Annotated in this window: 53 protein-coding genes (1 of these 53 running past the window's edge); 21 read left to right on the top strand and 32 right to left on the bottom strand. The window is 61.2% G+C overall.

Translation table 11 applies throughout. From position 1 onward, the window contains the following. Nucleotides 1-273 precede the first annotated feature (273 nt). The 6 genes from hscB to uvrB form a co-directional block, all read right to left on the bottom strand. Nucleotides 274-792, bottom strand: coding sequence for a Fe-S protein assembly co-chaperone HscB (gene hscB, locus AC1D11_RS08025; RefSeq protein ID WP_477646510.1), 519 nt, complete (start codon nt 790-792; stop codon nt 274-276). A gap of 76 nt (nt 793-868) precedes the next feature. Next, complete coding sequence (gene iscA / locus AC1D11_RS08030) at nt 869-1192, bottom strand: iron-sulfur cluster assembly protein IscA (protein ID WP_074575253.1); 324 nt, start codon at nt 1190-1192, stop codon at nt 869-871. A gap of 52 nt (nt 1193-1244) precedes the next feature. After that, a complete protein-coding gene (gene iscU, locus AC1D11_RS08035) occupies nt 1245-1631 on the bottom strand; it encodes a Fe-S cluster assembly scaffold IscU (RefSeq protein ID WP_477646509.1) in 387 nt (128 codons plus the stop codon). A gap of 40 nt (nt 1632-1671) precedes the next feature. After that, nucleotides 1672-2889 carry an IscS subfamily cysteine desulfurase gene (locus tag AC1D11_RS08040; RefSeq protein WP_477651081.1) on the bottom strand — a complete coding sequence of 406 codons (1218 nt, stop codon included), beginning with the start codon at nt 2887-2889 and terminating at the stop codon, nt 1672-1674. A gap of 107 nt (nt 2890-2996) precedes the next feature. Continuing rightward, a complete protein-coding gene (gene iscR / locus AC1D11_RS08045; protein WP_092128187.1) occupies nt 2997-3533 on the bottom strand; it encodes a Fe-S cluster assembly transcriptional regulator IscR in 537 nt (178 codons plus the stop codon). 268 nt (nt 3534-3801) lie between these two features. Beyond that, entirely contained in the window at nt 3802-5925 is a 2124-nt protein-coding gene (gene uvrB / locus AC1D11_RS08050; RefSeq protein ID WP_477646506.1) for an excinuclease ABC subunit UvrB, read from the bottom strand. Nucleotides 5926-6146: 221 nt separating this feature from the next. On the opposite strand from uvrB, the gene AC1D11_RS08055 reads away from it, so the two are divergent. Further along, nucleotides 6147-7343 (top strand): amino acid aminotransferase, encoded by a 1197-nt coding sequence (locus AC1D11_RS08055; RefSeq protein ID WP_477646505.1) that lies wholly within the window; start codon nt 6147-6149, stop codon nt 7341-7343. Continuing rightward, entirely contained in the window at nt 7327-7929 is a 603-nt protein-coding gene (locus AC1D11_RS08060; RefSeq protein ID WP_477646504.1) for a nucleotidyltransferase family protein, read from the top strand. Before AC1D11_RS08055 ends, AC1D11_RS08060 begins: the two co-directional genes overlap by 17 nt. A gap of 132 nt (nt 7930-8061) precedes the next feature. On the opposite strand, the gene ygiD is transcribed toward AC1D11_RS08060, so the two are convergent. Beyond that, nucleotides 8062-8916: a 4,5-DOPA-extradiol-dioxygenase gene (gene ygiD / locus AC1D11_RS08065; RefSeq protein WP_477646503.1), complete on the bottom strand. Its 855-nt coding sequence runs from the start codon at nt 8914-8916 to the stop codon at nt 8062-8064. 269 nt (nt 8917-9185) lie between these two features. Here ygiD and AC1D11_RS08070 point away from each other — a divergent pair, with 269 nt between their 5' ends. Both AC1D11_RS08070 and rsxB read left to right on the top strand, forming a co-directional pair. Further along, nucleotides 9186-10598 carry a polyhydroxyalkanoate depolymerase gene (locus tag AC1D11_RS08070; RefSeq protein ID WP_477646502.1) on the top strand — a complete coding sequence of 471 codons (1413 nt, stop codon included), beginning with the start codon at nt 9186-9188 and terminating at the stop codon, nt 10596-10598. Nucleotides 10599-10673: 75 nt separating this feature from the next. Then, nucleotides 10674-11360, top strand: a complete 687-nt coding sequence (gene rsxB / locus AC1D11_RS08075; RefSeq protein ID WP_477651080.1) for an electron transport complex subunit RsxB — start codon at nt 10674-10676, stop codon at nt 11358-11360. Nucleotides 11361-11365: 5 nt separating this feature from the next. Here the strand turns inward: rsxB and AC1D11_RS08080 are convergent, their stop codons facing one another. From AC1D11_RS08080 to scpA, 9 genes are all read right to left on the bottom strand, one after another. Continuing rightward, on the bottom strand, nt 11366-11842 hold the full coding sequence (locus AC1D11_RS08080) for a VOC family protein (RefSeq protein WP_477646500.1): 477 nt from the start codon (nt 11840-11842) through the stop codon (nt 11366-11368). Next, the gene (locus tag AC1D11_RS08085; protein ID WP_477646608.1) at nt 11839-13890 is read right to left on the bottom strand and encodes an acetyl-CoA carboxylase biotin carboxylase subunit; all 2052 of its coding nucleotides are present in this window, start codon (nt 13888-13890) and stop codon (nt 11839-11841) included. Before AC1D11_RS08085 ends, AC1D11_RS08080 begins: the two co-directional genes overlap by 4 nt. 26 nt (nt 13891-13916) lie before the next feature. Further along, nucleotides 13917-14567: a hypothetical protein gene (locus AC1D11_RS08090; RefSeq protein WP_477651079.1), complete on the bottom strand. Its 651-nt coding sequence runs from the start codon at nt 14565-14567 to the stop codon at nt 13917-13919. Beyond that, complete coding sequence (locus AC1D11_RS08095) at nt 14537-16069, bottom strand: acyl-CoA carboxylase subunit beta (RefSeq protein ID WP_477651078.1); 1533 nt, start codon at nt 16067-16069, stop codon at nt 14537-14539. The genes AC1D11_RS08090 and AC1D11_RS08095 overlap by 31 nt, the downstream gene beginning before the upstream one ends. 31 nt (nt 16070-16100) lie before the next feature. Continuing rightward, nucleotides 16101-16973, bottom strand: coding sequence for an alpha/beta hydrolase family protein (locus tag AC1D11_RS08100; protein WP_477646497.1), 873 nt, complete (start codon nt 16971-16973; stop codon nt 16101-16103). Next, nucleotides 16970-17998 (bottom strand): methylmalonyl Co-A mutase-associated GTPase MeaB, encoded by a 1029-nt coding sequence (gene meaB / locus AC1D11_RS08105; protein WP_477646496.1) that lies wholly within the window; start codon nt 17996-17998, stop codon nt 16970-16972. Before meaB ends, AC1D11_RS08100 begins: the two co-directional genes overlap by 4 nt. Then, complete coding sequence (locus AC1D11_RS08110; protein ID WP_477651077.1) at nt 17998-18465, bottom strand: GNAT family N-acetyltransferase; 468 nt, start codon at nt 18463-18465, stop codon at nt 17998-18000. The genes meaB and AC1D11_RS08110 overlap by 1 nt, the downstream gene beginning before the upstream one ends. Nucleotides 18466-18634: 169 nt before the next feature. Then, the gene (locus AC1D11_RS08115) at nt 18635-18847 is read right to left on the bottom strand and encodes a hypothetical protein (protein WP_477646494.1); all 213 of its coding nucleotides are present in this window, start codon (nt 18845-18847) and stop codon (nt 18635-18637) included. Further along, the gene (gene scpA / locus AC1D11_RS08120; protein WP_477646493.1) at nt 18840-21005 is read right to left on the bottom strand and encodes a methylmalonyl-CoA mutase; all 2166 of its coding nucleotides are present in this window, start codon (nt 21003-21005) and stop codon (nt 18840-18842) included. Before scpA ends, AC1D11_RS08115 begins: the two co-directional genes overlap by 8 nt. 221 nt (nt 21006-21226) lie before the next feature. Between scpA and AC1D11_RS08125 the strand changes: the two genes are divergently transcribed. Next, nucleotides 21227-21862, top strand: a complete 636-nt coding sequence (locus AC1D11_RS08125; protein ID WP_477646492.1) for a GntR family transcriptional regulator — start codon at nt 21227-21229, stop codon at nt 21860-21862. A 38-nt stretch (nt 21863-21900) separates the two neighbouring features. On the opposite strand, the gene AC1D11_RS08130 is transcribed toward AC1D11_RS08125, so the two are convergent. From AC1D11_RS08130 to AC1D11_RS08155, 6 genes are all read right to left on the bottom strand, one after another. Next, on the bottom strand, nt 21901-23460 hold the full coding sequence (locus tag AC1D11_RS08130; protein ID WP_477646491.1) for a SpoVR family protein: 1560 nt from the start codon (nt 23458-23460) through the stop codon (nt 21901-21903). After that, a complete protein-coding gene (locus AC1D11_RS08135) occupies nt 23457-24731 on the bottom strand; it encodes a YeaH/YhbH family protein (RefSeq protein WP_477646607.1) in 1275 nt (424 codons plus the stop codon). The genes AC1D11_RS08130 and AC1D11_RS08135 overlap by 4 nt, the downstream gene beginning before the upstream one ends. A 59-nt stretch (nt 24732-24790) precedes the next feature. After that, nucleotides 24791-26713: a PrkA family serine protein kinase gene (locus tag AC1D11_RS08140; RefSeq protein WP_477651075.1), complete on the bottom strand. Its 1923-nt coding sequence runs from the start codon at nt 26711-26713 to the stop codon at nt 24791-24793. Between the two features lie 452 nt (nt 26714-27165). After that, nucleotides 27166-28113: a DMT family transporter gene (locus tag AC1D11_RS08145; RefSeq protein WP_477651074.1), complete on the bottom strand. Its 948-nt coding sequence runs from the start codon at nt 28111-28113 to the stop codon at nt 27166-27168. After that, entirely contained in the window at nt 28106-29176 is a 1071-nt protein-coding gene (gene dusA, locus AC1D11_RS08150; protein WP_477646488.1) for a tRNA dihydrouridine(20/20a) synthase DusA, read from the bottom strand. Before dusA ends, AC1D11_RS08145 begins: the two co-directional genes overlap by 8 nt. Nucleotides 29177-29248: 72 nt before the next feature. Next, entirely contained in the window at nt 29249-29734 is a 486-nt protein-coding gene (locus AC1D11_RS08155) for a hemerythrin domain-containing protein (protein WP_457280395.1), read from the bottom strand. A gap of 288 nt (nt 29735-30022) precedes the next feature. Between AC1D11_RS08155 and AC1D11_RS08160 the strand changes: the two genes are divergently transcribed. From AC1D11_RS08160 to AC1D11_RS08180, 5 genes are all read left to right on the top strand, one after another. Continuing rightward, nucleotides 30023-31825 carry a M14 family metallopeptidase gene (locus AC1D11_RS08160; protein WP_477646487.1) on the top strand — a complete coding sequence of 601 codons (1803 nt, stop codon included), beginning with the start codon at nt 30023-30025 and terminating at the stop codon, nt 31823-31825. A 224-nt stretch (nt 31826-32049) separates the two neighbouring features. Further along, a complete protein-coding gene (locus AC1D11_RS08165; protein ID WP_477646486.1) occupies nt 32050-32445 on the top strand; it encodes an RNA-binding protein in 396 nt (131 codons plus the stop codon). A 75-nt stretch (nt 32446-32520) separates the two neighbouring features. Next, a complete protein-coding gene (locus AC1D11_RS08170) occupies nt 32521-33054 on the top strand; it encodes a cupin domain-containing protein (RefSeq protein WP_477646485.1) in 534 nt (177 codons plus the stop codon). A 34-nt stretch (nt 33055-33088) separates the two neighbouring features. Further along, nucleotides 33089-33808, top strand: coding sequence for a glutathione binding-like protein (locus AC1D11_RS08175; RefSeq protein ID WP_477646484.1), 720 nt, complete (start codon nt 33089-33091; stop codon nt 33806-33808). A gap of 32 nt (nt 33809-33840) precedes the next feature. After that, nucleotides 33841-34461 (top strand): DsbA family protein, encoded by a 621-nt coding sequence (locus tag AC1D11_RS08180; protein WP_477646483.1) that lies wholly within the window; start codon nt 33841-33843, stop codon nt 34459-34461. Here the strand turns inward: AC1D11_RS08180 and AC1D11_RS08185 are convergent. From AC1D11_RS08185 to phaC, 4 genes are all read right to left on the bottom strand, one after another. Further along, complete coding sequence (locus AC1D11_RS08185; protein WP_477646482.1) at nt 34458-36167, bottom strand: cation:proton antiporter domain-containing protein; 1710 nt, start codon at nt 36165-36167, stop codon at nt 34458-34460. The two genes, AC1D11_RS08180 and AC1D11_RS08185, sit on opposite strands and share 4 nt — an antisense overlap. A 247-nt stretch (nt 36168-36414) precedes the next feature. Beyond that, nucleotides 36415-37152 carry an acetoacetyl-CoA reductase gene (phbB, locus tag AC1D11_RS08190; RefSeq protein WP_457280389.1) on the bottom strand — a complete coding sequence of 246 codons (738 nt, stop codon included), beginning with the start codon at nt 37150-37152 and terminating at the stop codon, nt 36415-36417. 140 nt (nt 37153-37292) lie between these two features. Continuing rightward, entirely contained in the window at nt 37293-38471 is a 1179-nt protein-coding gene (locus AC1D11_RS08195) for an acetyl-CoA C-acetyltransferase (protein ID WP_477646481.1), read from the bottom strand. An 81-nt stretch (nt 38472-38552) separates the two neighbouring features. Further along, nucleotides 38553-40319 (bottom strand): class I poly(R)-hydroxyalkanoic acid synthase, encoded by a 1767-nt coding sequence (gene phaC, locus AC1D11_RS08200; protein WP_477646480.1) that lies wholly within the window; start codon nt 40317-40319, stop codon nt 38553-38555. A 110-nt stretch (nt 40320-40429) separates the two neighbouring features. Between phaC and AC1D11_RS08205 the strand changes: the two genes are divergently transcribed. Further along, nucleotides 40430-40768 (top strand): hypothetical protein, encoded by a 339-nt coding sequence (locus tag AC1D11_RS08205; protein ID WP_477646606.1) that lies wholly within the window; start codon nt 40430-40432, stop codon nt 40766-40768. On the opposite strand, the gene pgeF is transcribed toward AC1D11_RS08205, so the two are convergent. Together pgeF and maiA are read right to left on the bottom strand one after the other, a co-directional pair. Beyond that, nucleotides 40670-41485 carry a peptidoglycan editing factor PgeF gene (gene pgeF / locus AC1D11_RS08210; protein WP_477651072.1) on the bottom strand — a complete coding sequence of 272 codons (816 nt, stop codon included), beginning with the start codon at nt 41483-41485 and terminating at the stop codon, nt 40670-40672. The two genes, AC1D11_RS08205 and pgeF, sit on opposite strands and share 99 nt — an antisense overlap. Nucleotides 41486-41668: 183 nt before the next feature. Further along, the gene (maiA, locus tag AC1D11_RS08215) at nt 41669-42307 is read right to left on the bottom strand and encodes a maleylacetoacetate isomerase (RefSeq protein ID WP_477646478.1); all 639 of its coding nucleotides are present in this window, start codon (nt 42305-42307) and stop codon (nt 41669-41671) included. Between the two features lie 122 nt (nt 42308-42429). Between maiA and AC1D11_RS08220 the strand changes: the two genes are divergently transcribed. Further along, nucleotides 42430-43464 carry an NADP-dependent oxidoreductase gene (locus tag AC1D11_RS08220; protein ID WP_477646477.1) on the top strand — a complete coding sequence of 345 codons (1035 nt, stop codon included), beginning with the start codon at nt 42430-42432 and terminating at the stop codon, nt 43462-43464. Nucleotides 43465-43502: 38 nt separating this feature from the next. On the opposite strand, the gene AC1D11_RS08225 is transcribed toward AC1D11_RS08220, so the two are convergent. Together AC1D11_RS08225 and AC1D11_RS08230 are read right to left on the bottom strand one after the other, a co-directional pair. Then, entirely contained in the window at nt 43503-43991 is a 489-nt protein-coding gene (locus tag AC1D11_RS08225) for an Lcl C-terminal domain-containing protein (protein ID WP_477646476.1), read from the bottom strand. A 145-nt stretch (nt 43992-44136) separates the two neighbouring features. Then, on the bottom strand, nt 44137-45090 hold the full coding sequence (locus tag AC1D11_RS08230) for a LysR family transcriptional regulator (protein ID WP_477646475.1): 954 nt from the start codon (nt 45088-45090) through the stop codon (nt 44137-44139). Nucleotides 45091-45210: 120 nt separating this feature from the next. Between AC1D11_RS08230 and AC1D11_RS08235 the strand changes: the two genes are divergently transcribed. Both AC1D11_RS08235 and AC1D11_RS08240 read left to right on the top strand, forming a co-directional pair. Continuing rightward, nucleotides 45211-46413, top strand: a complete 1203-nt coding sequence (locus AC1D11_RS08235) for an MFS transporter (protein WP_477651070.1) — start codon at nt 45211-45213, stop codon at nt 46411-46413. Nucleotides 46414-46425: 12 nt separating this feature from the next. Next, the gene (locus AC1D11_RS08240) at nt 46426-47682 is read left to right on the top strand and encodes an SGNH/GDSL hydrolase family protein (RefSeq protein WP_477646473.1); all 1257 of its coding nucleotides are present in this window, start codon (nt 46426-46428) and stop codon (nt 47680-47682) included. A 14-nt stretch (nt 47683-47696) separates the two neighbouring features. Here AC1D11_RS08240 and AC1D11_RS08245 read toward each other — a convergent pair whose 3' ends face one another. After that, nucleotides 47697-48419: a GntR family transcriptional regulator gene (locus AC1D11_RS08245; RefSeq protein WP_457280379.1), complete on the bottom strand. Its 723-nt coding sequence runs from the start codon at nt 48417-48419 to the stop codon at nt 47697-47699. Between the two features lie 101 nt (nt 48420-48520). Here AC1D11_RS08245 and AC1D11_RS08250 point away from each other — a divergent pair, with 101 nt between their 5' ends. Genes AC1D11_RS08250 through AC1D11_RS08265 form a run of 4 tightly spaced genes read left to right on the top strand, consistent with a single transcriptional unit; the run spans nt 48521 to nt 52096 of the window. After that, the gene (locus AC1D11_RS08250) at nt 48521-49933 is read left to right on the top strand and encodes a Rieske 2Fe-2S domain-containing protein (RefSeq protein WP_477646472.1); all 1413 of its coding nucleotides are present in this window, start codon (nt 48521-48523) and stop codon (nt 49931-49933) included. Then, nucleotides 49930-51414: a glutamine synthetase family protein gene (locus tag AC1D11_RS08255; protein WP_477646471.1), complete on the top strand. Its 1485-nt coding sequence runs from the start codon at nt 49930-49932 to the stop codon at nt 51412-51414. Before AC1D11_RS08250 ends, AC1D11_RS08255 begins: the two co-directional genes overlap by 4 nt. Nucleotides 51415-51441: 27 nt before the next feature. After that, nucleotides 51442-51774 carry a 2Fe-2S iron-sulfur cluster-binding protein gene (locus AC1D11_RS08260; protein WP_477646470.1) on the top strand — a complete coding sequence of 111 codons (333 nt, stop codon included), beginning with the start codon at nt 51442-51444 and terminating at the stop codon, nt 51772-51774. A 19-nt stretch (nt 51775-51793) separates the two neighbouring features. After that, a complete protein-coding gene (locus AC1D11_RS08265) occupies nt 51794-52096 on the top strand; it encodes an antibiotic biosynthesis monooxygenase family protein (protein ID WP_477646469.1) in 303 nt (100 codons plus the stop codon). A 91-nt stretch (nt 52097-52187) separates the two neighbouring features. Here the strand turns inward: AC1D11_RS08265 and AC1D11_RS08270 are convergent, their stop codons facing one another. Then, on the bottom strand, nt 52188-52631 hold the full coding sequence (locus tag AC1D11_RS08270) for a MarR family winged helix-turn-helix transcriptional regulator (RefSeq protein ID WP_477646468.1): 444 nt from the start codon (nt 52629-52631) through the stop codon (nt 52188-52190). A 101-nt stretch (nt 52632-52732) separates the two neighbouring features. Between AC1D11_RS08270 and AC1D11_RS08275 the strand changes: the two genes are divergently transcribed. From AC1D11_RS08275 to AC1D11_RS08285, 3 genes are all read left to right on the top strand, one after another. Then, complete coding sequence (locus tag AC1D11_RS08275) at nt 52733-53926, top strand: 3-hydroxybenzoate 6-monooxygenase (protein WP_477651068.1); 1194 nt, start codon at nt 52733-52735, stop codon at nt 53924-53926. 25 nt (nt 53927-53951) lie between these two features. Further along, entirely contained in the window at nt 53952-54950 is a 999-nt protein-coding gene (locus AC1D11_RS08280; protein WP_477646466.1) for a Bug family tripartite tricarboxylate transporter substrate binding protein, read from the top strand. Between the two features lie 218 nt (nt 54951-55168). Next, on the top strand, nt 55169-56069 hold the 5' portion of the coding sequence (locus AC1D11_RS08285; RefSeq protein ID WP_477646465.1) for an FAD-dependent oxidoreductase. It continues 458 nt past the right edge of the window; 901 of the gene's 1359 nt are visible here — the first part of the coding sequence; the start codon lies at nt 55169-55171; its stop codon lies beyond the right edge, outside the window.

Genomic DNA, 56069 nt, shown 5'->3' on the forward strand with positions numbered 1-56069 from the left:
CCTTGGAACCTGTTCAATGTCTTTTTGGAGATCCCATTGGAGTGCAATCGGGATGAGTGGATACTTCGGATGCGCCGCATGGGCTGATGCCCATGCAAGCGGCCGGGGTGTCCAATCGCCCGATTTCACTCCAACCCTTCGGGCAAGTGCCTTTTCGGGCGGTCTGCGGCGTTGCGGCGCTTGCCAATAGCCCAGCTATTGGCGGTGCACCGCGCCTTGCGTCCCATCCCGAAAAGGTACTTGTGCGACTCCAAAAAGACATTGAACAGGTTCCTATTGTCCCAGCTGGTCGATACGGGCATCAACCTCACTGGCAAAGCGCTCAATAAACATAAGGCTTCTGACCTGTTGGGCGGCGGCGGGGAAATCCTTGTCCGCGTCCAGCAGTTGCTCTATTTTTGATAGCTGCTTGCGCCCGTCAGCCGTGGCTTGTGAGGCTATTTCTTCATAATCTTCGCTTGTTTCGGCATCATCGAGCGCTTCACGCCACTGCATCTGCTGCATCAGGAAATCGTGCGGCATCGCGGTATTGTTCTCGGCATTGATGGGCGCACCATTGAGCTCGCACAAATAGCTCGCCCGCTTGAGAGGATCCTTCAGCCGTTGATAGGCTTCATTGATGCGCACCGACCACTGCATGGCCACGCGCTGGGCGGCCGCGCCTTGGGCCGCGAACTTGTCCGGGTGCGCCTCGCGCTGCAAATCCTTCCAACGGGCATCAAGCGCTGCGCGGTCTTGCGCGAAACGCTGGGGCACGCCGAAAAGTTCGAAGTCGTTGGATTGGAGATTCATGCCGAGAAAAAGCCGCCAGCACAATCAGTGGAGGCGGCTTGGGTAAGGGTGCAGCACAGGGTGAACCGCTCGCCCGTCAAACCCGGAAGCTTTCGCCGCAGCCGCAACGATCACGTTCGTTGGGGTTGATGAACTTGAAGCCTTCGTTCAGGCCTTCGCGTACAAAGTCGAGCTTGGTGCCATCGATGTAGGCCATGCTTTTAGGGTCGACCAGCACCTTGACACCGTTGTCTTCAAACACGACATCTTCCGGTGCGATCTCGTCGGCGTATTCCAGCTTGTAAGCCAGGCCGGAGCAACCAGTGGTCTTCACGCCAAGGCGAACGCCCACACCCTTGCCGCGCTTGGTCATGTAGCGGGTCACGTGTCGGGCAGCAGCATCAGTAAGGGTAACGGACATTTAAATCACTCGAAAATAAAACAGGTGCCGGGTGATGAGTAACGCAAGTGAATCAGTGCGAGTGCTTTTGCTTGTAGTCGTTCACGGCGGCCTTGATGGCGTCTTCCGCCAGGATGGAGCAGTGAATCTTTACGGGAGGCAGCGCCAGCTCTTCAGCGATCGCGCTGTTCTTGATGCTCGCTGCTTCGTCCAGCGTCTTGCCCTTGACCCACTCGGTCACGAGCGAGCTTGATGCAATCGCGGAACCACAACCGTAAGTCTTGAAGCGTGCATCTTCGATCACGCCGGTGACCGGGTTGACCTTGATCTGCAGCTTCATCACGTCGCCGCAAGCCGGCGCACCGACCATGCCGGTACCTACCGTTTCGTCGCCCTTTTCAAAGGAGCCGACATTGCGGGGGTTTTCATAGTGGTCTACCACTTTTTCGCTGTATGCCATTTTGTTTACCTCTTTAAGCTGTCGTGGGTTGCAGGCTGCCTTAATGGGCGGCCCACTGGATGGTGGACAGGTCCACGCCATCCTTGAACATCTCCCACAGGGGAGACAGTTCGCGCAGTTTGGCCACGTTTTCCTTGATGGTGGCGACCGCGTAGTCGATTTCTTCTTCAGTGCTCCAGCGGCCAATCGTCATGCGCAGGCTGCTGTGGGCCAACTCGTCGCTGCGGCCCAGGGCGCGCAGCACATAGCTGGGTTCCAGGCTGGCGGAGGTGCAGGCCGAACCGCTGGACACGGCCAGGCCCTTGATACCCATGATCAGCGACTCGCCTTCGACAAAGTTGAAGCTCATGTTCAGGTTGTGCGGCACACGCTTGTCGGCGTGGCCATTGAGGAACACCTCTTCCACATCCTTGAGCCCGTTGAGCATGCGTTCATGCAGGGCCAGGATGCGCTTGTTCTCTTCGTGCATCTCGGCCTTGGCGATGCGGTAAGCCTCGCCCATTCCGACGCACTGGTGCGTAGGCAAGGTGCCCGAACGCATGCCGCGCTCATGGCCGCCACCGTGCATCTGTGCTTCCAGACGTACGCGGGGCTTGCGGCGCACGTACAAGGCGCCAATGCCTTTGGGGCCATACGTCTTGTGCGAGGTCAGGCTCATCAAATCCACCGGCAAGGTAGACAGGTCGATATCAACGCGGCCGGTTGCCTGCGCAGCATCGACATGGAAGATGATGCCTTTTTCACGGCACAGCGCGCCAATGGCCGGGATGTCTTGAATTACGCCGATTTCGTTGTTGACGAACATGACGCTGACCAAAATGGTGTCGGGCCGGATGGCAGCCTTGAGCGCCTCCAGGTCGAGCAGGCCGTCGGCTTGCACGTCCATGTAGGTCACTTCAAAACCCTGGCGTTCCAGTTCGCGACAGGTGTCCAGCACAGCCTTGTGCTCGGTCTTGACCGTGATGATGTGCTTGCCCTTGGTCTTGTAAAAATGAGCCGCGCCCTTCAGGGCCAGATTGTTGGACTCGGTGGCTCCACTGGTCCAGACGATTTCACGCGGGTCGGCGCCAATCAGATCGGCGATCTGCTCGCGCGCTTTCTCGACGGCGGCTTCCGCTTCCCAGCCCCAGGCGTGGCTCCGCGAAGCGGGGTTGCCGAAGTGCTCGCGCAACCAGGGAATCATGGCGTCCACCACCCGCGGGTCGCAGGGATTCGTGGCGCTGTAATCCATGTAGATGGGAAAGTGAGGGGTATCCATGTTGCTAGCTCTTTAAATTCACAGGCTGGCTGGCAGCGCGATCAATGAAGTCAATGCAGTCGGGTCACAAAAGGGATGAAGCCGGGCGTAAGCCCGGCTTTGCTCCATCAGGACTTGGAAAATGCATTGCCCAGTGCGAAGACCGAGTTCGGCGCGTTCACACGAATCGGCTTGACAGCCGGCGCTGTGAAAATGGCTTTTTTCACCTGGGGGGTGTTCTCAATCACCACGCCCTTGGCCAGTTGGTCTTCCACCAGCTTTTGCAAGGTTACAGAGTCCAGAAACTCCACCATGCGGCTATTCAGCGAAGCCCACAGCTCGTGCGTCATGCAGCGGCCGCCCTCGCCCAGGCAGTTTTCCTTGCCGCCGCACTGGGTGGCGTCGATCGGCTCGTCCACCGACACGATGATGTCAGCCACTGTGATCTCGGAAGCCTTGCGGCCCAGCGTATAACCGCCGCCGGGGCCACGGGTGGATTCCACCAGTTCGTGACGGCGCAGTTTGCCGAACAGCTGTTCGAGGTAGGAAAGGGAAATCTGCTGGCGCTGGCTGATGGCGGCCAACGTGACCGGGCCGTTGTTCTGACGCAGTCCCAAATCAATCATCGCGGTGACCGCAAAGCGGCCTTTGGTCGTGAGGCGCATAACAAGCTCCTTTAAATGGCTTGACTGTCGTTTTCACCCTGTAAGCTTGTGGCCTGCAGGGAACTCTTCCTCCAGCCGCCCAGGTCAGTCAACCGGTATCGCGGGGGCTTTTTGTTGTTCTGGTATTGTTCTTGACTGTTTTCGTCAAGTATAACACAAGCAGGGTTTTTCCCGCTGAGACAGCCCCAAACATGGGGACTAACCCGTAGGCAGACCCATTTAACGCACCATTTCAGTGCATTAAATGGAGGCAAGGGGGCTAGCGGGTCTAGGCGCGGGCTTGACCTGCAGAGGTCAGCGGCACGACATTATCGGTGCCAGGCGCACCAAAAGCCTGTTCCTTGAGGATGTGCAGCTGGTCCCGCACCCGGGCGGCCTTTTCGAATTCGAGATTCTTGGCGTGTTCGATCATCTGCTTTTCCAGGCGCTTGATTTCGCGGGCGATGTCCTTTTCGCTCATGTCCTCCACCAGCGCTTTTTGCATCTCGATCTTTTCGGCTTCCTTGCCGGATTTCTCGCTGTAGACGCCGTCGATCAAATCGCGGATGCGTTTGACCACGCTGCGCGGCGTGATGCCGTGCTCCAGGTTGAAGGCAATCTGCTTGTTGCGCCGCCTCTCGGTTTCATCCATGGCTTTTTTCATGGAGTCCGTGATGCGGTCTGCATACAAAATCGCACGGCCGTTCAGGTTGCGGGCCGCCCGGCCAATGGTCTGGATCAGGCTGCGCTCAGCACGCAAGAAGCCCTCCTTGTCGGCGTCCAGGATGGCCACCAGCGACACCTCCGGAATGTCCAGCCCTTCACGCAGCAAATTGATACCCACCAGTACGTCAAAGGCTCCCAACCGCAGGTCGCGCAGAATTTCCACGCGCTCGACCGTGTCCACGTCACTGTGCAGGTAGCGGACCTTCACGCCGTTGTCGCTCAGGTAATCCGTCAACTGCTCGGCCATGCGCTTGGTCAGCGTGGTGATCAGCACCCGCTCGTTTTTCTCGACCCGGATGCGGATTTCCTGCAGCACGTCGTCGACCTGATGGGTAGCCGGCCTCACTTCCACCTGCGGATCCACCAGCCCGGTGGGCCTGACCACCTGTTCCACCACCTTGCCTGCGTGCTCTTTCTCATAATTTGCCGGTGTGGCCGAGACAAAAACGGCCTGCCGCATCTTGGCTTCAAACTCCTCGAACTTGAGCGGCCGGTTGTCCAGCGCGCTCGGCAGGCGAAAACCGTATTCCACCAGCGTGGTTTTGCGTGCGCGGTCGCCGTTGTACATGGCGTTGAGCTGCCCAATCATGACGTGGCTCTCGTCGAGAAACATCACCGCGTCCTTGGGCAGGTAATCGCACAGCGTCGAAGGGGGCGAGCCCGGCGGGGAGCCGCTCAGGTGACGGGTGTAGTTCTCGATTCCCTTGCAGTGACCGATTTCACTGAGCATCTCCAGGTCAAACCGGGTGCGCTGCTCAATGCGCTGTGCTTCCACCAGCTTGCCGTCCGCGACGAACTGGGCCACCCGCTCGGACAGCTCCAGCTTGATGGTTTCCACGGCGGTCATGACCTTGTCGCGTGGCGTGACGTAGTGGCTTTTGGGATAGACCACAAAACGCGGAATTTTCTGGCGTATGCGGCCTGTCAACGGATCGAACAGCTGCAGCGACTCGATCTCGTCGTCGAACAGCTCGATGCGTATGGCCAGCTCGGAATGCTCGGCCGGGAAAATGTCGATCACGTCCCCACGCACCCTGAATGTGCCGCGGGCGAAGTCCTGCTCATTGCGTGTGTACTGCATGCGGATCAGCCTGGCGATCACGTCGCGCTGGCCCATCTTGTCGCCGATGCGCGCAATGAACCGCATCTGCGTGTAATCCTCGGGCGCGCCTATGCCGTAAATAGCGCTGACCGTGCCGACGATGATGGTGTCGCGCCGCTCAAGCACGCTCTTGGTGGCCGACAGGCGCATCTGCTCGATGTGTTCGTTGATGGCCGAGTCCTTCTCAATGAAAAGGTCGCGCTGCGGCACATAGGCTTCAGGCTGGTAGTAGTCGTAGTAACTGACGAAATACTCGACCGCGTTTTTTGGGAAGAACTCGCGGAACTCGCTGTAAAGCTGCGCGGCCAGCGTCTTGTTGGGCGCAAACACGATGGCCGGCCGGCCCAGGCGGGCAATCACGTTGGCCATGGTGAAGGTCTTGCCGGAGCCGGTCACGCCCAGCAGGGTCTGGAACACCTCGCCGTCGTTGATGCCCTCGACCAGCTGGTCAATCGCCGTGGGCTGGTCGCCCGCAGGCGGATAGGGCTGGAACAGCTCGAACGGCGAATCCGGGAAACGGACGAACTGGCCCACAGCGGGGTCGGTGTTGACTGAATCAGTTATGACTTCCATAGCTTCTGGCATAAAACCTCGATCAAGCCCCGTTAAAATTCAGGGCAACCAAACAGAATACGACATTCGGCCGAAAATGGAAATTGCAATCCCCATTCGCCTTGTAGTTGCCCCCGCTATCGCTTTTTGACACCTCTTGTAGCCTTTTTTTCCGGTCAGCTTGTGACCTAAATCCGTGACCTGAACCCCCTATCGTCGCTTTCGCCTTCTTTTCACTTCTCTGAGGATATTTCATGTCTTTGTTTACCGCTGTCGAAATGGCCCCGCGTGACCCCATCCTGGGCCTGAACGAGCAGTTCAACGCCGACGCTAACCCTGCCAAGGTCAACCTGGGCGTAGGCGTGTACTACGACGACAACGGCAAACTTCCCCTGCTGCAATGCGTACAGGCGGCAGAAAAACTGATGATGGAATCTCCCAAGGCGCGCGGCTACCTGCCGATTGACGGTATCGCCGCCTACGACGCCGCCGTCAAGGGCCTGGTTTTCGGCGTCGACAGTGAGCCCGTCAAAAGCGGCCGAGTGGCCACTGCACAGGGCATTGGTGGCACGGGCGGCCTGAAGATCGGCGCCGATTTTCTCAAAAAGCTCAGCCCCAATGCCAAAGTCCTGATTTCAGACCCAAGCTGGGAAAACCACCGCGCGCTTTTCAGCCAGGCCGGTTTCGTGGTTGAAAGCTATCCTTACTACGATGCAGCCAAGCGCGGCGTCAACTTCGAGGGCATGCTCGCTGCCCTCAATGCAGCCGCCGAAGGCACCATCGTCGTGCTGCACGCCTGCTGCCACAACCCGACCGGCTACGACATCACCTCGGCCCAGTGGGACCAGGTGATCGCCGCCGTCAAGGCGCGCAAGCTCACACCTTTCCTTGACATGGCCTACCAGGGCTTTGGCCACGGCATCGCGGAAGACGGCGCCGTCATCGGCAAATTTGTGGCGGCCGGCCTGAGCTTTTTCGTGTCGACGTCGTTCTCCAAGAGCTTCAGCCTCTATGGCGAACGCGTGGGGGCCCTGTCGGTGCTGTGCGAGTCCAAAGACGAAGCCGACCGCGTGCTGTCGCAGCTCAAGCTGGTCATTCGCACCAACTACAGCAACCCGCAGATCCATGGCGGCATGGTGGTGGCCACGGTGCTCAATACCCCCACGCTGCGCACACAATGGGAGCAGGAACTGGCGGAAATGCGTGTGCGCATCAAGGCCATGCGCCAAAAGCTTGTGGACGGCCTGAAGGCCGCCGGCGTCAAACAGGACATGAGCTTTATCACCGCGCAAATCGGCATGTTCAGCTACTCGGGCCTCAGCAAGGACCAGATGGTGCGCCTGCGCAATGAATTCGGTGTTTACGGCACCGACACCGGTCGCATGTGCGTGGCCGCGCTTAACAGCAAGAACATCGACTACGTCTGCGCGTCGATTGCCAAGGTCGTCTGAGGCCGTACTTCCGGATGAATTCGTCCGGGACGCGCTGAAAAACCGTCACAACCGGTTCATTCTGGAACACCTGCCTGCGCTGGGACTGCCCGACGCATGGCTGGTGGCGGGATGCCTCTTCCAGACCATCTGGAACCTGCACGCGAGCCAGCCACCCGAAGCCCACATCAAAGACTACGACCTGTTTTACTTTGACCCTGCCGACCTTTCAGGCGCGGGCGAAGCAGCCGTCAATGAACGTGTCAGCGCCTGCTTTGCGGGCCGGGGCATTGTGGTGGAAGCCAAAAACCAGGCCAGGGTCCATACCTGGTATGAGGAGTATTTCGGCTTCCCTTACCCCGCCCTGCAAAGCTCCCGCGATGGTATTGACCGGTTTCTGGTGAGCTGTACGTGTGTCGGCTTAAGGGCAAATACGGCAGAGCTGGCGGATGTAGAGCTTTATGCGCCCAACGGCCTGGCGCAGTTGTACCAGGGCAAGCTCAGCCCCAACCCGCTGTGCAACCACCTGCCGCTGTTCGAGCAAAAAGCGAAGGCTTATCAGGATCGCTGGAACTGGCTGCAGGTTATCCATCCGCAAGTGGCATGACCGGCCCAAGGCGCGGCAACGGTAAAAACCAAATTTTCTCGATAAAAACAGGCTTTATCCCTTTACTGACGGGCGCAAGCAGCTATCAATTCAATAGCGCCTCAAGCTACCTGACACTCCGCTCCAACAGATTCATCCCCAGACAACCGACCGCATGGAAATGGAGCCGGCCTGGAAGCTGGTGTTGAAAAACCGCATCGGCTCCTTCGCGTCAACCGCGCCCGCCGTATACAGCAGCGGAAGGTAGTGTTCATGGGTGGGGTGCGCCATTTTCGCCACCTGCCCCAGCTTCTGGAAGTTCTGCAGTGCATCCAGATTGCCCTGCTGCAGATAGCCACCGATCGTCTGGTCAAACTCCAGCGCCCAGTCGTAGGCCTGGTTACCCGCGGCCCCGCGCTGCATCTGGCGCAGGTTGTGCACGATATTGCCGCTCGCCACGATCAGCACGCCGCGGTCGCGTAACGCCTTCAGCTGCTTTGCCAGCGCATAGTGGTCGTCGGGCGCACGGCTGTAATCCATGCTGAGCTGGATGACCGGGATGTCCGCATCCGGAAACATGGGCTTGAGCACCGACCAGGCACCGTGGTCCAGCCCCCATTCACCTTCGTCCAGGCCCAGCGGCGCCGAGGCGCGCTGCCTGACCAATTGGCTGATCACCTGCGCCGCCGCCGTGTCGCCGGGCGCGGGGTATTGCTGGTCGAAGAGCTCCTGCGGAAAGCCGCCAAAGTCGTGGATGGTTTTAGGCTTGTCCATCGCCGTCAGCCACCAGCCTTCGGTCAGCCAATGGGCGGAAATGCACAGAATCAGCTGCGGTTTGGGGAATTTCGACCCAAACTCGGCGCCCAGCGCCTGCCAGCTGCGGCGGTACTCGTTGTCGCCGATGGCGTTCATGGGGCTGCCGTGGCCCACAAAAAGCACCGGCATCCGGTCTGATTTCTTCAGGGAGGCCAGTTGGTCCAGCGCGGAGACGTCAATCGGGGGGAGCATGTCGTTTTCCTGTTCAGGGCTGCAGCTTCAGGGCGGGCAAAGACCACCGGCTGCAGGCAGAATGGTAAGTGTTCTTTCAATCCCGCAGGTGGTGGCGGTTTCTCGTTCCGCAAGCCAAGCCGGCACCATCGTGGTGCTTTTGGCGTCAACAGTGTGAAAACCGCCCGGTATTGGTGGTTATCCTCAAATCAGTGCGGCAACCCCCTGTTATATTGCACTGCAACATATTACGATTTACCGAAGTAACCCTAAACCCAAGGTTGACCCCGATGCTGTACCAAGTCTATGAAGCCCAACGCACCTTGATGGAGCCTTTTGTCGACTTTGCGCAAGCCGCTGCAAAGCTCTACGGCAATCCCCTGTCGCCCTTGGGCCAAAACCCGTTTGCCCAACGCGTCGCTGCCGGCTACAGCCTGATTTACCGGCTGGGCAAAGACTACGAAAAACCGGCTTTTGATATCCGGACGGTGGACGTCAACGGCACCGAGGTCAGCATCCACGAACGCGTGGAAATCGACAAGCCCTTTTGCGAGCTGCGCCGCTTCAAGCGCTTCACCGACGATCCCGCCACGCTGACGGGCCTGAAGGGAGAGCCCGCCGTGCTGATCGTGGCGCCGCTGTCGGGCCACTATGCCACCTTGCTCCGGGACACCGTCAAGACCATGCTCAAAGACCACAAGGTCTACATCACCGACTGGAAAAATGCGCGCACCGTGCCGCTTTCCGAAGGCTCATTCAACCTGGACGACTACGTCAACTACGTGCAGGAGTTCATTCGCCACCTCCAGGGTATTTACGGCAATTGCCACGTCATCAGCGTTTGCCAGCCCACTGTGCCGGTGCTCGCTGCCGTGTCGCTGATGGCCTCACGCGGCGAAGCGACGCCCTTGAGCATGACCATGATGGGCGGCCCGATCGATGCCCGAAAATCGCCTACGGCCGTGAACAACCTGGCCATGAACAAGAGCTACGAGTGGTTTGAAAACAATGTGATTTACCGCGTGCCCAGCAACTTCCCGGGCGCTGGCCGCCGCGTGTACCCCGGCTTCTTGCAGCACACCGGCTTCGTCGCGATGAACCCGGACCGCCACGCCAGCAGCCACTACGACTACTTCAAGGATTTGCTCAAGGGCGACGACGCCAGCGCCGAGGCGCACCGCAAGTTCTACGACGAATACAACGCCGTGCTCGACATGGATGCCGACTACTACCTCGACACCATCAAGACGGTGTTCCAGGAGTTCAAGCTGGTCAACGGCACCTGGGACGTCAAGGGTGTGGACGGCCAAATTGAGCGTGTGCGGCCCGAAGACATCAAGACCACGGCCCATTTCACGGTAGAAGGTGAACTGGATGACATCTCCGGCTCTGGCCAGACCGAGGCGGCACACGGTCTTTGCCACAATATCCCCAAGGCGCGGCAAAAGCACCTGGAAGTCAAGGGTGCAGGCCACTACGGGATTTTCAGCGGCCGCCGCTGGCGCGAGATTGTCTACCCGCAGGTCAAGGCCTTCATTCTTGAGAACAATCGGGCTCCAGCCCAATCCAGGCGTGCGCCAGCAGCTACCAAAACGATAGCAAAACCAGTGCGCACCGCGGCAGCAAAGCCTGCCGCCAAAGCCGCCCCGAAGGCCGCAGCTAAGCCGGCGGCAAAAAAAGCAGCGCGCAGCAAGAAGGCTTGAAGGCGGCGGCAAGGCCGGGTCGTGCGAAGGTAGAGCGCAGGCAGAGCGGTCCATGACTGGTAGGACAATAGGCGGGTGATCTCCCCTCCCGACTCCAGCCTTTTCGAGCGCGTCAACGCCGCACTGCCTCAAACCCAGTGCACCCGCTGCGGCTACCCTGACTGCGCGGCATATGCCACGGCCATTGCAACAGGCCAGGCCCCCATCAACCAATGTCCGCCAGGCGGCGCTGAAGGCGTGCAGCGGCTGTCGGCCATCACCGGTCAACCCGTTCAGCCGCTCAATCCCGCCAACGGCACAGAAGGCCCGCGTGCTGTCGCCTTCATCGACGAAGCCTGGTGTATCGGCTGCACGCTGTGCATCAAGGCCTGCCCGACCGACGCCATCATCGGCAGCAACAAGATGATGCACACCGTCATCGAGCCCTGGTGCACAGGCTGTGAGTTATGCATTCCCGTTTGTCCAGTGGACTGCATCAGCCTGGAAAACGTCACGGGCGAGCGCACAGGCTGGGCGGCATGGTCCTCGCAAGAGGCCGACACCGCCAGGACCCGTTATGAATTCCATCAGGCCCGGTGCAGGAACAGCACAAGCCCGGAGGAGATGGGCACAGGCAAAGCGACAGACCTGCCACAGGCCCCGCTACCCGCCTCGGCTGCACGCCCCGGAGACGACCCCGCCGTGACAGACCGCAAGCGCATGGTGATTGAAGCCGCCCTGGCCCGCGCCCGCACACAGCGAGAGAGCGGCAAGAAGGACTGAGCAGCTCAACTCAAGGCGGCAAACGCCTTGATCACTTCAGGCGGCGCCTGGACCATTTCAATCAGCACGCCTTCACCCGAAACAGGAAACTCGTCGTTAGCCTTGGGGTGCAGGAAACAAATGTCAAAACCCGCGGCGCCCTTGCGAATGCCACCGGGTGCAAAGCGCACACCCTTGGCTGTCAGCCATTCCACAGCCTTGGGCAGGTCGTCTACCCACAGGCCCACATGGTTGAGCGGCGTGGTGTGCACCGCAGGTTTCCTGTTCACATCCAGCGGCTGCATCAAATCGACCTCGACCTTGAACGGGCCGCTGCCGATGGCGCAGATGTCTTCATCAACGTTCTCGCGTTCGCTGACGAAGTTGCCAGTGACCTCCAGGCCCAGCATGTCGACCCACAGCGTGCGCAGCCGGTCTTTGCTGGCGGCGCCAATGGCGATCTGCTGGATGCCCAGCACTTTAAATGGACGGCTCGTACTCATGCCTGGAACTCGACGATGGGCTGATCCACGCTCAAGGATTCGCCTTTGGCCGCCAGCACTTTGCCAACCACGCCGTCAGCCACGGCAAACAGCACGTTTTCCATTTTCATAGCCTCAATCACGGCCACGCGCTCGCCAGCCTGCACTTTCTGGCCCACCTGCACGGCAACATCCACCAGCAAGCCCGGCATGGGCGACAGCACGTAACGGCTCATGTCCGGCGGCGCCTTGTAGGGCATGAGCGCATGCAGCTGCGCCGCGCGCGGCGACAGCACCAGGGCGTCGAGCCGTGTGCCGTTGTGCGCAATGCGAATAGCCAGGGGGTTGCGCCCGACACCGCGCTCGACCTGCGCAGCGAACGGCTGGCCGTTCACGGTGCCCCGAATGCGCGCGCCACCCAAATGCCAGTTGCTACAGATTTCATAGCTGCTTGCGCCCGTATCTACTGTGCCGGAGCCTGATTGGGCTTGATAATCTCGCACAGTGACAGGGTGTTGCGTGTTCTGTCCCGCAGCGCCCAGGCCGACCACCACGAACTCCTCCCCTACCGTCACGCCATGGCCCGGCAACTGCCCGCTGATGCCGGCGGCTCGGCCCAGCATGCGGCGGTTGACGTAAGCGGCCAGCGCCAGCAGGAACGAAGGATCGTCGTGCGGCACGTCTTCGGCGTGAAAGCCTTTGCCGTAGTTTTCTGCAATGAAGCCGGTGTTGAAGTCGCCGGCGACGAATTTCGGATGCGCCAGCAAGGCCGCCTGAAAAGGAATGTTGCTGGAGATGCCCCGGATGACAAAGCCGTTAAGCGCTTCGCGCATCTTGGCGATGGCCTCCTTGCGGTCCTTGCCGTGCACGATGAGCTTGGCAATCATCGAGTCGTAAAACATCGGGATCTCGCCACCATCCTGCACGCCGGTGTCGACCCTCACGCCGTACAGCTGCGAGGTGTCAGCCGCGAACATCGTCTCCTTGGGCGGCTGAAAGCGCACCAGCCTTCCCGTCGAGGGAAGGAAACTGCGGAATGGGTCTTCAGCATTGATACGACACTCAATCGCCCAGCCGTTGCGCTGCACATCTTTCTGCGCAATCGGGAGCTTCTCGCCCGCCGCCACGCGAATCATCAGCTCCACCAGGTCCAGCCCGGTGATGCATTCCGTCACCGGGTGCTCCACCTGCAGCCGGGTGTTCATCTCAAGAAAGTAAAAACTCTGGTCCTTGCCGACCACAAACTCCACCGTGCCGGCGCTCTGGTACTTCACCGCCTTGGCCAGCGCCACCGCCTGCTCGCCCATGGCCCTGCGGGTCGCGTCGCTGATGAAAGGCGACGGCGCCTCTTCAATCACCTTCTGGTGGCGCCGCTGGATGGAGCATTCGCGCTCATTGAGGTAAACCACATTGCCGTGGCTGTCGCCCAGCAGCTGGATCTCGATGTGACGGGGTTCCTCGACAAACTTCTCGATGAAAACACGGTCGTCGCCAAAGCTGTTGCGCGCTTCATTGCGGCAGCTCGTGAAACCTTCGAACGCCTCCTTGTCGTTAAAGGCCACGCGCAAGCCCTTGCCACCGCCGCCGGCAGAGGCCTTGATCATCACGGGGTAGCCAATGCCCTTGGCGATCTCCACCGCCTTCTCGGCAGTCTCAATCGCATCATTCACGCCGGGAATGCAATTCACGCCCGCCGCGCCTGCCAGCTTTTTCGACTCGATCTTGTCGCCCATCGCGGCAATCGAATAGTGCTTGGGGCCGATGAAAATGATGCCCTCTTCCTCAACACGCTTGGCAAAGCCCGCGTTTTCGCTCAGGAAGCCGTAGCCCGGATGCACAGCCTGCGCGCCCGTCTGCTTGCAGGCCGCAATGATTTTGTCGGCCTGCAGATAGCTGTCACGGCTGGGCGCAGGCCCGATGTTGACGGCCTCGTCGGCCAACTCGACGTGGCGCGCATCCTTGTCGGCGTCGGAATACACGGCCACGGTCTGGATGCCCATCTTGCGGGCGGTAAGGATGACGCGGCAAGCGATTTCGCCGCGATTGGCGATCAGGATTTTTGTGAACATGCTCATGGTGGTGGCTTTGGTAGGGTCTATTGGCGCAGCTTGGCTACACATGCGTTGGTCTCAGCCGAACGTAACTTTTTCAAGAGGTCATCCGATCCAACAGTCAATCGATAGGCGGGGAATTCAAAGATCATTTTTTCGGCGACAACGCCTCGAGCCGCGGGGGTCGTATCTTCCAGAAGGAGCCACTGGCCTTCCTGATTTCTCAATGCCGTCGCCCCGGGAAGTAGCTGCAGGGAATAAGTGCTCTGCAGTTGCAGGCCAATGAGCGAAACGCCCATTCCGGTCGACTGAGCAAAGCGCAGCAAATCGGAGGCATCTACGTCATCGGTCGAGAACGTATAGACAATCGCTTCAATGTTTTTGCTGGAGCGATGGCGAAAAGTGAGCAGCTTTTCAACCGGGAATCTGTTGTCGAGCTGGCAAACAGGAAAGTTAAGCGGCTCTTGAATCACCACGTCCGGCGCACAGGGCTCAGAAAGATATTCCGGAACGCGAAGCTTTGGCTGCAGACTTTTCAGCGCCGATAGCGCTTCACTGGCAGATTGCCCTGGACTCAACGCCGGACACGATTGAGCAGAACTATTCAAAGATACAGTTAACAGCACCGCCGCAATGGCGTAACAGCGCGAATCCATGCAGCCAGTCACAGCGGAATATTCCCGTGCTTGCGCCACGGGTTCTCAATCTTCTTGTCGCGCAGCATCACCAGCGACCGGCAGATGCGCTTGCGCGTCTCATGCGGCAGGATCACGTCGTCGATAAAGCCGCGCGCGCCAGCGACAAAAGGATTGGCAAAGCGGGCCTTGTATTCGGCCTCTTTGGCAGCCAGCTTGGCCGGGTCACCCTTGTCTTCGCGGAAGATGATTTCCACCGCACCCTTGGCGCCCATCACAGCGATTTCGGCGTTGGGCCAGGCGAAGTTGACGTCGCCGCGCAAATGCTTGGAAGCCATCACGTCATAAGCGCCACCATAAGCCTTGCGTGTGATCACCGTGATCTTCGGCACCGTGCATTCGGCATACGCGTAGAGCAGCTTGGCACCGTGCTTGATGATGCCGCCGTATTCCTGTGACGTGCCGGGCATGAAGCCAGGCACGTCCACAAAAGTAATGACCGGAATGTTGAAGGCATCGCAAAAGCGTACAAAGCGCGCCGCCTTGATGGAGCTCTTGATGTCCAGGCAACCAGCGAGCACCAAAGGCTGGTTGGCGACGATGCCCACCGTCTGCCCTTCCATGCGGGCAAAACCAATGATGATGTTCTTCGCGTACTCGGGCTGGATCTCGAAGAAATCGCCGTCGTCCACCGTCTTGACGATGAGCTCCTTCATGTCGTACGGCTTGTTCGGGTTCTCAGGCACCAGCGTGTCCAGGCTCAGGTCCATTCGGCCGGCCGGGTCGGCGCTAGGGCGTATCGGCGCTTTTTCGCGGTTGTTCAGCGGCAGGTAGTTGTACAGGCGGCGCAGCATCAGCAACGCTTCAACGTCATTCTCAAACGCCATGTCGGCCACGCCGCTGCGTGTGGTGTGGGTGGTGGCGCCGCCCAGTTCCTCGGCCGTCACCTCTTCGTGTGTCACGGTTTTCACGACCTCGGGGCCGGTGACGAACATATAGCTCGAATCCTTCACCATAAAGATGAAGTCGGTCATGGCAGGCGAGTACACAGCGCCGCCAGCGCAGGGCCCCATGACCATGCTGATCTGCGGCACCACACCCGAGGCCATCACGTTGCGCTGGAACACGTCGGCATAGCCGCCCAGTGACGCCACACCCTCCTGGATACGGGCGCCGCCGGAGTCGTTAAGGCCGATGACGGGCGCACCGACCTTCATGGCCTGATCCATCACCTTGCAGATTTTCTCGGCATGGGCTTCGCTCAGGGCGCCGCCAAACACGGTGAAGTCCTGGCTGAAAACGAAGACCAGGCGGCCGTTGATCATGCCGTAGCCGGTCACCACACCGTCGCCGGGAACCTTGTTGTTTTCCATGCCGAAGTCGGTGCAGCGGTGCTCGACAAACATGTCCCACTCTTCAAACGTGCCTTCGTCGAGCAGCAACTCCAGCCGCTCGCGTGCCGTCAGCTTGCCTTTGCCGTGCTGCGCGTCGATGCGCTTCTGGCCGCCGCCCAAGCGGGCTGCCGCGCGTTTCTTTTCGAGTTGTTCAAGGATTTCTTGCATGGTGTGTTCCGCAATTTGGGACGGTGAAAGTTTATTTAACGGGTTCAAACAGAAAGCGTGCAGCGGCCTGACTCATGCGGCGTGAGTCATGCCCCACGCCCGGCACGGTGACACGTTCCCACGCCAGGGGTGTGCCCAGCTTCTGCGCCTGCGCCTGGGCCTGCTCGAAGAAGTGGGTGCCGCGCTCAAAGCGGTTCACGCCCTGGGCGGTGGCTTGCCTGGCCTTGGGAAGGTTGGCCTCATCGGTTTTTATGTCAGCTTCACCAAGCAGCACGATCAGCTTGCGGGCGAAAACCTGCCTGAGTTTGTCGGGGCTGACAATGCTTTCGTTAAGCGCGTAAGGAAATTTGTCTTCCATCAGGCCTGGATAGCGGGGCATGGTATAGCTGCCGGCATTGGCTGCCACGGCAACAGAGACACGCGGCGCCTCGGTCAGCAGCATGAAGCGGTGCACGAACTGCCCGCCGGCCGAGTGGCCGAACAGCAGATAGTCGGTCGCGAATAGGCCCTCATCGGCGCGGACAAAATCAAAAAGATGTTCGATGATCTGGAAAGACCACTGGGCACGGTCACTGCTTTCAATGCCACCCATGTTGAACAACCTGGAAGAAAACCGCGCCTCGTCAAACTCCGGGGCCAGCACGATGAGTTTATTTTTCTCGGCAAAAGGCATCCAGTTGTCGCGCATGCGCGAGCCCTGCCGTTCCGCGCCGTGGATCACCATCATCACCCGCGCATCCGGACCAGCGCTGCGCGCCTTGTAGTAATGCACAGTGACGGGCTTGTCCGCGAAATAGCCTTTGTCCGTGAAGACAAAGCTTTGCGACTCACCAGCGACCATGCCGCCCGCCCAAGTCAGGCAGGCCTGCAGAAGCAGCATGCAAAGAATGGCGATTTTCTTCATGAGTTTCCCTCTTTGGATGCCAGTGCCAACAAGCTCCTGGCAGCTGTCGATGCCGCCACTTCGCCACGCGCCACCTCAGCGAGCAGGCCGGGCAGGCGCTCGCGCACTTGCGGATCCTGGCGGAAAGCCTGCTTGAGGCCGGCGTCTATGCGTTCCCACATCCAGGCCAGCGACTGCTGCTTGCGGCGTGCCGCCAACTGGCCGTTGGCGGTTTGCAAGGCCTTGAACTGCGTCACGGCTTTCCAGAACACGTCCACGCCCTTGTTGTGAAGGGCGCTGAGCTGGATGACTTGCGGGTGCCAGTTCCTGTCGAAGCTGGCGGCCTGCGTGCTGTCCATCGCGTTGTTGACCAGACCGAACAAGCGCATGGCTGACGTGATCTGCGCCTCAGCGCGCATGGCCGCGTCGGCATCGATGTCGGCCTTGTTGATGATGACCAGGTCGGCCAGCTCCATCACGCCTTTTTTGATGGCTTGCAGGTCGTCGCCGGCATTGGGCAGTTGCATCAGCACAAACATGTCGGTCATATTGGCGACGGCGGTTTCGCTCTGCCCCACACCGACAGTTTCTACGATCACCACGTCGTACCTGGCGGCCTCGCACACCAGCATGGCCTCTCGCGTCTTCTCGGCCACACCGCCCAGGTTGCCGCTGGAAGGGCTGGGCCGGATGTAGGCACGTTCATGCACCGAGAGCTTTTCCATACGGGTCTTGTCGCCCAGGATGGAACCACCGGAGACTGAAGAGGAAGGATCGACGGTAAGCACAGCGACGCGGTGGCCCTGTGCTATCAGGTAGAGGCCCAGCACTTCGATAAAGGTGGACTTGCCCACGCCGGGAACGCCGCTGATGCCCAGGCGCGTGGCCTTGCCGGTGTGGGGCAGCAGGACCGTGAGCAACTCGTCTCCTTGGGCGCGGTGGTCGGCGCGGGTAGATTCCAGCAGCGTGATGGCTTTGGCGATGGCGCGGCGCTGCACCATCGCATCCGGGCCCATGATGGCCTGCAGAAAATCGGGTGCAGCCATTACGTCGCCAACTCCGTCACTGGCCATTCATAGTGCAGATCCACGCCTTCTTCGCCTTGCAGCACAAAACCGTGGCGCAAGTAGAAACGATTGGCATCACTTTCTTTCAGCGCGGTGAGCCTGACAACCAGACCGCGCTCGCGCGCCTGGGTCAGTACCTGCCGCAGTACCCATGCGCCTATGCCCTGGCCGCTGGCACTGCTGCGCAAATACAGGTGATCAAGCCGCAGGGCCGAGTCGCCTTCGGGCTTGAGCGTGAAAAAGCCCACGCGCTCACCGTCGAACAGGATGTGTTGCATGTACTGCGGGAAAAACCCCGCCAACAGCCGCTCGCGCGAGCGTGCGAGATCAAAGCGGCCGACGCGCTCCAGACTGGGCCGCATCGCGTCAATGCGCAAGGCCAGCATGTCCTCGAAGTCGCCGGCGAGCACCGGCTGCAGGGACAGGCGCAAACTGATGTCCGTCACCGCACACTCCTTTCGCAATAGCGGTTTGAATCTGGTCCCACACATCCCTGGTGCCAGCCCGGATCAACGCGGATGGACTTGATCAGCGTGACCGCGTTGGCGATAGCGCGGTGCTGGGCAGCGCCCCCACTCAGCACCAACATGTCATCATGAAAATCAACCGGCGACATCAGGGACTCTGCCACCGTGCCAGTTTTTCCAGCAGCTCATCGGAGCCAAAAAGCAAAGCACCAACGAACCCAAACAGCAGCAACAACATAAGAATCGCCCCAAAAATCTGGCCCGCGATCATCATGAAAATCCCAAGGGGGAACACAATAATGAAAAGTAGACCAGCACAGACCCACCGCCCAACAGGATCTTTTTTTTGAGGGTCAGGCATTAACGGCTTTCCGTATTTGTTCCAGCACATCCTTGGCGCTGGCCGGAATCGGCGTGCCCGGGCCGTAGATGCCCTTCACGCCGGCTTCATAGAGCATCTCGTAGTCTTGCCTCGGAATGACGCCACCGACAAACACAATGATGTCGTCGGCGCCCTGTTTTTTCAGCTCGGCGATGATGGCCGGCACCAGCGTCTTATGGCCGGCCGCCAGTGTAGAGACGCCCACCGCATGCACGTCGTTTTCAATCGCCTGGCGCGCGCACTCTTCGGGCGTCTGGAATAGCGGCCCCATGTCTACGTCAAAGCCCAGGTCGGCGAAAGCCGTGGCCACCACCTTGGCGCCTCGGTCGTGGCCGTCCTGGCCGAGTTTGGAAATCATCACGCGCGGGCGGCGGCCCTGCTCTTCGGCAAACGCGTTGATCTCGGTTTTGAGGGTTTCCCAGCCTTCGGCGGAGTCATAAGCGGCAGCGTACACACCGGTCACCTTTTGTGTATCGGCGCGGTGGCGCCCGTAGACTTTCTCGAGGGCATCGCTGACCTCACCCACCGTGGCGCGCAGGCGCACGGCCTTGATGCTGAGGTCCAGCAGATTGCCGTTGTTATTTTCGGCGGCCGCCGTCAAGGCGTCCAGCGCGGCCTGCACCGCCGCGTTGTCACGACTGGCCTTGATGGCCTTGAGCCGTGTGATCTGCCCGTCGCGCACCGCCACGTTGTCGATGTCGCGCGACTCGATGGCGTCCTCGGTCTTGAGTTTGTATTTGTTGACGCCGACGATGACATCCTTGCCGCTGTCGATGCGCGCCTGCTTTTCAGCCGCGGCCGCCTCGATCTTGAGCTTGGCCCAGCCACTGTCCACGGCTTTCGTCATGCCTCCCATGGCCTCGACTTCTTCAATGATGGCCCAGGCGGCGTCAGCCATGTCCTGGGTGAGCTTTTCCATCATGTAGCTGCCGGCCCAGGGATCGATGACGTGGGGAATGTGGGTTTCTTCCTGGATGATGAGCTGGGTGTTGCGGGCGATGCGGGCACTGAACTCGGTGGGCAGGGCAATCGCTTCGTCAAACGAGTTGGTATGCAGGCTCTGCGTGCCGCCAAAGACAGCAGCCATCGCCTCGATGGTGGTGCGCACCACGTTGTTGTAAGGATCCTGCTCGGTCAAACTCCAGCCCGAAGTCTGGCAGTGCGTGCGCAGCATCAGGCTCTTGGGGCTCTTGGCGTTGAAACCCTTCATGATGCGGCACCACAGCAGGCGGGCGGCCCGCATCTTGGCGACTTCAAGGTAGAAATTCATGCCTATGGCCCAGAAGAAACTCAGGCGCCCGGCGAATTCATCCACATCCAGGCCCTTGCCTAGCGCGGTTTTTACATACTCTTTTCCATCGGCCAAGGTGAAGGCCAGCTCTAGCGCCTGGTTGGCGCCGGCTTCCTGCATGTGGTAACCCGAGATCGAGATCGAATTGAACTTCGGCATGTTCTGCGCCGTGTATTCAATGATGTCGCCAATGATGCGGATGCTGGGCTGGGGCGGAAAGATGTAGGTGTTGCGGACCATGAACTCCTTGAGGATGTCGTTCTGGATGGTTCCGCTCAATTTGTCCTGGCTCACGCCCTGCTCTTCAGCCGCGACCACATAGCCGGCTAAAACCGGCAGCACCGCACCGTTCATGGTCATGGAGACGCTGACCTTGTCCAGCGGTATCTGGTCGAACAGAATCTTCATGTCCTCGACTGAATCAATCGCCACGCCGGCCTTGCCCACGTCGCCGGTCACGCGCGGGTGGTCGCTGTCGTAACCACGGTGCGTGGCCAGGTCAAACGCGACCGATACGCCCTGCCCGCCGGCGGCCAGCGCCTTGCGGTAGAAAGCATTCGACTCCTCGGCCGTGGAAAAGCCTGCGTACTGGCGGATCGTCCATGGGCGCACCGCATACATGGTGGCCTGCGGGCCGCGGATGAAAGGCTCGAAACCGGGCAGTGTGTTGGTGTGCGGAAGGTCTTTGGTGTCCTCAGCGGTATAGAGCGGCTTGACACTGATGCCGTCCGGTGTCTGCCAGTTCAGCGAGCCCACATCGCCGCCGGGCGCTGATTTGGCAGCGGCTCTGGCCCATGCTTCAAGGCTGGCTGCGGGAAATTCAGGTTCTTTGCTGGGATTGGACATGGGATGGGTTTACCGTAACGGGTCTTCACGCCGGGTGCTGCGATGAAACAGCATAGGCTCAGCATGAGAGGAAGTCATGAATCTGGTCAAGTTTACATCATTTATAATTATTGATGCAAAATTCAGTTTGAAGTAAGATGCCCACTAACTCGCGTGCAGCGCTGATCGAAAGCAGCGCCCCACTCGAAGCTATCGCACATTCAAAAAACACCTTTATGCCCATGGCCGCAGTGTCCCTGACCCCTCGAGCGCTTTACGAAGAAGTGGCGGAGCTTTTGCGCCAGCGCATCTTCAACCGCGAACTGACGCCGGGCAGCTGGATTGACGAGCTCAAGCTGGCCGAGGAATACGGCATCAGCCGAACGCCGCTGCGCGAAGCCCTGAAAGTGCTGGCCACCGAAGGCCTGGTCACGATGAAGGTGCGGCGCGGCGCCTATGTGACCGAAGTGTCTGAGCGGGACCTGGCCGACGTGTATCACCTGCTTGCGCTGCTGGAGAGCGACGCGGCCGGTGTGGTGGCCACCCAGGCGACGCCTTCCCAGCTCAAGGAACTGCAGGGCCTGCATAACGAACTGGAGAAAGCCGTCGGCAACCGTGAGCGGTTCTTCGAGATCAATGAAGCCTTTCACATGCGCCTGCTGGAAATCGCCAACAACCGCTGGCGTGACCAGATGGTGGCCGACCTGCGCAAGGTCATGAAGCTCAACCGCCACAACTCGCTGCTCAAAAGTGGCCGCATTGAAGAGTCGCTTGCCGAGCATCGCGCCATCATGCAGGCGCTGTCGTCGGGTGACGCGAATGCCACCGCGCAGCGCATGCGGGAGCACTTCAGGAACGGACTGGAAGCGGCGGCCTGACAACCTGGCCTTCCGGCCGACCCCTGGATGGAATGGAATCAGGCCTGCGGCAGCGCCTCCCAGTGCTGCACCACCTTGCCGTGCTTGTCCACACTTTCAAGCAGGACGGGAAAACCCCAAAGGCGCGCAACATGCTTGATCACCTCCTGGACATCGTCGGTGAGCGTCCGGTCGTTGTGGCGGCTGTGGCGCAAGGTCAGGGAGCGGGTCCCGCGTACGTCAACGTCCCAGACCTGTATGTTGGGCTCGCGGTAATTCAGGTCATGCTGGCGCGACAGCGCCTCCCGTACATGCCGATAACCCGCGTCGTCATGAATGGCCGCCACTTCAAGCTCGGACCTGCTCGCGTCATCCACCACTGAGAAGAGGCGAAATTCGCGTATCAGACGCGGCGAAAGGTATTGCCCGATGAAACTCTCGTCGCGGAAATGCCGCATTGCGTAGTCCAGCGTCTCCAGCCAGTTGGAGCCGGCAACGTCCGGCAACCACTGCCGGTCTTCTTCCGTGGGAGACTCGCAAATGCGCTTGAGGTCGCTGAACATGGCAAACCCCAGTGCGTAGGGGTTAACGCCGTTGTAGCCCGGATGTGTCACCGGCGGCTGGTAAATGACATTGGTGTGGGATCGCAGGCATTCGATCATGAAGCCGTCGGTCAGCAAGCCCTCGTCGTACAGGGAATTGAGCAGCGTGTAATGCCAGAAGGTGGCCCAGCCTTCATTCATGATCTGCGTCTGGCGTTGTGGGTAAAAGTACTGGCCGATCTTGCGCACGATGCGGATCACCTCGCGCTGCCAGGGCTCCAGCAGGGGCGCGTTCTTCTCGATGAAATACAGGATATTTTCCTGCGGCTCCGGCGGAAAACGGCGATGGGTTTTTTCGGCCGGCTTGTCGGCAGGCCTGGGCACCGTGCGCCACAGGTCATTGAGCTGCTGCTGCAGATAAGCCTCGCGGTCCTTGCGGCGGGCTTCTTCCTCCGCCAGCGACAGCTTCTGCGAGCGCTGGTAACGGTCCACACCGTGGCTCATCAGGGCATGGCAGGAATCCAGCAGTTGCTCGACCGCCTCCCAGCCGTGGCGCTCTTCGCACTCGGCAATGTAAGCCCGCGCGTACACCAGGTAGTCGACGATGGCGCCGGCGTCAGTCCACATCTGGAACAGATAGTTGCCCTTGAAGAAAGAGTTGTGGCCGTAGCAGGCATGCGCCATCACCAGCGCCTGCATGGGCATGGTGTTCTCTTCCATCAGGTAGGCGATGCAGGGGTTGGAATTGATCACAACTTCGTAAGCCAGCCCCATCTGGCCGCGCCGGTAATTTTTTTCCGTCGAGATGAACTGTTTGCCGAAGGACCAGTGCCGATAGTTCACCGGCATGCCCACCGAGGCATATGCATCAATCATCTGCTCGGCTGTGATGACCTCGAGTTGCACCGGGTAGGTGTCCAGGCCGAAGGACTTTGCCTTTCGCGCAATCTCGCCGTGGTAGAGCTCGATCAACTCGAAGGACCAGTCGGACGGGCTGGGCAGGCAGGCATGCCGGCGCCCGGTGCCGGGCAAGCCAGGCGCCGCCACTTCGGCAGGCTTTCTCTCGCTCTTTGTCATGGCTTGACGCCTTTTTTGAACAACTCCCTGAATACCGGGAAAATCTCGTCCGCGGCCGCGACCTTGCGCATCGCGAAATTCCGGTTGTCCTCTTGCACCTTGGTGTACTCCTCCCAGAGGTTCTGGTCCTCTTCACCGACCTGGACATAGGCGAAATACCGCGACACCGGAAGCAGCTTGCCGACCAGCAACTCGCGGCAGCGGGCCGAATCCTGGTGCCAGTTATCGCCGTCCGAAGCCTGGGCGCCATAGATGTTCCAGTCACCCGGCGGATAACGCTCCTGGATGATCTGGTGCATCAAGGCCAGGGCGCTGGACACCACGGTGCCGCCGGTTTCGGTGGACTGGAAGAACTCCTCTTCGGACACCTCGGTCGCCTGGGTGTGATGGCGAATGAAGATGACGTCGGTCTTTTCGTAATGCTTCCTGAGGAACAGGTACAGCAGGATAAAAAACCGCTTGGCGATGTCCTTGCGCGTTTCGTCCATGGAGCCCGATACATCCATCAGACAAAACATGACCGCCTTGGCACTGGGCTGCGGTACCTTGACACGGTTGCGGTAACGCAGGTCGAAGGGATCGAAAAACGGGATGGCCTTGAGGCGCCGGCGGAGCGCGTCGACTTGTGTCCTCAAGGAAAGAATCTCGTCAGGCAGATCCGGCGCGTCGCGCAGGGCCAGCGCCAGCTGCGCCTCCAGCTCATGCACCTGCCGCCGCGTCTCCCCGCCTATGGCAATGCGTCGGCTGAGCGCGACCCGCAGCGAACGCACCACGTGCAGGTTGGTCGGCGTTCCGTCCGAGATGAAGCCGGCACGGCGGGATTTCCATTCCGGCGCATCGGGCAACAGCTGGGTACGTATGAGATCGGGGAGCGCAAGGTCGTCAAAGAAGTACTGCATGAACTCTTCGCGCGTGATGCGGAAGACAAAGTCGTCTTCACCCTCGCCGTCGGGACTGGCCTCGCCGCCCGACCCGCCGCCGCTGCCGCCCTGCGGCCGCGCGATGCGGTCGCCGCGTACGTATTCGCGGTTACCGGGGTGCACAGTCTCGCGCGTGCCACCGGTGTGCCCAAACACTGGCTGGTAAACATCGCGCCGCGGCAATGTGACGTCTTCGCCCTGCTCGATGTCATGGATGCTGCGGCCCGCGACGGCACGGCGCACGGCGTCGCGTATCTGCCCGCGGAATCGGCGCAGGAAACGCTCGCGGTTGCCGATGGACTTGTTCTTTCCCGCCAACCGCCTGTCAATGACTTGCTGGAGCACAGTGATCTCCGGTCACATACACATGACACAAACACACGACGCGCCACCGCGGCGCGGCGCGGGCCTCAGGAACTCTTGCGTACCCGCAAGTACCAGTCGCACAACAACCGGACCTGGCGCGTGGTATATCCCTTGGCGACCATGCGGTTGACGAAGTCTTCGTGTTTTTGCTGCTCGTCCGCGCTGGCCTTGGCATTGAACGAAATCACCGGCAACAGGTCTTCGGTGTTTGAGAACATCTTTTTCTCGATCACGGTACGGAGTTTTTCGTAGCTGGTCCAAACCGGATTCTTGCCCGCGTTGTTGGCACGTGCGCGCAACACGAAGTTGACAATCTCGTTGCGGAAGTCTTTCGGGTTGCTGATGCCGGCGGGCTTCTCGATTTTCTCGAGCTCGGCATTGAGCGCCGAGCGGTCGAAGATTTCCCCAGTATCTGTATCACGGTATTCCTGGTCCTGGATCCAGAAGTCGGCGTAGGTCACGTAACGGTCGAAAATGTTCTGCCCGTATTCCGAATAGGATTCCAGGTAGGCCGTCTGGATTTCCTTGCCGATGAACTCGGCATAACGCATGGCCAGGATTTCCTTGATATAAGCCAGGTACTTCTGCTCGGTTTCAGGCGGGAACTGCTCGCGCTCGATCTGCTGCTCCAGCACATACATCAGGTGCACAGGGTTGGCCGCGATTTCGGTGGAGTCGAAGTTGAACACCTTGGACAAAATCTTGAAGGCAAAGCGCGTCGAGATCCCATTCATTCCCTCATCGACACCCGCATAGTCGCGGTATTCCTGGTAGCTCTTGGCTTTCGGGTCGGTGTCCTTGAGATTTTCGCCGTCATACACCTGCAGCTTGCTGAAGATGCTGGAGCTCTCGGGCTCCTTCAGGCGCGTCAGCACGGCAAACTGAGCCATCATCTTCAAGGTGCCGGGCGCGCAGATGGCGTTGTGCAGCGAGGAGTTGTGAATCAGCTTTTCATAAATCTTCACTTCCTCCGACACGCGCAGGCAATACGGAATCTTGACGATGTAAATCCGGTCCAGGAAAGCCTCGTTGTTCCTGTTGTTCTTGAACGCCTTCCACTCACTTTCATTGGAGTGCGCCATCACGATGCCGTCGAAGGGAATGGCGCCAAAGCCCTCCGTGCCCTTGAAGTTGCCCTCCTGCGTGGCGGTCAGCAGGGGATGCAGCACCTTGATGGGTGCCTTGAACATTTCGACAAACTCAAGCAGGCCCTGGTTGGACAGGCACAGGCCGCCGGAATAGCTATAAGCGTCCGGATCGTCCTGGGCATAGGTTTCCAGTTTGCGGATGTCGATCTTGCCGACCAGCGAAGAGATGTCCTGGTTGTTCTCATCGCCGGGCTCTGTTTTGGAAATAGCGCACTGCTTCAGGATGGAAGGAAAGCGCTTGACCACACGGAACCGGCGAATGTCGCCACCGTACTCCTCAAGGCGCTTGACCGCCCACGGCGACATGACCCGCTGCAGGTAACGCGGTGCAATGCCGTACTGGGACTCCAGCAATGGAAGGTCCTCTGCATTATTGAACAGGCTGAGCGGAGACTCATTAACAGGCGAGCCCTTCAAGGCGTAAAAAGGTACCTGCTCCATCAGCTGTTTGAGCCGCTCAGCGATGGACGACTTGCCGCCGCCCACAGGGCCCAGCAAATACAGGATTTGTTTTTTCTCTTCCAGGCCCTGCGCGGCATGGCGGAAGTAAGAGACCACCTGCTCGATGGGATCCTCCAGGCCGTAGAAGTCGCGGAATGCCGGGTAGATCTTGATGACCTTGTTGCCGAACAGGCGCGACAGCCGCTGGTCATGCCGGGTGTCGAGCAGTTCAGGCTCGCCAATGGCGGCGAGCATGCGCTCCGCCGCGGTGGCGTAGACGAGAGGACTGCGCTTGCAGGCGTCGAGGTAGTCCTCGATGGACAGCTCCTCTTCTCGCGTTTGTTCATAACGCGTCAGAAAATTACGGACGACATCCATAAATCCTCCTTTGCGCGCGGGAACCGAAACACCCCGACTCGTGATGGAAATCTGCTTCAGATTCCGCGCAATGCATCAACTGTTATCTCACACCATGCGATTGATAGATCGCAATGTCAACGGAAAGTTCCAAGGAACAATCGTCTCCATTATTTTCCAAATGCGCGAATAGGTACAGCGTATTTTTTAACGAATGCGGTCGATATGTATGCGTGTGTGCGTCATGCCGGCACCATCGCACGTCTGTCTTCATGATCGTTGAGTTTGCTATTTTTTTAATAGCTTAGTGCGCAGGCGATCAGGCGGCTTTGAAGGTTTTGTTGAAGAATGAAAAATCGCTGGCCGCATTTATTTCAAAGCCGGAGCGCATTCAACAGACAAAAATCAGACACACGCATTGCATGGAAAAACAGCAGGCCGCAAGCTGAAGTCACCAATGCGTGTCAGGAATTTCAAGTGCCTTCTGTCAGTATCGGCCCTGAATGTTTTTTAGTCAGCCCCTTGTCGGCACCCGTTACAAAAAATACGCCGGGCAGTATCAATGCGGCACCTACCGCGTGGTGCCAGCCCAACGGTTCGCCCAGCACGCCCCAGGCAGCCAGCGCCGCATAGAGAGGCCCCAGGTACAGGGACACTGCCACACGGCTGGCACCCAGGATTTTTTGCGCCCAGCCGTAAATCCAGTAAGCGCCCAGCCCCGGCACAATTGCGGCCACCACGATCAGCCACAGCCCGTAGCCGCTTAATGGCAGGGCATCAGGCCGCGATACTTCCCAAGCAGTCAGGGGAAGCAGCACCAGGCTGCCGCCTATGCAGATGGATGCCAGCCGGGCCGTGGCGCCGAGCGGGCTGGGCCACTGCTTTTGCAGCAAGGCATAGGCCGCCCATGACACCGTGGCGGCCACGATCCACAGGTCTCCCGCCGAGAACTGCACGCCAGCCAGCGCGGTCCATTGGCCTTTGACCACGACGTGCACCACACCGGCGATGGCCAGCAACACCCCCAGGCCCTGGCGCAGGCCCAGGCGCTCACCGAGCCAGATCACTGCACCCAGACCTATCAGCACCGGCGACGCCGCATAAATGAGCGCGATATTCATCGCACCAGTGGAACGTGCCCCCTGGTAAACCCAGGCGCCGCAAATCACCATGCCCAGGGTACCCAGCACCAGGTACTGCCACCACACTTTGCCGATGTGGCCACGCTGGCGCCACAGCTCGGACCGGGTGAGCAACAGCAGAAACAACGCCACCAGACCCCAGCGCCCGAAAGCCAGCAGATAGGGGCCTATCACACCCGGCGCCTTGCGCGCCACGATGTAGTTGACCGTCCAGAGCGCCGGCACCAGCCAGAGCAGGGCCAGCGCCTGGCGCGCCTGTTTTTGCGCGGAATCAGGCATCGGCCAGGAAGGTGGTGTCGGCAAGCGCTGATGGCGATGAAGCCGGCATTTCGTGCGCCAGCGCCATCACGGCATGCGGCGGCAGGTCGCGCAGGCGGTGGTTGCTCCAGACCTGGCGCCAGCGCCGCGCGCCGGGCAGGCCGTTGCGCAGACCCAGCATGTGGCGCGCGATGGCGCTCCTGGGCGTGCCATGCTCGGCCGCCTCACGCACCATGTAGTCGCACATCTGCGACTCCACAGTTTCACGGGTCGACAGGGATTCGGCGCCGCCGAAGAAGGCGCTGTCCCAGGAAGCCAGCCACCAGGGGTTGTGGTAGGCCTCGCGGCCAATCATCACGCCGTCAAGCGCGGCTAAATGCCCAGCTACTTCTTCCCGCGTGTTGATGCCGCCGTTGATGCAGATAACCAGGCCCGGGAATTCCTTCTTGAGGCGGTGCACCAACTCATAACGCAGCGGCGGCACCTCGCGGTTTTCCTTGGGGGAAAGGCCCTTGAGCCAGGCATTGCGCGCATGCACGATAAAGACCTTGCAACCAGCCTCGCTGACCGCGCCCACAAAGTCGCGCACAAATTCATAGCTTTCAGCCTTGTCGATGCCGATGCGGTGCTTCACCGTGACCGGTACATCGACCACATCGACCATGGCTTTCACGCAATCGGCCACCAGCTGCGGCTCGGCCATCAGGCAGGCGCCGAAAGCTCCGCGCTGCACGCGCTCGCTAGGGCACCCGCAGTTGAGGTTGATTTCGTCATAGCCCCACTTTTCGCCCAGCTGCGCACAGCGCGCCAGATCCGCCGGCTCGCTGCCGCCCAGCTGTAATGCCACGGGATGTTCTTCGGCGTTGAACCGCAAGTGGCGCTCCACGTCACCGTGGATCAGCGCACCCGTAGTGACCATTTCGGTGTAGAGCAAGGCATGGCGCGACAGCAACCGGTGAAAGTGGCGGCAATGCCGGTCGGTCCAGTCCATCATCGGAGCCACACTTAGCCGCCAGGGATGACCGGGCAATGCGGCAGAGGCGCCGGATACAGGCGCAGCGGGAAATGGAAATGGGGCTGACATAGCCCCATTTTCCCAGAAAGGACGCATCCGCAGCGGCGCAGGGCTTTGGCGGAGAAGTCCGCTAGAAACCCGTCATACCTCGGCGGTTTTGAATTCGTCCATGAGTTCCATTTTTCGCTGGCTTAGCTCGTCGGCCAATGCAACCAGGTCCAGCCGGGACTTGCGGGCCTTGACGAACATTTCCTCGCGCTCTTCCTTCACGTGGTGGTCGATGTATTCGCCCAATACCGTCACCCGGGCGTCATACAGGTCGTCTTCCGGATCCATACCCGATATCTGTGCGATCAGGTCTTTTGCCGTACCGTGCTCCACCTCTGCCTCGTCGAGCAGCGCGTCGTCATTGATGGCCGCGCGAACTTGTGGATAGAAGATTTCTTCTTCAATTTGCGCGTGCACCGTCAGCTCCTGGCAAATCTTGTCGGCTACTTCGCGCTTTTCCTCGCCGGACGCATGGCTGTCGCATAACTTCCTGAATGTGGTGAAGAGCTTTTTAACGGCGATGTGGTCGGCATCCAGCAGGTCTACGGCATCGTGCTTTTTCGGAGGTGCTTTGCTCATGGGGATCCTCTTTGGGGTTAATGGTCAGTCTGTTTATGGGCTGAAATTCAATGCGGCCGGAAAAGCCAACCGCCCAGCCAATTTAGGCCGGCGCCTGTGCTCGATTTGTGGGAAACCCGGAAACGCTTGTGTAGGAATACATGAACATGACGGAGCCGGGCCAAAACCGTGGCGGCCTTGCTGCACAGGCCCTCAAATTCGCCCAAGCCGGCGTGCCGCATCCTGGCAAGCGGGTAATATGGACGGTTACACCACCCGAACAGCCCAGGCCTTGAAGTGCAGGAAAAAATGACGCCGACCATGCCGCACAATTCCACTCCACACCCTCACCTCCCGCCCGCGTTTCGCATGTACCCGCTTGCCCTGCTGCTTCCGCTGGCATTGCTGGCCGCCTGCACTTCGGTACCGCTTCCGCCATGGACGCCACCCTCCACACAGACTTCTGAGCCCTCACCAGCCCCAGCGCCTGCCGCGCAACGTCCTGCACCTGCGGCCGCTACAGTCCAGACCTCTCCCGTCGCGCCCCCAACAGCAACGGTCAGCCAACCTGCCCCTTATAGCGACGCGGTTGCCGCACGCTTTCCGGCGCCCTCCGTTGTTTACAACACGCCTGGGCTGCAAGCCGGCCGCACCACGTTCACCACGCAGGCCGAAATCCAGGCATGGCTGCGCGAGCAGGCCGCCGCAGCTTCCCGCACGCCCGGGGTCAGGGCTGCCGTTTTGCCCATAGGCCGGTCACAGCGCGGTGAAACACTTGAAGCACTGGTCCTGACCCGTGCCGGCGGCACGGACCCCACGGTAGTGCAGTCAGCAGGCAAGCCCACAGTGCTCCTCGTAGGCCAGCAGCACGGCGACGAGCCTGCCGGCAGCGAAGCGCTGCTGGTCATCGCCCGGGAGCTTGCACAAGGCTTGCTGCAGCCCGCACTGGACCGCATCAATGTAGTGATTGTTCCGCGCGCCAATCCTGATGGCGCAGCGAATGAGCAGCGTGCGACCACAGGCGGGCTGGACATGAACCGCGACCACATGCTGCTCAACACGCCGGAAGCCCAGGCGCTTGCCAGGCTCGCCCGCGATTACCACCCCACTGTGGTGGTCGACGCCCACGAGTACACGGTCGTGGGCCGCTTCCTTCAGAAGTTCGGCAGCGTGCAGAAGTTCGACGCGCTGTTCCAGTACGCCACCACTGCCAACCTGCCCGAGTTTTTGACCAAGGCCGCGGAAGAGTGGTACCGGCGCCCTCTGCTGGCAGCCCTCAAGGGCCAAAACCTCACCACGGAGTGGTACTACACCACCTCAAGCGACCTGGCCGACAAAAAAATCTCGATGGGCGGCACCCAACCCGACACCGGCCGAAATGTTTATGGACTGAAAAACGCCATCAGCCTGCTGATCGAAACACGCGGTGTCGGCATTGGCCGCCTGCATATCCAGCGGCGTGTTCACACCCACGTGACAGCCATCACCAGTGCGCTGGCGAGCACCGCCCAGCGCGCGAACGAGCTGCAACAGCTGCGGCCCTACCTCGACAAGGAAGTCGGCGCCAAAGCCTGCAAGGAGGAAGCAGTCGTGGAGGCAGCGCCTACTTCCGCACAGTACGACTTGCTCATGCTCGACCCCGTGACAGGCGCAGACAAGACCGTATCCGTGGACTGGGATTCTGCCCTTGCGTTACGCAGCCTTAAAGCCCGCGCACGCCCCTGCGGCTATTGGCTGTCGGCAGCCTCCACCGTAGCCGTCGACCGGCTGCGGCTGCACGGCGTCCAGGTGCAGCGCGTTGCCGAACAGGGTTCCATGCTCGGCGACAGCTATCGGGAAACGTCCAGCACCTCGGGTGAACGGCAGGACGTGCGCGGCACCATCGCCGACGGCAAAGCCGTTCTCAAAGTCCAGGTCAGCCTGACTCGCGGCGTGGTGGACGTGCCTCGCGGCAGCTACTATGTGCCGCTGAATCAACCGCTTGGCAACCTGGTGTTTGCTGCACTGGAGCCCGACACCCAGAGCAGCTACTTCGCCAACCAGCTCCTGCAGGGCCTGCAAAGCACCGTGCGTGTGATGGCTGAGCCGACCATCAAGCTGGAAGACCTTTAGCCCCCACGCTTTTCACTTCGTGTAATGCGCTGCCCCCCGAGGGGGCGCTGCGCCTGCGGCCCGGCAAAGCCGGTTCCGCGGCCCCTGCTGGCATAAGAGATGAGTCTCGGGCCTGACTTGACGATGACGTCTGACAGGAAGAGGATGTCATGGCTGACCGGAAATTTACAGTTTCCACGCCTTAATGATTCGTTGAACCAACGCAATGCATGAAAGGACCCGCCATGAAGAACTTCGAACTGACCAAAAAAATGCTCAGTATGGGTGGTGTGTTTTATCCCACCGGCTACGCGTTCATCATGTTCCCGAATCTTGAAGACGCCAGGCACGTGGCCCATGAACTGGAAATGGCCAGCAACGGCATCATGCTGCTGACACCGGAAGACATTCTCGAAGATATCGGCAAGGCGGATGGCCATTCGGACGTGAACCTGCCGCGTGTTGGCACTGAGGGCGCGACGGTCCACAAGTACGTGGACCTCGCACGGGAAGGCCACCACGCGCTGATGATTCCGGTGCCGTCCAAAGACGCCACGGAGCGCATCATGGAGGTCGTGCGGACGGTGCCTTTTTCCTATGCGCAAAAGTACCACAGCCTGGCGATCGAGGACCTGGAGTAACGCCCGTCCCGCAGGTGCCCAAGGACAATCGGGGCAGGTTGAAAACCGGCCCGGGTTTAAGGCACACTGCGCCTCATGCCCCAGTCCAGCCACACTTCAGACCTGCCCACTACGACGCCCCGCGCCCGCCATCTCATTGAACAGCTGCGGCTGAAACCGCATCCGGAAGGAGGCTGGTACTGCGAGGTGTTCCGCTCCACACAGCAAGTTGCGCCGCAGGACGGAAGACCGGTGCGCAATGCCCTGACCTCGATTTACTTTTTGCTTGACGCCACCCAGCACTCACGCTGGCACCGCGTTCTTTCCGACGAGGTGTGGGTCCATCTGGAGGGCGCATCACTCGATCTCTGGACGTGGAACGCGGAGGACAACCGCCTGAGCCGTACGGCGCTGGGCCCTGTCAGTGCGGCAACCACCCCTCAACACGTTGTGGCTGCCGGCCTTTGGCAGGCGGCCAGGCCACAGGCGAATGCCGCGGCGGGCTACACCCTCATGGCCTGCATGGTGGGTCCGGGTTTTGATTTTTCCGACTTCCGGATGATGGAGTCTGGCGGCAACGAAGCCCGGCAAATCGCCGCCGACCATCCGCAGCTGGCGCCATTTATCTAGCGCTCAACAAGTTCAAGAACCCCGAGGATTTCCCATGATTGACCTGCATTACTGGCCTACACCCAACGGTTGGAAGATTTCCATCATGCTGGAAGAGTGCGGCCTGCCTTACCGGCTCCTCCCGGTAAACATCGGCAAGGGTGCGCAGTTCACGCCGGAATTTCTCGCGATCAGCCCCAACAACCGCATGCCGGCCATCGTCGACCATGCGCCTCCCGGCGGCGGGGCACCTGTGGCGGTGTTTGAGAGCGGCGCCATCCTGGTGTACCTGGCCGAAAAGACCGGCCGCTTTCTGCCTGCCGAATTGCGCGAGCGCTACCAGGCTATGCAGTGGCTGATGTGGCAGATGGGTGGGCTCGGTCCCATGGCGGGGCAAAACGGACATTTTCTTTTGTATGCGCCGGACAAAATCCCTTATGCGATCGAGCGCTACAGCAAGGAAGTGGACCGCCTTTACGGCGTGCTCGATGCGCAACTGGCACGCACCGGTGCGCATGTGGCGGGTGCTGATTACTCCGTCGCCGACATGGCCATCTTTCCCTGGGTGCGTACACACAAGGCTCAGCAGGTTGACTTGCAAAAATTTCCCCATGTACAACGCTGGTACGACGCCCTGTTTGAAAGGCCTGCCGTCAAACGCGGGCTGGACCAGGGCAAGGAACTGCGCGCACCGGCGCTGACCGATGAGGCACGCAAGGCCTTGTTTGGGCAGACAGCGCAAAGCGTACGGAACGGCGCGCACAAGGTTTCGTGACCCCCCTTCCTCCCTCAAAAACCGGGATACCCATGATTGAATTTTTCTTCGACTGCTCCAGCCCCTGGACCTACATCGCCTTTCGCAACATCCAGCCGCTGGCAGCCGAGTTGAGGGAACCCATTCGCTGGCGTCCGGTGCTGGTAGGAGGCATCTTCAACAGCGTCAACAAAGGCATTTATGCGGCGCGTGAAGACATGGACACGCCGAAGAACCGCTACATGCTCAAGGACGTACAGGACAGCGCACGCGAAGCAGGACTGAAGATCGCCTTCCCGCCCAGGGTGTTCCCGGTCAACAGCGTCAAGGCCATGCGGGGCTGCTTATGGATTGAACAGGACACCACAGCCCAACCGCATTACCTGGGATTCATCGCAGCTACCTTCGCAGCCTATTTCACACGTGAAGAAGATATCTCGCAGGATGAAGTGCTGGCCGCGATTTGCCGGCAAGTTGGCATTGATCCCGCAGCGTTTCTGGCTGGCATCGCAAGGCCCGACATCAAGGATCAACTCAAAACCAACACCGACGAAGCGATCCGGCGCGGTGCGTTCGGTTCACCCACCTTCTTTGTGGGCGACGACATGTATTTCGGCAACGACAGGCTTGCGCTGGTGCGCTCCGCTGTGTTGCGGGCCAGAGCAAGCGCCTAATGCGCTGCGGTTGACGCGCCGGTGGCACCGGTGCGCTCCAGCACATGGCGCGCCATCGACTGTGCCAGCTCCTGTTCACCGAGGAAGACCTTGCCGGCCTTCTCGTTGTCGAGCAGGCGCGCTTCAGCCTCATTGTGGGTGCGCACCACGGTTTCGATGGCCGGATTCAGTGAACGCGCAGTGGCGACCATCCGCCTGACGTCCAGCGTGTCGGGCGTCGCGATCACGAGCATGCGCGCCTGCGCGATGTGCGCCTGAACCAGAACTTCCGCCTCCACCGCATCGCCAGACACGGCCGCGATACCCTGTTCCCGAAGCCGTTCCACTGCCTCGCGATTCTGCTCTGCCACCACAAACGGAATGTGATGGGCCTTCAGTGCATCGGCGATACGCCGCCCTACCCGTCCATAGCCCACCAGCACCACATGATTCGACAAATACTTCTGGTCGGTCGTGGCCGGCAGCTCGGCCGTCGGGTCATCGCGGGCCTCCAGCTTGCGCGCCAGGGGTGACTTCGCCAGGATCCATTGCTGCAAGGGCTCAACGGCCTTGAAGACCAGCTGGTTGAGTGCAATCGATATCAGCGCACCCGCCAGCACCAGGCTTTGCCCTTCGGGGGGCAGCAGGCCCAGCGATGCACCCAGGCCCACCAGGATGAACGAGAACTCGCCGATCTGCGCGAGGCTGGCCGAGACGGTGAGCGCGGTGTTCAGCGGATAGCGAAATGCCATCACCAGCAAGCCGGCCGCCAATGTCTTGCCGACGATGATGATGCCCACCACGGCCAGCACCTGCAGTGGCCGCTCCAGCAATACCCAGGGGTCGAACAGCATGCCCACAGACACAAAAAACAGCACGGCGAAAGCGTCGCGCAAAGGCAGCGACTCTTCGGCCGCCCGGTGGCTGAACTCGGATTCGCGCATCACCATGCCGGCGAAGAAAGCGCCCAGCGCGAAAGACACGCCGAACAGCGCCGTCGCGCCAAAGGCGATGCTCACGGCGGCGGCCACCACGCACAGCGTGAACAGCTCGCGCGAGCCGGTGCGCTGCACCTGCCACAGCACCCAGGGGAAGAAACGGCGCCCCACCACCAGCATCAGCGCCACGAAGCCGCCCACTTGCAGCAGCGTGATGCCCAGTGTTTTCCACAGCGCATTGATGTCCGCGTCTACCTTGCCCGACAGCCAGCCGCCCAGCGGCGGAAGCAGAACCAGCACCAGCACCATGGCCAGGTCCTCCACGACCAGCCAACCCACGGCGATCCGCCCATTGACCGAGTCGAGAATGCCGCGGCCTTCCAGGGCCCGAAGCAGCACCACGGTACTGGCGACGGACAGCGACAGGCCGAACACCAGCGCTCCCCCGAGATTCCAGCCCCACCAGTGCGCGAGGCCCATGCCGAGCGCGGTGGCGACCGTCATCTGCACGACGGCTCCGGGCACCGCGATCTTACGCACCGCCAGCAGGTCGTCCAGCGAGAAATGAAGCCCTACTCCGAACATCAGCAGCATCACCCCGATTTCAGCGAGCTGGCTCGCGATCTCCGCATCCGCTACAAAGCCGGGCGTGAACGGCCCGATGATCACACCCGCGAGCAGGTAGCCCACCAGCGCGGGCAAGCGCAGCCGCACGGCAAGAAAACCAAAAATCAGGGCCAGGCCCAGGCCGGCGGCAATCGTGCTGATCAAAGAAACGCTATGGGGCATGCAGGAGGATTCCTTCTCGAAAGCGAAAAGCGGTTAAGAGCCGTTCAGACTCCAGGGAAGGCCCTCGACACAGCCCAGTGTGCGGGCTGTCCCGTCGAACGTGTCTCTTTAATTTACTACAGACGATTGAAGTGACCCATTGCCAAGTCCCCACGCATTTGACGGCTTTGCAGATTGTTTGCGACAAACAGCCGGGCACAAAAAAACCCGCCGAAGCGGGTTTTCAGTCACGGGCCGGTGAGGGCAATCAACCCATGTGCAGGCCGCCATTGAGCGAGAAGTCGGCGCCGGTGGCGTAGCCGCCTTCATCGGACGCGATCCAGGAAATGATGGAGGCGATCTCCTCGGGCTGGCCGAGCCGTTTGGCGGGCACGCCTGCGACGATTTTCTCCAGCACGTCAGGGCGTATGGCTTTGACCATGTCGGTGCCGATATAGCCGGGGCTAACCGTGTTGACCGTCACGCCCTTGGCCGCCACCTCTTGCGCCAGCGCCATCGTGAAGCCGTGCAGGCCGGCCTTGGCGGTGGAATAGTTCACCTGGCCAAACTGGCCCTTCTGGCCGTTGACGGACGAGATGTTGATGATGCGCCCGAAACCCGCTTCAATCATGCCCTCGATGACCTGCTTGGTCACGTTGAACATGCTGTTGAGGTTGGTGGAGATCACGGCATCCCAATCGGCCTTGCTCATCTTGCGGAACTGGCCGTCGCGCGTGATGCCGGCGTTGTTGACCAGCACAGCCACGGGGCCATGCTCAGCCTTGACCTTGTCAAAGGCCGTGACGGTGGAATCCCAGTCGCCAACGTTGCCCACCGAAGCATAAAAAGTATGGCCCAGGGCTTTTTGCTCGTCGAGCCATTTGGTGAAGTCGCGCGTGGGGCCGCATCCGGCGATCACCGTGAACCCATCCTTGTCCAGCCGTTGGCAGATGGCAGTTCCAATGCCGCCCATACCGCCCGTGACATACGCTACTTTTTTTGCCATTTCGCTCTCCTTGATTTTGTGAATTATTCGAAACCGTTTACCTGATGACTTCCCTGCCGAACGGCCCACCGTGATTCGCTATCGATTTAATAGCTGCTTGCGCACGGTGCAAGCCAGTCTCAGCCTCTTTTACCTTATATTCAGCGTTCCAGTGTGAGGGCAACCCCCATGCCGCCGCCGATGCAGAGGCTGGCAATGCCTTTTTTCGCATCGCGCCGCGCCATTTCGTGCAGCAGCGTCACGAGGATGCGGCAGCCGGACGCGCCGATCGGGTGGCCGATCGCGATGGCGCCGCCGTTGACGTTGACCTTACTGGTGTCCCAACCCATCTCCTTGTTGACCGCGCAGGCCTGGGCGGCAAAAGCTTCGTTGATTTCAAGCAGGTCGAGGTCCTGGGCCTTCCAGCCTGCGCGCTGCAGCGCCTTGGTCGATGCGGGGACCGGGCCCATGCCCATGTAGGCCGGGTCGAGGCCGGTGGTTGCATAGCTGGCAATGCGCGCCAATGGCTTGAGGCCCAGGGCGGCGGCTTTTTTGGCCGTCATGACCATCACGGCGGCAGCGCCGTCGTTCAGGCCCGAGGCATTGCCGGCCGTCACACCACCGGCCTTGTCAAACGCCGGGCGCAGGCCCGCCAGGCCTTCGGCGCTGGTTTTGCGGTTGATGAATTCGTCCGCAGCAAACACCACCGGATCACCTTTTTTCTGGGGAATAGTGATGGGGATGATTTCATCCTTGAACTTGCCGGCGTCCTGCGCGGCCGCAGCCTTGGTCTGGCTGGCCAGGGCCAATGCGTCCTGCGCTTCCCGATTGATCTCGTATTTTTTTGCCACGTTCTCTGCGGTGATGCCCATGTGGTACTGGTTGTAGACGTCCCACAGGCCATCGACGATCATGGAGTCGATCATCTTCCAGTCGCCCATGCGCTGGCCGTCGCGCGAACCATTGAGCACATGCGGGGCAGCGCTCATGTTCTCCTGACCGCCGGCAATGACGATTTCGCTGTCGCCCGTGGCCACCGCCTGCGCTGCCAGCATGACAGCCTTCAGGCCGGAACCGCAGACCGCATTGATGGTCAGGCCCGGAATGCCGTTGGGAAAACCGGCCTTGATGACCGACTGGCGCGCCGGGTTCTGGCCGACGCCGGCCGTCAATACCTGACCCATGATGACCTCGCCGAGCTGGTCGGCATTGAGGCCGGAACGCTCCAGCACACCCTTGATGACGGCTGCGCCGAGTTCGGTTGCGGGTATTTTGGCGAGCGAGCCGCCGAATTTACCGACGCCGGTGCGGCCGGCAGCAACGATAACGATGTCTTCCATGATGTGTCCCTTTTGAAGTTTTAGGATGCGTTTATGAATGCGTTTTTATGAATGCGGTCTGGGGAGGCGCGGGTTGCTGCGTCAGGCTTTTGCCTTGACATAGCGGCCCGGCGCAGCCTCAATGACTTTGTACTTGCGGCTGCCATAGGTTTTCGGTGCAGCAATTTGCTTGCCAGCATGGCCCTGGAGCCATCCGGACCAGTCGGTCCACCAGCTGCCAGGATGTTCTGTCGCGCCCTCGAGCCAGCCGGCTTGCGTCTCGGGAAATTTTCCCTGAGGCAGTTTGTCCCGGGTCCAGTAGCTTCGTTTTTTCTTGGCTGGCGGATTGATCACTCCCGCAATATGGCCGGAAGCACCCATGACAAACCTCTTTTTTCCAGGCAAATGCTGTGTGGAGGCATAAGCGCCGCCAATCGGCACGATGTGGTCTTCACGCGAGCCGTAGATGTACACAGGAATGTCGACCTTGCGCAAGTCTACTTTCTGGCCGCACACCACGGTCTTGCCCGGCTTGATGAGATTGTTCTCGAAATAGGTATTTCGCAGGTACCAGGCGTAAAACGGGCCCGGCAGGTTGGTGGAGTCGCTGTTCCAGTACAGCAGGTCAAACGGAGGCGGTGTTTCGCCCTTCAGGTAATTGCCGACCACGTAGTTCCAGACCAGGTCATTCGGCCGCAGGAAACTGAAAGTGGAAGCCAGGTCCTGACCTTTGAGCAAGCCGCCCTGCCCCATCTCGGCCTCGCGGTACTTGACCGAGGTTTCGTCGATGAAGATATCAAGGATGCCGGTGTCGGTGAAATCAAGAAACGAGGTAAGCAGCGTGGCACTCGCCACCGGCTTTTTACCCTGTGCAGCCAGTACGGACAGCGCTGTTCCGAGGATGGTGCCGCCCACGCAAAATCCCAGTGCGTTCAGGGTCTTGGCGCCGGTGATCTCCTGCACCACCTCGATCGCCTTGATGGCGGCATGCTCGATGTAGTCGTCCCACGTCTTCCTGGCCATCGACTCATCGGGGTTGCGCCAGCTCACCACGAAGGTGCGGTGGCCCTGGCTGACGGCATAGCGGATCAGCGAGTTCTCGGGCTGCAGGTCAAGGATGTAGAACTTGTTGATGCATGGCGGGATCAGCAGGAAAGGCTTTTCGTACACCTTTGCCGTCAGGGGCTTGTACTCCAGCAGTTGAAAGAATTCATTTTCAAACACCACCGCGCCTTCGGTGGTGGCAACGTTTTTGCCGACCTCGAACACACGTTCGTCGGTCATGGACACGTGGCCCTGCTTCAAATCGTGCAGCAGGTTGGTAAGACCCTGGGCAATGCTTTCGCCCTGGCTCTCGATGGCTTTTTGCTGCGCCTCGGCATTGAGCGCCAGGAAATTGCTGGGCGCCGTGGCCGCCATCCATTGCTCGACCGCGAAGCGCACGCGTGCGCGGGTCTTCGCGTCGCCTTCGACGGCGTCGGCCAGGGCCATGAGGGTGCGGGCGTTCAGCAGATAGGTGGAAGCCGAAAATTTCGAGACGGGGTTGGTCTTCCAGGCCGCGCTTGAAAACCTGCGGTCAGACGACACCAGGGTATCGGCGCCCTCCTGCAACCCCTGGTTCCACAGGGCTGAGGCGTCTGCGATATAGCGCTGCTGCAATTCCTGGAGCCTGGCCGGATCGAACTGGAGTGCCGCTGGGGTTCGGCCTGGGCTGAATGCACTCATTGGTGCGAATCCGTTGTTTGCACCAGTATTGAAGCCGGCGCTTGATCCGGCGTTTGCCATGACACTCATGGCCTGCTGCAGGCCTGCCGCAAAGGTCTCTTGCATCTGCCGGGCCGCTTCGGCCTGCTTTGCGTCAAAATTCATCTTGTCTCCCCGATCCATGTTGAGTCCTGGTGACTCTTTTGAGCACACCAACAGTATCGTAGGATTTGCATTACAAATTGCTCACCAGGGCCGCGGAGTTCTACGTATTTATGTATTTGATTGTCATCGCCTGGATTTACGTTGTGCTCATGATGAGTGTTGCCGAAGCCACCAACAGCACCGGCACACTTCTGGGGGCACTGGTCACCTTTGTACTCTATGGACTGGGTCCTGTGGCATTGGTGGTTTACCTGATGGGTGCACCTGCCCGCAGCAAGGCGATCAAGAAACGCGCTGCAGCAGAGCGCCTGCAGCAAACTGCAGGCGTGGACGCAGCCCCAGACAAACCCTCACCGTCGCACGCGCCAGATGCAGGCGGCCATGCGACCCGTGGTGCCGAACCCATTACCGGCGACACCGGCATCCCGCCGGTGGGAAAAGAATCTTGACGGATTGCCCACGGTGCACCATGCATCGCTGCCGTCATTGCCGTACACCTGTGTAATCCCTATCGCCTTGAGGCGCAAACGCGCCAACGCCGGCAAGTCGGCCAGGTATTTACCGCTGCCGCACGGCGTAAAACACCGGCCGGCGTCAGGCTGCACGGTTTCGAACGCGGCCTTGACTTCAGCGCCGACTTCGAACGCTGAAGGCCCAATGCACGGACCGAGCCATGCTATTGTTTTGGTAGCAGCTTGCGCCCGTTCTTGTTGGGCCAGAGCCCGAAATGACTCATAAACCGCCTCCAGTACACCGCCCGGTCCTGCTTGGCTTCCTGCCAGTCCGCGCCAGCCCGCATGCGCTGCGGCCACCACAGCGCCATCTTCGCTCGCGAACAGCACCGGCAAGCAATCGGCCACCATGATGGTGCAGGCAAGTCCCGCCTGATCCGTCACGCAGGCATCGGCTGACTGGCCGTCAGCGGCATCGGCGCTCAATACCAGCACCTCGCTGCCATGCACCTGCTGAAGGAACACCGGGTGGCTGTCCGTTGCCCGCCGCAGCACGTCACGGTTCGCCGCAACATTGGCCGGCTGGTCGCCGACGTGGTCACCCAGGTTCAGGCTGTCATAGGGAACGGGCGACACGCCACCGGCGCGTGTGGTGAACACTGCACGCACGCAGGCAGGCGCCGGCCAGTCGGGAATCAGCCAATCAGTATGCAAAACAGGCACCGGTAATTTTCCGACGGGCCGCCCCTGGGAAAATTCGCCCCTGAGGGGCTGGAGCCTGCGGCTCCGAACCTGCTTGAGCAGGTTTGGACAGGCGACAGAGGCGTAGCGTCTCGCAAGCCGCGGCCTGCAAGGCCTCGTGAACCACACGAAGTGGGGAACGTGGGGGCCACATATTTAGGCTTCGTTGTCGGGGCAGGCCGAAGGCTGGGCCTTCTGAAAGGCCGGCAGCGCCATGCAGGCGTCAAACGCGGCCATGGTGCGCGGAAGTCCGTCAAAGCTCACGTTAAAACGTTTGGCATTGAAGATTTGTGGGACCAGACAGCAGTCGGCCAGCGTGGGCGTGTTGCCATAGCAATAGGTCGACGCGGGCAACTGGGCCAGCTGGCGTTCAAAGGCCTCCAGGCCTTCACGGCACCAGTGCACATACCAGGCGTTCTTTGCAGCTTCGTCGAGCTTGAGTTCCTTGACCAGGTATTTCAGGACGCGCAGGTTGTTGACGGGGTGGATTTCGCAGGCGATGGACTGGGCCAGCGCGCGCACTTTGGCACGGTCCATCGCATCGGCCGGTAGCAGGGCCGGCTCGGGATGCTTTTCATCGAGGTATTCGATGATGGCCATCGACTGCGACAGCTTTTCCCCATCGACTTCCAGCAGGGGCACCAGGGTGTCGGCGGCCAGGGCGGCGTAAGGCGGCTGCTTGTGCTCGCCTTTGGCGATGTGCACGGGAATGTAGTCGTAGTCCAGGCCCTTGAGCTCCATCGCAATGCGTACACGAAACGACGAAGAAGAGCGGAAATAGTTGTGGAGTTTCATCTCTAAAGCATAAACCCAAACCTTGCCAGCCCGCCGCGCGAATCGCCTGCGCGACTGGTGCAAAGCCCGGTCGCCGCTACCATTCCGGCGACAACCTTTACCCCCATTCAGCGGAGACCACCATGAGCGCCATCGCCACCTTAGCCAACCACCAGATTCGCCTGGCAAGCCGCCCCGTCGGCCTGCCCACCCGCGACAACTGGAGCTTCACCACCGAGCCCGTGGCCGAACCCGGCCCGGGCGGCGTGCTCGTCAAAACCCTGTACCTGTCGCTGGACCCCGCCATGCGCGGCTGGATGAATGACGCCAAGAGCTACATCCCGCCGGTCGAGATCGGGGCCGTGATGCGCGCGGGCGGCGTGGGCAAGGTGATCGCCTCCCAGAACCCGGCCTTTTCCGTAGGCGACTACGTCAACGCCGCCCTCGACGTGCAGGAGTATTGCCTGATCCCGGCCGACCAGATCAAGCGCAGCGGCATGTTCAAGATCGACCCGCGCCTGGGCCTCACATCTTGGCTCAACGTGCTGGGCCTGCCGGGCATGACAGGCTACTTCGGCCTGCTGGAAGTCGGCCTGCCCAAGGCCGGCGAAACCGTCGTGGTTTCCGGCGCGGCCGGCGCCGTGGGCCAGACAGTGGGCCAGATTGCCAAGCTCAAGGGTTGCCGCGTGATCGGCATCGCCGGCGGCAAGGCCAAGTGCGACTGGGTGGTCAATGAGTTGGGCTTCGACGCCTGCATCGACTACAAGAACGGCGACGTGCGCGCCGGATTGAAGGAACATTGCCCCAAGGGCATCGACATCTACTTCGACAACGTGGGCGGCGAGATCCTGGACATGGTGCTGGCGCGGCTGGCGCGCGGCGCCCGCATCATCATCTGCGGCGCCATCAGCCAGTACAACAACACCACGCCCGTGAAGGGCCCGGCCAATTACCTGTCGCTGCTGGTGAACCGCGCCCGTATGGAAGGCATCGTGGTGTTCGATTACGCCGACCGCTACCACGTCGGTGTGGCGGAGATGGCCGGCTATCTCAAGGCCGGTACCATGAAAAGCAAGGAAGACATCGTCGAGGGACTGGACACTTTCCCGGAAACACTGCTCAAGCTTTTCAACGGCGAGAACTTCGGCAAACTGGTGCTGCAGGTGGCCAAAGACTGAGGCCCGATGCGCCGGCTGCTGCCGGCGTTGGGTGCCGCTTACTTCGCATTGCGCACCAGGCGCACGACGGCCGCCGTGGCGCGCGGGGCTTCACCGGCGCTACCGTCGCTGAAACCCACAAAGGTGAAATAGCCCGGGCCGGTGCTGCTCGATGTCCAGAAGCGCGCCACGGGCGTGCCCGGAAAAGCATTGGGATCTATCGCCGCCTTGTCCACGTCAGCCTCCCGTGCAGAGACGATGCTGGAGAGTTCTTTGAGAATCGGCAGGCGCCATTCGGCCTCCGGCGCGGAAGCCGCCTTGGCACGCGCAGCCGCATCGGGATGATTCAGAAAAGCCGGTTGCCCGGTGCAGGTCTTGCCCTTCCAGACCATGCCTTCCGCGCAACGCCGCCAGACCAGGCCGGTGCGGCTATCGGTGACTTCCTGGTTGTCTGCGGATACGCTGAAGCGCTCCTGCGCAAAACTTGCGCTGGACAAAGCCAACAGCAAAAGGGAAAGACCCAAGGTGTGGACGGAATTGCGGTGCATAGAAATCTCCATGGCCGGAGCGGCCTTGCAACCTTACGACTTGTTACCAATACTAGGCAAGTTATCTCGCTGCAACCATAGGGAACCTATGTAGGGGGTAGTACTTAGCGCGCATGCACTGTTTGTGTGCGGCCGCATTCAGGCGTCAGGGCTGATGCAGCTGGTAGTCATGCCCGAGCCCGCCACCATCAAGAACCTCCTGCGTGACCTGCTCAACCAGAAAATCCAGCAGCACGCGCACGCGCGCCGGCAAGCGGCCGCCCCGGCCGACAAATACTGCATGGATGGGTTCGCGCTCGCCCGGGTTCAGGCTTTCAGCCACCGGCACCAGGCGGCCCGCGTCAATGTCGCGGCCGACGTGGAATATCGACATGCGGGCCAGCCCGGCGCCCGCCAGCACCAGATGGCGCAGCGCCTCGCCGTCGCTGGCGCGCGCATAGCCGGTGATCGGCAGCTGCTGAACCTGCCCGTCTACCCGCACCGGCCAGTAATGCATATTGCGTTTGAAGGTATGGGCCAGGCGCTGATGGATTTCGAGTTCTTCCATCGTCTGCGGCGTGCCGTGTCGCGCCAGGTAATCAGGGCTGCCGACAATCACCTGCGCGGTATCACCCAGGCGCCGCGCCACCAGTTGGGACGACGCGAGTGCACCCCAGCGGATTGCCACATCGGTGCGCTCGTCCAGCAGGTCGACTACGCGGTCAGTCAAGGTGATGTCCAGCGAGATGTCCGGGAAGCGCTCGTGGAAGGCCGGCACCAGCGGCAACAGCAGGCAGTGCGCGGTGGGCATGCTGGCGTTGATACTGACGCGCCCGCGCGGCATGGCGCCGGCGGCCGCGCCGCGCTCGGCCTCGTCCATGTCGGCCAGCACGCGCGTGCTCTGCTCGTAAAACGTCGTGCCTTCCGGTGTGAGCTGCAGCTTGCGCGTAGTGCGGTTGACAAGCCGCGTACCCAGCCGCGCCTCCAGCCGGGTCACCAGCTTGCTGACGGCCGAAGGGGTCATGCACAGCTGCCGGGCGGCGGCCGAAAAACCGCCTTTGTCCACGACCTGGACAAAGGCCTCCATTTCACCGGAGCGGTTGACGTCTATGCGGGGCATGGGCTGGTATTTTGCGCGAATTACTGTGAATTGAATTCACAAATGATTGTCTTCACGGCATTCTAGTCAAGATAGCACTTCATCTCCACACTAAGCGCATCCTCCTTCCAAGCGACTTTCATGGATGCACGCAAATCACTCCCTTCACTTCCTTTAGGCCTGCTGGCCCTCACCGCCGGCTCCTTCGGCATCGGCACGACCGAATTTGTCATCATGGGCCTGCTGTTGCAGGTTTCCGCCGACCTGGGCGTCACCATCGCCTCAGCCGGGCTGCTGATTTCCGGCTACGCCCTGGGCGTGGCGGTGGGTGCACCGGTGCTGACGCTGGCCACGCGCAAGCTGCCGCGCAAAACCGTGTTGCTGGCGCTGATGGCCATCTTCACGCTGGGCAACCTGGCTTGTGCGCTGGCACCGGACTACGGCAGCCTGATGGCGGCCCGCATCATTACCTCGATGGCGCACGGCACCTTCTTTGGCGTAGGTTCCATCGTGGCCACCGGGCTTGTCGCGCCCGAGCGAAAAGCCTCAGCCATTGCCATCATGTTCAGCGGGCTGTCGCTGGCCACACTGCTCGGCGTGCCCGCTGGCGCCTGGCTGGGGTTGCATTACGGCTGGCGCTCTACCTTCTGGGTGGTCACGCTGATCGGCTTGTTGGCTTTTGTGGTGCTGGCCATTTTTGTGCCGCGTAGCGCGGCTGAAAACGGTATCTCGACCATCCGGCAAGAACTGGCTGGCCTAGCCCGCCCGCAGGTTCTGCTGGGCTTGTTGATGACCGTGCTCGGCTTTGCCGGCCTGTTTGCGATCTTCACTTATATCCAGCCCATCCTCACGCAGATCACCGGCTTCAGCGAGGCGGCAGTGTCGCCCATCCTGCTGGTGTTTGGCGGCGGCTTCTTTGTGGGCAACCTGCTGGGCGGGCGCCTGGCCGACCGCGGGCTGCGGATGTCGCTGCTGCTCACGCTGGGCGCGCTGGCGCTGGTGCTGGGCGTGATGGGCTTTGTGCTGCATTCGCCGGTGGCCACGGTGGTGTTTGTCGGGCTGCTGGGCGCGGCCTCTTTTGCCACGGTGGCGCCGCTGCAGATGCGCGTGCTGCAGCAGGCGCACGGCGCAGGCCAGAACCTGGCGGCCAGCCTCAACATCGGCGCCTTCAATGTGGGCAATGCGCTGGGCGCCTGGCTGGGCGGTTTGGTCGTAAGCAGTTCCTTCGGCCTGGGTGGCCTGAGCTGGCTGGCCGCGCTGATCACCCTTGCCGGCATCGCGGTCACGTTGTACAGCCTGTCGCGCGACAAGGCCGAGCCGCGCGCCATCCCCGTCACTTGCTGAGAGAACCACACCATGAACACATTTTTCATTCCAAAGCGGCGCGCGCGTCAAGTCCTTCTTTCATTCACGTTGCTGGCCGCCAGCGTTTTGCCGCAGGCGCGGGCAGCCGATGTCAACGCATGGACGCCAAGCTGGACGGCCAGCCCCCAGCCCATCTGGAGCGGCGACTTTGTGCTGCCGCTGGGCCTTCCCGCCACGCTTCACGACCAGACCGTACGCCAGACCGTCCGGGCCAGCGTGGGCGGCTCACGCGTGCGCATTGTGCTGTCGAACGAATACGGCTCGCAGGCCTTGCAAATAGGCGCGGCCCAGATAGCGCCCACAGACGGAGCCGGCAAGGCATTGACCTTTGGCGGCCAGCAGACAGTCGCCGTACCGGCAAGCGCTGTCGTGATGAGTGACCCGGTCGAGATGCCGGTCGCGCCGCTGAGCCGCCTGTCGGTCAGCCTCTACCTTCCACAAACGACACCACTCACCACCATTCACTGGGACGGCCTTCAGCCCGCGCAGATTGCGGCAGGCAATGCCGTGAACGCGAGCGTCCTCAAGGCAGATGCCACGGTGAACAGCCGCCTCTTTCTCAGCGCCGTGCTCGTGGAGGCCGCACCGGGCACACGCAGCGTGGTGGCATTTGGCGATTCCATCACCGACGGCGCGGCATCAACTCCGGGCACCGATCAGCGGTGGCCGGACTTCCTGGCGCGCCGCCTGGCCGGCGACAACGTGGCTGTCCTCAATGCCGGCATCTCGGGCGGGCGGGTTCTCAAAAATCACATGGGAATGAATGCACTGGCGCGCTTTGACCGCGACGTACTGAACCAGCCCGGTGTCACCAGCGTGGTTCTGCTCATGGGCATCAACGACATCAGCTGGCCCGGCAGCACCCTTGAACCCAGGGAGCCCGCCACACAGACCGACGCGCTGATCGCCGGCTACCGCCAGCTGATTGCGCGCGCCAGAAGCCGCGGCGTGCGCATCGTCGGCGCCACGCTGACACCCTTTGAGGGCGCGCTGACCATGCCGGGCTCGCCGATTGCCAATTACTACAGCCCCGCAAAAGACGCCGTGCGACAGCGCATCAACGCGTGGATGCGCAGTGGCGGCGAGTTTGATGCAGTGCTGGATTTCGATGCGGTGGTGCGCGATCCGCAGAACCCGCTGCGCATCCTGCCCGCCTATGACTCGGGCGACCACCTGCATCTGGGTGATGCCGGCAACAAGGCGGTTGCCGAATCCATTGACCTGAAGCTGCTGCTGGGCGAACGCTAATAAAGCGCCTGCGGCTAACCACCAACGACCAGGCGCAAGCCCGGCATGAGGCTTTCGGTTTCGGCGCGCCGCTGCAGCGCCATGCGCATATTCATTTGCGCGACCTCGGTGTGCTCCACCGCCAGCGCCTGCGCACGCGCGCCCTCCCCAGCCTTGAGCGCGGCAAACAACATGTGGTGCTGGCGGTGCGCGTAGTGCATCCAGTCGCGGTCCTGCTCCAGCGTGGACTGCATGGGCAACATGGCCGAGGCGGACGCGAAGGGGAGCTTGTCGTTCAGTTCAATCGCGCGCTGCAGTGCGCGGTTACCGCTGGCCTCCAGGATCAGCGCGTGGAAGCGGTCGTTCATGGCCGCATAGGCCGCGTAGTTGTCATAGCCCAGCGGGTTGGCGGCAAGTGCGCGGTCACCCTCGTCCAGGCAAGACTGTAAGTCGAGTTGCAACTGGCGTGACACACCGTGCTCAGCTACCAGGCGCGCTGCCATGCCTTCAAGGTGGCCGCGCACCGCAATCGCATCGGCCACCTCGCGCGGGGTGAACTGGCGCACCAGGTATTTGCCGGTGTCATTGGCCTCAACCAATCCCTCTTGCTCCAGCGTGACCAGCGCGGCCCGTACCGGCGTGCGCGACGCACCCAGGCGCTCGGCCAGTTGCTGCTCGGCCAGGCGCTGGCCGGGCTCGAACTCGCCGCGCAGAATCAGGTCGCGCAACTGCATCAAAACGGTTTCTTGCAAGTTCATGGCGGTGAATGTACACTGAATTTTAATTTCGGTATACCGTTTTGCGCTTACCTACCGATTTACCTGCCAAATCACCTGCAAAGCCCCCTCACAAGGCCGCCATGAACGCTGAACAAAATGAGTTGTTGACCCGCATTACGCCGGGCACGCCCTGCGGCAAGCTGCTGCGCCAGTACTGGCAGCCTGCGGCGCTGGTCGATGAGTTCAACCCGGCGCTGGACCCTCGCATGGCGATCCGCCCGGTCAAGGCGCTCAAGCTCTTCGGCCAGGATCTGGTGCTGTTCAAGGACGCCTCCGGCGCATGGGGCCTGCTGGACCGCGACTGCGCGCACCGCGGCGCCGACCTGTCGTTTGGCCGGCGCGAAAGCGCGGCGCAAGGCGGCGGCCTGCGCTGCCCTTTTCACGGCTGGAAGTTCGCCACCGACGGCCGCTGCCTGGAAACCCCGGCCGAGCCCACGGGTAGCAAGCTGTGCGAACGCATACGCCAGCGCAGCTACCCCGTGATTGAAAAAGCCGGCGTGCTGTTTGCATGGCTGGGTGACGAGGGCAGCACACCGCCGCCCTTCCCCGCTTTTGACTGCTTTACCGCGCCAGCCACGCACAGCTTTGCCTTCAAGGGTTTGTGGAACGCCAACTGGCTGCAGGCTTTTGAGGTGGGCATCGACCCGGCGCACCCGTCTTTCCTGCATCGCTTTTTGCAGGACGACCCGCTCGACGAAATCGGCCAGAACCCGGCCGGCAAGCAGTTTCGCAGCGCCAGCGCCGGCACCAAGGACGGCGAGCAGTGGCCAATGACGCGCATCATGCGCGAGTTTGCCCAGCCCGACATCAGCTTTGAAAGCAAGCCCTGGGGCATGCAGCTGACCGCGCTGCGCGCCATGACCGACAAGCTCACCCATGTGCGTGTGACCAACGCGATCTTCCCGGCCACCTTTGTGATTCCGCTGTCGGAAACCATGACCATCACGCAGATGCATGTGCCGGTAGACGACACGAACACCTACTGGTACACCTTCTTCACCAGCTTTGCCGGCCCGCTGGACCGCGAGAGCATGCGCGCGCAGCGCCAGCAGTTCATCGCCCTGCCCGATTACATCCCCAAGGCCGGCCGCCACAACAACTGGGGCTTCAACGCCGAAGAGCAGATGAGCACCACCTACCTGGGCATGGGCGAAGAAGACATCAATGTGCACGACCAATGGGCCGTGGAAAGCATGGGCGCCATTCAGAACCGCACGCGCGAACACCTGGGCACGTCCGACAAAGTCATCATGGCCAACCGGCGCGTGCTGCTCAAGGCGATTGAGACCGTGCAAAACGGCGGCGTGGCGCCCGGCATTGCCGACCCTGCGCTGGCCGCAGCGATCACCGGCCCGGACACGGTGGACGGCATTGCGCCGGCGGGCGAATGGTCTCAGTGGTGGCAGCAAACCGCGTGCGCCAAGCGTGAAGGCGCACCCTGGCTGGACGCCAAAGCCACCGCCGACACACCCAGCACCGTCACGCAATCATGAGCAGCTTTGCAGCGCAATGCGGCGTGAGCGACGCCGCAAGGCAGGCTGTGCTGGCTGATGCCACGCGGCGCATCGAGGCGGACGGCCTGGAACTGGTGCGCTTTGCCTGGTGCGACCTGCATGGCATGTTGCGCGGCAAGACACTGGTGGCCTCTGCAGCCGGACGAGCCATGACGGACGGCGTCGGCATGGTGAGCACATTGCTGCTCAAGGACACCGCCGACCGCACTGCCTACAAAGTATTCGAAGCCGGCGGCGCCGACGAACTGCCGGGTTTTGAATTTGGCGGCAATGTGATGCTGCTGGCCGACCCGGCAAGCTTGAAAGAATTGCCCTGGGCCGACAAAACCGGCTGGGTGCAATGCCAGCCATGGTTTCCCGACGGCCGCCCGGTAGAACTCGACACGCGCCGGGTACTGCAAGATGCCCTCGCCAAACTGGCTGAAGCCGGCTACAGCATGAAGTGCGGGCTGGAGATCGAGTTTCACATTTACCGGCTTTCCGAGGGGGGCAGCGCCCCGCAGCTTGACCCAGCGCTGGCCGACTGGCCGGGCTTGCCGCCAGAGGTGAGCATGATCCATCCCGGTTACCACCTGCTGTCAGAGCAATGGGTGGACATGGCCGAGGAGCCACTTCGCATCGTGCAGCGCACGGCACAGGCGCTGGGGCTGCCGCTGCTGTCGCTGGAAATCGAACTGGGGCCCAGCCAGGTCGAGGCGGTGTTCGAAGCCACCGATGCACTGACAGCCGCCGACAACATGGTGCTGTTTCGCAGTGCGGTAAAGCAGGCCTTGCGGCGTGCCGGCTACCACGCCACCTTCATGTGCCGCCCGCCCTTTCCCAACATCATGTCCAGCGGCTGGCATCTACACCAGTCACTGGTGGACCTGAAAACCGGTGCCAACTCCTTCAAACGCCAGAGCCCCGCAGAGGGAAGTACGCCCGCGCACGCACAGTACACGCTGACCGAAACCGGCGAACACTACCTCGCCGGGTTGCTCGCGCATGCGCGCGGCATGACGGCCTTCTGCACGCCCACCATCAATGGTTTCGGCCGCTTTCGGCCGAATGCGCTGGCACCTCAATCGATTTTGTGGGGCCGTGACAACCGCGGTGCCATGCTGCGCGTGGTCGGCCAGTGCAACGACAACGGCACACGCATCGAGAACCGCATCGGTGAACCCGCCGCGAACCCTTACCTCTATCTGGCCTCGCAAATCCATGCCGGGCTGGACGGCATCGCGCGCCGCCTGAAAGCCCCGCCGGCCACCGACGCGCCTTATGGTGACACCGCCGAAAAATTGCCCACCAGTCTCGAAGAGGCGCTGCAAGCCTTGCAAGGCGACAGGGCGCTGGTGGAGGCATTCGGCAGCGCGTTCGTCGCTTATCTCACGCGAGTCAAACAGGCCGAAATCACCCGCCATGCCGAGGCCCAGGACCAGGACGACTGGCAAAGGCGTGAATACTTCAGCCGGATCTAGCCGCCGCAGCTCGCATAAAAAATACCCATGATCACCATCCATTTCATCGAATCGGGCGGCCGCTCCACACCGGTAAAGGGCAAGGTCGGCAAAAGCCTGATGGAAGCCGCAGTGGCCGCAGGCATTGACGGCATTGCCGCCGACTGCGGCGGCCTGCTGACTTGCGCCACCTGCCATGTACACGTGAAGGAACCTTTTTCCTCGGACACGCAAACCCTGCCGCCACCTGATGGCGAAGAGCTCGGCATGCTCGCATTTACCGCCGCGCCGCGCCTTCCGAACAGCCGGCTCAGCTGCCAGATCAAGCTCACGCCCGCGCTCGACGGATTGACGGTAGAGTTGCCGGCTACCCAGTATTAATTACTTTAGAAAGTTGTCCATGATTCTCGAACTCGCCGACATCCGTATTCACCCGGGCCAGCAAGCCGCCTTTGACGAAGCCATCCAGCGCGGCATCCGCGAAGTCATTTCCAAAGCCAAGGGCTTTCAGGGCTTCAAGGTCAACAAGGGCATTGAAAGCCCCGAACGCTACATCCTGCAGATCTTCTGGGACACACTGGAAAACCACACCGTCGACTTTCGTCAGTCGCCCGCCTTTGCCGACTGGCGAGCCATTGTCGGGCCCTTCTTTGCCGGCCCACCCACGGTGGAGCATTTCGCCCTGGTAGCCAAGTCAGCCTGAGCCTTGGGCCAGCGCCTGGCAAACGGGCAGACAATAAAAAACGGGGCTGACGGCCCCGTTTTTTATTGTCTGCGCGCAGTTCTGATGCCCGCTACCTGGCCGCGTTTTCGTGGCCGCTGATCAGCTTGCCAAGCAACAAGCCGAGCTGCACCCGCTCGTCATCATCCAGCGGGCTCACGATGCGCTGCTGTGCCTTGCTGACCGCACGTTTCATCTGCAGTGCAACTTTTTCCCCTTCTGGCGTCGTCCACAGCAGTTTGCGGCGCTTGTCGGATGGGTCAGCCTCCCGCTTGACCCAGCCTTTGCCCTCCAGCCGCCCGATCACCGACCCGAAAGTGGCCGGGTCAAAGGCAACGCGGCCCGACAGAGTGATCTGATCTTCGCCCGGGTCGTCCATCAAGGCGTTCAGGATGGCGAACTGCACAGGCGTCGCATCAAACCCAGCCGTCTCCTCCATGAAGATCGCGACCGCGAGTTGTTGTGCCCGGCGGATCAAGTGCCCGGGGGCCTCGCTGAAGTTAAAGCTTTTTGCCATTTGCCGAGTTTACCGTTCAGCTTTGCGCTCAGGGTATGTACTAGGGACATACATGATAAGCATACTTATCATTGTCAAAGCCCCCTGATACCCTCTCATACATGTCACACACATCCCCCATCCTCATCTCGGGCGGCGGCATTGGCGGGCTGGCCGCGGCCCTGGTGCTCGCGCAGGACGGGCGCGCCGTGACGCTCATGGAGCAGGCGGCTAGTTTTGGCGAGATCGGCGCCGGCATCCAGCTCGGCCCCAATATTTTCCGCATGTTTGACTACCTGGGCCTCACTGAAGCCGTCAACCGTGTGGCGTTCTTTCCCACCGGCCTTGGCATGAACGACGTGCGCACAGGCGAGAAGGTTGTCCGTGTCCCGCTTGGTGACCTGGCCCGCGCCACCTATGGGTTTCCTTATGGCGTGATTTACCGCGCCGACCTGCACCAGGTGTTCCTCAATGCCTGCCGGGCCCAGCCCAACGTCACCTTGCGCACCAGCGCCAGGGTGGAGTCGTTTGACCAGTCGGAAAGCGGCGTGACCGTGCACCTTGCAGGCGGAGAAACCGTCGAAGGCAGCGCGCTGATAGGCGCAGACGGCATCTGGAGCCGCATCCGTGAAGCCGTGGTGGGCGACGGCAAACCTCGCGTGTCGGGCCATGTCGCCTACCGCGCTGTGCTCAAGCGCGAGGATGTACCGGCTCATCTGTGGAGCGACGATGTGCTGCTTTGGGGTGGCGAAAAAACCCATCTGGTTCACTACCCACTGCGCCGCGGCGAACTCTTCAACCTGGTGGCGGTTTTTCACAGCAACAAATACGACGAGGGCTGGAACACCTTTGGCGATACGGCCGAACTGAACGAACGTTTTGCCGATGCCTGTCCGCAAGTCAAAGAGCTCCTGGGAAAAATCGAGACCTGGAAGATGTGGGTGCTGTGCGACCGCGAACCCGTGAAAAACTGGACCGACCGGCGCGTGACGCTGCTGGGTGATGCCGCCCACCCGATGTTGCAATACCTGGCCCAGGGCGCTGGCCAGGCCATTGAAGACGCCGTCGTACTGCGTGAAGCGCTGCGCTTTACCCGCGGCGATGTGCCAAAAGCCTTCCAGAAATACCAGCAAAAGCGCTACCTGCGTACTGGCCGCGTGCAATTGACTGCCCGTTTTTACGGTGATATTTACCATGCGGCCGGTGTTCAACGCGAATTGCGCAACCAGATGTTCCAGAGCGGCACCGAGAGCGCGGGTTTCGCGGGCCTGAAGTGGATGTACGACGGAATCGAGCCGTCAAAACTGTTCCAATGACGGTTTCAAAAGTCCCAGGATTGTCATGACTCTTCCTCCCAGCACCGCTGCTCTCCGGATAATTGCTACGTTTTTGATAGCTGCTTGCGCTCACCTCTCCTGGGCTGCGGCTCCAAAAGACTTAAAAGATACGGCTTGGCCGACCAGGCCGGTGCGCATCCTGGTGGGGTTTCCGGGCGGATCCACACCCGATATGGCCGCACGCACGCTGGCCGAGCCCTTGAGTCGCGCCCTGGGCCAGCCGGTGGTCATTGAGAACAAACCCGGCGCGTCCGGCAACATCGCGGCCGACCAGGTCGCCAAGGCCACCGACGACCACACGCTGGGCGTCGTCATCAATGGCAACCTGACCTCGGCCAAGCTGCTGTACCCCAAGCTGCCCTACGACCCGGCCAAAGACTTCGCGCTGATTTCGCTATTGACCACCGCACCACTGGTGTTGGTTGCGCCCGCCAATGAGCCGGGCGGCACTGAATTTTTCGCCGCCGCGCGCCAGGGCGCCAGCCAGTGGAACTACGGCTCGGTCGGCAACGGCTCGGTCGCCCACCTGGGCATGGAGCTGCTCAAAAGCCGCGTGCCCGGCCTCACGCCTGTGCACGTGCCCTTTGCCGGCAACCCGCAGGTGGTAACCGCCATGCTGGGCGGCCAGATCCAGATGGCGCTGATCCCGCCCGGCGTAGCCATGCCGCATGTGCGTTCGGGCAAGCTCCGGGCGATTGGCCTGGCCGGCGGGCGCTCTTCTCTTGTGCCCGAGGTGCCGCCGCTGGCCGATGCCGGCGTGACCAACGTCAATCTCGAAGTCTGGACGGCGCTGATAGGCCCGGTGGGCCTCTCCAAAGCCGCCCAGGCGCGGCTGGCGCAAGAAGTACCGCGCATCATTCGCGACGCCGACACGCGGCAAAAGTTGTTTAACCAGGGGTGGCAGGCTGTGGGCACTTCGCCCGACGGCCTGAGGAGCCGCGTCAAAGACGAAGCCGCCATTTTGGGCGGCATCATCCAGTCGCGCGGCATCAAGCTTGAATAAATGATGCCCCCACAGTCGTTCACTGCGTGTAACTCCTTGCCCCCCGAGGGGGCCGCCCGCCTGTGGCCCGGCGAAGCCGGTTCCACGGCTCATGCTGGGTTGAAGAATTCTTTGGACACTACCAGTGGGGGCCGCGGGACTGGCTTTGCCAGACCGCAGGCGCCGCCCCCTCGAGGGGGGAACAGGCTACACGCAGTGAGCCTGGACGGGGGTGCAACTTGATCACCGAACCCGCACGCACCTTGCCCGTCTACGGCGAGTTTGACGTCGTTGTCGTGGGCGGCGGACCAGCAGGGCTTGCTGCCAGCGTCAGCGCAGCTCGGCACGGTGCGCGCACCTTGCTGGTGGAGCGCTACGGTTTCCTCGGCGGCATGGGTACAGCCGGCGGCGTCACCAATTTCGCGGGCCTGTACGGCCGCAAAAACGGCCAGATGCAACAGGTAGTGCACGGCGTGGCTGACGACCTGCTGCAGCGCATTGACGCGCTGGGGGGCCTGAACGCGCCGCAAGACGGCATGCAGGGCCGCATCCGTGTGCGCTCCTACGACGTGTCGGCTTACAAGTGCGCAGCCGACCAATTGCTGGTGGCGGCCGGCGTGCAACTCCTTTTTCACGCCTGGGCTGCTGCGGTGGTGATGGAGGGCATCCGCATCAGCGCCCTGGTGGTCGAGACCAAATCCGGCCGCCAGGCAATCCGTGCCGCGCGTTTCATCGACTGCTCAGGCGACGCCGATGTGGCGAACTTCGCCGGCGTGCCGTCTGAACTGGGCGACGGGCATGGCAGCGCACTGTTTCCCTCCACCATGTTTCGCGTCGGCCACGTGGACGCATCCCGCGCGCTGGCGGCCGTGGGCGAATTCAAAGCCATCAACACCCTGATGGCCGAGAGCCAGGCGCGCGAGCCAGGCCGCTACAAGTTCCCCCGCGAAGGTGCCATCCTCCGCCCGCAGAAGAACCCCACCGAATGGCGCGCCAACGTCACGCAGATCCGCAACGCGCAAGGCACGGCCATGGACGCCACCGATGCGCGGCAGCTCAGCGAAGGCGAACTCGAAGGCCGGCGCCAGATCACCGAATACTTCCGCTTTCTGAAGCATGAAGTGCCGGGTTTTGCGGATT

The sequence above is a fragment of the Polaromonas sp. P1_E11 genome (assembly GCF_056405995.1).

Excerpts from the sequence above, each read along its gene's own strand:
- AC1D11_RS08255 (WP_477646471.1), top strand. The coding sequence starts at position 49,930 with ATGAGCAGCTTTGCAGCGCAATGCGGCGTGAGCGACGCCGCAAGGCAG.
- AC1D11_RS08270 (WP_477646468.1), bottom strand. The coding sequence starts at position 52,631 with ATGGCAAAAAGCTTTAACTTCAGCGAGGCCCCCGGGCACTTGATCCGC.
- AC1D11_RS08055 (WP_477646505.1), top strand. The coding sequence starts at position 6,147 with ATGTCTTTGTTTACCGCTGTCGAAATGGCCCCGCGTGACCCCATCCTG.
- AC1D11_RS08180 (WP_477646483.1), top strand. The coding sequence starts at position 33,841 with ATGATTGAATTTTTCTTCGACTGCTCCAGCCCCTGGACCTACATCGCC.
- AC1D11_RS08040 (WP_477651081.1), bottom strand. The coding sequence starts at position 2,889 with ATGGATACCCCTCACTTTCCCATCTACATGGATTACAGCGCCACGAAT.
- AC1D11_RS08175 (WP_477646484.1), top strand. The coding sequence starts at position 33,089 with ATGATTGACCTGCATTACTGGCCTACACCCAACGGTTGGAAGATTTCC.
- iscU (WP_477646509.1), bottom strand. The coding sequence starts at position 1,631 with ATGGCATACAGCGAAAAAGTGGTAGACCACTATGAAAACCCCCGCAAT.
- meaB (WP_477646496.1), bottom strand. The coding sequence starts at position 17,998 with ATGGCTGCACCCGATTTTCTGCAGGCCATCATGGGCCCGGATGCGATG.
- AC1D11_RS08165 (WP_477646486.1), top strand. The coding sequence starts at position 32,050 with ATGAAGAACTTCGAACTGACCAAAAAAATGCTCAGTATGGGTGGTGTG.
- AC1D11_RS08160 (WP_477646487.1), top strand. The coding sequence starts at position 30,023 with ATGACGCCGACCATGCCGCACAATTCCACTCCACACCCTCACCTCCCG.
- AC1D11_RS08275 (WP_477651068.1), top strand. The coding sequence starts at position 52,733 with ATGTCACACACATCCCCCATCCTCATCTCGGGCGGCGGCATTGGCGGG.
- uvrB (WP_477646506.1), bottom strand. The coding sequence starts at position 5,925 with ATGCCAGAAGCTATGGAAGTCATAACTGATTCAGTCAACACCGACCCC.
- AC1D11_RS08100 (WP_477646497.1), bottom strand. The coding sequence starts at position 16,973 with ATGAAGAAAATCGCCATTCTTTGCATGCTGCTTCTGCAGGCCTGCCTG.
- AC1D11_RS08070 (WP_477646502.1), top strand. The coding sequence starts at position 9,186 with ATGCTGTACCAAGTCTATGAAGCCCAACGCACCTTGATGGAGCCTTTT.
- AC1D11_RS08220 (WP_477646477.1), top strand. The coding sequence starts at position 42,430 with ATGAGCGCCATCGCCACCTTAGCCAACCACCAGATTCGCCTGGCAAGC.
- AC1D11_RS08140 (WP_477651075.1), bottom strand. The coding sequence starts at position 26,713 with ATGGATGTCGTCCGTAATTTTCTGACGCGTTATGAACAAACGCGAGAA.
- AC1D11_RS08205 (WP_477646606.1), top strand. The coding sequence starts at position 40,430 with ATGTATTTGATTGTCATCGCCTGGATTTACGTTGTGCTCATGATGAGT.
- maiA (WP_477646478.1), bottom strand. The coding sequence starts at position 42,307 with ATGAAACTCCACAACTATTTCCGCTCTTCTTCGTCGTTTCGTGTACGC.
- AC1D11_RS08170 (WP_477646485.1), top strand. The coding sequence starts at position 32,521 with ATGCCCCAGTCCAGCCACACTTCAGACCTGCCCACTACGACGCCCCGC.
- hscB (WP_477646510.1), bottom strand. The coding sequence starts at position 792 with ATGAATCTCCAATCCAACGACTTCGAACTTTTCGGCGTGCCCCAGCGT.
- AC1D11_RS08125 (WP_477646492.1), top strand. The coding sequence starts at position 21,227 with ATGGCCGCAGTGTCCCTGACCCCTCGAGCGCTTTACGAAGAAGTGGCG.
- iscA (WP_074575253.1), bottom strand. The coding sequence starts at position 1,192 with ATGTCCGTTACCCTTACTGATGCTGCTGCCCGACACGTGACCCGCTAC.
- AC1D11_RS08095 (WP_477651078.1), bottom strand. The coding sequence starts at position 16,069 with ATGCAAGAAATCCTTGAACAACTCGAAAAGAAACGCGCGGCAGCCCGC.
- AC1D11_RS08225 (WP_477646476.1), bottom strand. The coding sequence starts at position 43,991 with ATGCACCGCAATTCCGTCCACACCTTGGGTCTTTCCCTTTTGCTGTTG.
- AC1D11_RS08195 (WP_477646481.1), bottom strand. The coding sequence starts at position 38,471 with ATGGAAGACATCGTTATCGTTGCTGCCGGCCGCACCGGCGTCGGTAAA.
- AC1D11_RS08155 (WP_457280395.1), bottom strand. The coding sequence starts at position 29,734 with ATGAGCAAAGCACCTCCGAAAAAGCACGATGCCGTAGACCTGCTGGAT.
- AC1D11_RS08245 (WP_457280379.1), bottom strand. The coding sequence starts at position 48,419 with ATGAACTTGCAAGAAACCGTTTTGATGCAGTTGCGCGACCTGATTCTG.
- scpA (WP_477646493.1), bottom strand. The coding sequence starts at position 21,005 with ATGTCCAATCCCAGCAAAGAACCTGAATTTCCCGCAGCCAGCCTTGAA.
- AC1D11_RS08130 (WP_477646491.1), bottom strand. The coding sequence starts at position 23,460 with ATGACAAAGAGCGAGAGAAAGCCTGCCGAAGTGGCGGCGCCTGGCTTG.
- AC1D11_RS08260 (WP_477646470.1), top strand. The coding sequence starts at position 51,442 with ATGATCACCATCCATTTCATCGAATCGGGCGGCCGCTCCACACCGGTA.
- AC1D11_RS08265 (WP_477646469.1), top strand. The coding sequence starts at position 51,794 with ATGATTCTCGAACTCGCCGACATCCGTATTCACCCGGGCCAGCAAGCC.
- AC1D11_RS08185 (WP_477646482.1), bottom strand. The coding sequence starts at position 36,167 with ATGCCCCATAGCGTTTCTTTGATCAGCACGATTGCCGCCGGCCTGGGC.
- phbB (WP_457280389.1), bottom strand. The coding sequence starts at position 37,152 with ATGGCAAAAAAAGTAGCGTATGTCACGGGCGGTATGGGCGGCATTGGA.
- AC1D11_RS08145 (WP_477651074.1), bottom strand. The coding sequence starts at position 28,113 with ATGCCTGATTCCGCGCAAAAACAGGCGCGCCAGGCGCTGGCCCTGCTC.
- ygiD (WP_477646503.1), bottom strand. The coding sequence starts at position 8,916 with ATGCTCCCCCCGATTGACGTCTCCGCGCTGGACCAACTGGCCTCCCTG.
- phaC (WP_477646480.1), bottom strand. The coding sequence starts at position 40,319 with ATGAATTTTGACGCAAAGCAGGCCGAAGCGGCCCGGCAGATGCAAGAG.
- AC1D11_RS08230 (WP_477646475.1), bottom strand. The coding sequence starts at position 45,090 with ATGCCCCGCATAGACGTCAACCGCTCCGGTGAAATGGAGGCCTTTGTC.
- AC1D11_RS08280 (WP_477646466.1), top strand. The coding sequence starts at position 53,952 with ATGACTCTTCCTCCCAGCACCGCTGCTCTCCGGATAATTGCTACGTTT.
- AC1D11_RS08240 (WP_477646473.1), top strand. The coding sequence starts at position 46,426 with ATGAACACATTTTTCATTCCAAAGCGGCGCGCGCGTCAAGTCCTTCTT.
- AC1D11_RS08080 (WP_477646500.1), bottom strand. The coding sequence starts at position 11,842 with ATGAGTACGAGCCGTCCATTTAAAGTGCTGGGCATCCAGCAGATCGCC.
- AC1D11_RS08115 (WP_477646494.1), bottom strand. The coding sequence starts at position 18,847 with ATGCCTGACCCTCAAAAAAAAGATCCTGTTGGGCGGTGGGTCTGTGCT.
- AC1D11_RS08250 (WP_477646472.1), top strand. The coding sequence starts at position 48,521 with ATGAACGCTGAACAAAATGAGTTGTTGACCCGCATTACGCCGGGCACG.
- dusA (WP_477646488.1), bottom strand. The coding sequence starts at position 29,176 with ATGTCAGCCCCATTTCCATTTCCCGCTGCGCCTGTATCCGGCGCCTCT.
- AC1D11_RS08235 (WP_477651070.1), top strand. The coding sequence starts at position 45,211 with ATGGATGCACGCAAATCACTCCCTTCACTTCCTTTAGGCCTGCTGGCC.
- iscR (WP_092128187.1), bottom strand. The coding sequence starts at position 3,533 with ATGCGCCTCACGACCAAAGGCCGCTTTGCGGTCACCGCGATGATTGAT.
- AC1D11_RS08085 (WP_477646608.1), bottom strand. The coding sequence starts at position 13,890 with ATGTTCACAAAAATCCTGATCGCCAATCGCGGCGAAATCGCTTGCCGC.